General features: G+C 40.0%; 33 protein-coding genes and 1 pseudogene. 13 read left to right on the top strand and 21 right to left on the bottom strand.

Annotated features, from left to right (window positions below; genetic code table 11):
- The first annotated feature begins 585 nt into the window (after positions 1 to 585).
- Positions 586 to 2,259 (top strand): energy-dependent translational throttle protein EttA, encoded by a 1,674-nt coding sequence (gene ettA, locus CXF74_RS14120; protein ID WP_101083169.1) that lies wholly within the window; start codon positions 586 to 588, stop codon positions 2,257 to 2,259.
- Between the two features lie 69 nt (positions 2,260 to 2,328).
- Here the strand turns inward: ettA and CXF74_RS14115 are convergent, their stop codons facing one another.
- The 7 genes from CXF74_RS14115 to CXF74_RS14085 all read right to left on the bottom strand — a co-directional run bounded on the left by CXF74_RS14115 (position 2,329) and on the right by CXF74_RS14085 (position 9,934).
- On the bottom strand, positions 2,329 to 2,520 hold the full coding sequence (locus tag CXF74_RS14115) for a hypothetical protein (protein ID WP_101083168.1): 192 nt from the start codon (positions 2,518 to 2,520) through the stop codon (positions 2,329 to 2,331).
- A 35-nt stretch (positions 2,521 to 2,555) separates the two neighbouring features.
- Entirely contained in the window at positions 2,556 to 3,287 is a 732-nt protein-coding gene (locus tag CXF74_RS14110) for a DUF3726 domain-containing protein (RefSeq protein WP_101083167.1), read from the bottom strand.
- Positions 3,284 to 5,014, bottom strand: coding sequence for a hypothetical protein (locus CXF74_RS14105; protein WP_198552861.1), 1,731 nt, complete (start codon positions 5,012 to 5,014; stop codon positions 3,284 to 3,286). The genes CXF74_RS14110 and CXF74_RS14105 overlap by 4 nt, the downstream gene beginning before the upstream one ends.
- 115 nt (positions 5,015 to 5,129) lie before the next feature.
- Complete coding sequence (locus tag CXF74_RS14100; protein WP_101083165.1) at positions 5,130 to 6,746, bottom strand: BCCT family transporter; 1,617 nt, start codon at positions 6,744 to 6,746, stop codon at positions 5,130 to 5,132.
- Positions 6,747 to 6,829: 83 nt separating this feature from the next.
- Entirely contained in the window at positions 6,830 to 7,855 is a 1,026-nt protein-coding gene (locus tag CXF74_RS14095; RefSeq protein WP_101083164.1) for a membrane dipeptidase, read from the bottom strand.
- Positions 7,856 to 7,946: 91 nt separating this feature from the next.
- Positions 7,947 to 9,422, bottom strand: a complete 1,476-nt coding sequence (locus tag CXF74_RS14090; RefSeq protein ID WP_101083163.1) for an aldehyde dehydrogenase family protein — start codon at positions 9,420 to 9,422, stop codon at positions 7,947 to 7,949.
- Between the two features lie 113 nt (positions 9,423 to 9,535).
- Positions 9,536 to 9,934 (bottom strand): RidA family protein, encoded by a 399-nt coding sequence (locus CXF74_RS14085; protein ID WP_101083162.1) that lies wholly within the window; start codon positions 9,932 to 9,934, stop codon positions 9,536 to 9,538.
- Between the two features lie 407 nt (positions 9,935 to 10,341).
- Between CXF74_RS14085 and CXF74_RS14080 the strand changes: the two genes are divergently transcribed.
- From CXF74_RS14080 to CXF74_RS14070, 3 genes are all read left to right on the top strand, one after another.
- A complete protein-coding gene (locus CXF74_RS14080; RefSeq protein ID WP_101083161.1) occupies positions 10,342 to 11,232 on the top strand; it encodes a LysR family transcriptional regulator in 891 nt (296 codons plus the stop codon).
- 347 nt (positions 11,233 to 11,579) lie between these two features.
- A complete protein-coding gene (locus tag CXF74_RS14075; protein ID WP_101083160.1) occupies positions 11,580 to 15,746 on the top strand; it encodes a response regulator in 4,167 nt (1,388 codons plus the stop codon).
- 43 nt (positions 15,747 to 15,789) lie between these two features.
- Entirely contained in the window at positions 15,790 to 16,680 is an 891-nt protein-coding gene (locus CXF74_RS14070; protein WP_232772527.1) for a CheR family methyltransferase, read from the top strand.
- Positions 16,681 to 16,747: 67 nt separating this feature from the next.
- On the opposite strand, the gene CXF74_RS14065 is transcribed toward CXF74_RS14070, so the two are convergent.
- From CXF74_RS14065 to CXF74_RS14055, 3 genes and pseudogenes are all read right to left on the bottom strand, one after another.
- Positions 16,748 to 17,845 (bottom strand): polysaccharide deacetylase family protein, encoded by a 1,098-nt coding sequence (locus tag CXF74_RS14065; protein WP_101083159.1) that lies wholly within the window; start codon positions 17,843 to 17,845, stop codon positions 16,748 to 16,750.
- Positions 17,846 to 17,995: 150 nt separating this feature from the next.
- The gene (locus tag CXF74_RS14060) at positions 17,996 to 19,591 is read right to left on the bottom strand and encodes an isocitrate lyase (protein WP_198552862.1); all 1,596 of its coding nucleotides are present in this window, start codon (positions 19,589 to 19,591) and stop codon (positions 17,996 to 17,998) included.
- Between the two features lie 68 nt (positions 19,592 to 19,659).
- A pseudogene (locus CXF74_RS14055) lies at positions 19,660 to 21,857 on the bottom strand (malate synthase G).
- 166 nt (positions 21,858 to 22,023) lie between these two features.
- Here CXF74_RS14055 and CXF74_RS14050 point away from each other — a divergent pair.
- Complete coding sequence (locus tag CXF74_RS14050; RefSeq protein ID WP_101083157.1) at positions 22,024 to 23,529, top strand: DUF3612 domain-containing protein; 1,506 nt, start codon at positions 22,024 to 22,026, stop codon at positions 23,527 to 23,529.
- Between the two features lie 372 nt (positions 23,530 to 23,901).
- A complete protein-coding gene (fbp, locus tag CXF74_RS14045) occupies positions 23,902 to 24,900 on the top strand; it encodes a class 1 fructose-bisphosphatase (RefSeq protein WP_101083156.1) in 999 nt (332 codons plus the stop codon).
- 66 nt (positions 24,901 to 24,966) lie between these two features.
- On the opposite strand, the gene CXF74_RS14040 is transcribed toward fbp, so the two are convergent.
- Together CXF74_RS14040 and rnt are read right to left on the bottom strand one after the other, a co-directional pair.
- Positions 24,967 to 26,658, bottom strand: coding sequence for an AMP-binding protein (locus CXF74_RS14040; RefSeq protein ID WP_101083155.1), 1,692 nt, complete (start codon positions 26,656 to 26,658; stop codon positions 24,967 to 24,969).
- A 31-nt stretch (positions 26,659 to 26,689) separates the two neighbouring features.
- Entirely contained in the window at positions 26,690 to 27,304 is a 615-nt protein-coding gene (gene rnt, locus CXF74_RS14035) for a ribonuclease T (RefSeq protein ID WP_101083154.1), read from the bottom strand.
- 291 nt (positions 27,305 to 27,595) lie between these two features.
- Here rnt and CXF74_RS14030 point away from each other — a divergent pair, with 291 nt between their 5' ends.
- Positions 27,596 to 28,465: a flagellar protein MotY gene (locus CXF74_RS14030; protein WP_101083153.1), complete on the top strand. Its 870-nt coding sequence runs from the start codon at positions 27,596 to 27,598 to the stop codon at positions 28,463 to 28,465.
- Between the two features lie 136 nt (positions 28,466 to 28,601).
- On the opposite strand, the gene CXF74_RS14025 is transcribed toward CXF74_RS14030, so the two are convergent.
- Together CXF74_RS14025 and CXF74_RS14020 are read right to left on the bottom strand one after the other, a co-directional pair.
- Positions 28,602 to 28,934 (bottom strand): YajD family HNH nuclease, encoded by a 333-nt coding sequence (locus CXF74_RS14025; RefSeq protein WP_101083152.1) that lies wholly within the window; start codon positions 28,932 to 28,934, stop codon positions 28,602 to 28,604.
- Between the two features lie 66 nt (positions 28,935 to 29,000).
- Entirely contained in the window at positions 29,001 to 29,483 is a 483-nt protein-coding gene (locus tag CXF74_RS14020; RefSeq protein ID WP_101083151.1) for a hypothetical protein, read from the bottom strand.
- Between the two features lie 139 nt (positions 29,484 to 29,622).
- Here CXF74_RS14020 and CXF74_RS14015 point away from each other — a divergent pair, with 139 nt between their 5' ends.
- Complete coding sequence (locus tag CXF74_RS14015; protein ID WP_101083150.1) at positions 29,623 to 30,285, top strand: DUF2913 family protein; 663 nt, start codon at positions 29,623 to 29,625, stop codon at positions 30,283 to 30,285.
- A 7-nt stretch (positions 30,286 to 30,292) separates the two neighbouring features.
- Complete coding sequence (locus CXF74_RS14010) at positions 30,293 to 31,711, top strand: hypothetical protein (protein ID WP_101083149.1); 1,419 nt, start codon at positions 30,293 to 30,295, stop codon at positions 31,709 to 31,711.
- Here the strand turns inward: CXF74_RS14010 and CXF74_RS14005 are convergent.
- Genes CXF74_RS14005 through CXF74_RS13995 form a run of 3 tightly spaced genes read right to left on the bottom strand, consistent with a single transcriptional unit; the run spans position 31,686 to position 35,198 of the window.
- Positions 31,686 to 32,255 (bottom strand): NUDIX hydrolase, encoded by a 570-nt coding sequence (locus CXF74_RS14005; protein ID WP_101083148.1) that lies wholly within the window; start codon positions 32,253 to 32,255, stop codon positions 31,686 to 31,688. The genes CXF74_RS14010 and CXF74_RS14005 overlap by 26 nt on opposite strands.
- 56 nt (positions 32,256 to 32,311) lie before the next feature.
- Positions 32,312 to 33,025: a tRNA (adenine(22)-N(1))-methyltransferase gene (locus tag CXF74_RS14000; protein WP_198552860.1), complete on the bottom strand. Its 714-nt coding sequence runs from the start codon at positions 33,023 to 33,025 to the stop codon at positions 32,312 to 32,314.
- On the bottom strand, positions 33,018 to 35,198 hold the full coding sequence (locus CXF74_RS13995) for a Tex family protein (protein ID WP_101083147.1): 2,181 nt from the start codon (positions 35,196 to 35,198) through the stop codon (positions 33,018 to 33,020). The genes CXF74_RS14000 and CXF74_RS13995 overlap by 8 nt, the downstream gene beginning before the upstream one ends.
- A gap of 76 nt (positions 35,199 to 35,274) precedes the next feature.
- Between CXF74_RS13995 and CXF74_RS13990 the strand changes: the two genes are divergently transcribed.
- On the top strand, positions 35,275 to 36,249 hold the full coding sequence (locus CXF74_RS13990; RefSeq protein ID WP_101083146.1) for a Gfo/Idh/MocA family protein: 975 nt from the start codon (positions 35,275 to 35,277) through the stop codon (positions 36,247 to 36,249).
- A gap of 96 nt (positions 36,250 to 36,345) precedes the next feature.
- The gene (locus CXF74_RS13985; RefSeq protein ID WP_232772526.1) at positions 36,346 to 37,740 is read left to right on the top strand and encodes a DUF3943 domain-containing protein; all 1,395 of its coding nucleotides are present in this window, start codon (positions 36,346 to 36,348) and stop codon (positions 37,738 to 37,740) included.
- A 195-nt stretch (positions 37,741 to 37,935) separates the two neighbouring features.
- Here CXF74_RS13985 and CXF74_RS13980 read toward each other — a convergent pair whose 3' ends face one another.
- Both CXF74_RS13980 and CXF74_RS13975 read right to left on the bottom strand, forming a co-directional pair.
- Positions 37,936 to 38,538, bottom strand: a complete 603-nt coding sequence (locus CXF74_RS13980; protein WP_101083174.1) for a sugar O-acetyltransferase — start codon at positions 38,536 to 38,538, stop codon at positions 37,936 to 37,938.
- Positions 38,539 to 38,818: 280 nt separating this feature from the next.
- On the bottom strand, positions 38,819 to 39,778 hold the full coding sequence (locus CXF74_RS13975) for a S49 family peptidase (RefSeq protein ID WP_101083145.1): 960 nt from the start codon (positions 39,776 to 39,778) through the stop codon (positions 38,819 to 38,821).
- A gap of 68 nt (positions 39,779 to 39,846) precedes the next feature.
- On the opposite strand from CXF74_RS13975, the gene CXF74_RS13970 reads away from it, so the two are divergent.
- Positions 39,847 to 40,710, top strand: a complete 864-nt coding sequence (locus tag CXF74_RS13970; protein ID WP_101083144.1) for a tetratricopeptide repeat protein — start codon at positions 39,847 to 39,849, stop codon at positions 40,708 to 40,710.
- 351 nt (positions 40,711 to 41,061) lie between these two features.
- Here the strand turns inward: CXF74_RS13970 and arcB are convergent, their stop codons facing one another.
- Positions 41,062 to 43,317, bottom strand: a complete 2,256-nt coding sequence (gene arcB / locus CXF74_RS13965) for an aerobic respiration two-component sensor histidine kinase ArcB (protein WP_101083143.1) — start codon at positions 43,315 to 43,317, stop codon at positions 41,062 to 41,064.
- A 250-nt stretch (positions 43,318 to 43,567) separates the two neighbouring features.
- Here arcB and folE2 point away from each other — a divergent pair, with 250 nt between their 5' ends.
- Positions 43,568 to 44,488 (top strand): GTP cyclohydrolase FolE2, encoded by a 921-nt coding sequence (folE2, locus tag CXF74_RS13960; RefSeq protein ID WP_101083142.1) that lies wholly within the window; start codon positions 43,568 to 43,570, stop codon positions 44,486 to 44,488.
- 81 nt (positions 44,489 to 44,569) lie between these two features.
- Here folE2 and CXF74_RS13955 read toward each other — a convergent pair whose 3' ends face one another.
- Positions 44,570 to 47,101 carry a sensor domain-containing diguanylate cyclase gene (locus CXF74_RS13955; protein ID WP_101083141.1) on the bottom strand — a complete coding sequence of 844 codons (2,532 nt, stop codon included), beginning with the start codon at positions 47,099 to 47,101 and terminating at the stop codon, positions 44,570 to 44,572.
- Between the last annotated feature and the right edge of the window lie 27 nt (positions 47,102 to 47,128).

The raw sequence follows: 47,128 nt of genomic DNA, 5'->3' as shown, positions 1-47,128 counted from the left end.
CGGTCTTAATTCATGAATCAGCTCTAAACGTTTTACTTTTTTGTTAAACAGAACTTGGCGCATTTCATCTAGCACACAAATTTGGAATATATTATTTGCTAGGTCGATACTAATTACGCTACATTTCATATTGGTCACTCCATGGGTTAGATTTGCTGAACACTCATCTAATATGGCACATTGCGATGCCTTCGTGGAGTGACCATCTCAGCACCCATAAACTTAAATTTTTAGTCTCTTGATTTCATTGGCATTAAAAATAGCTATTCATTATTTTCACAGTGAATTATGCGAAAACATATTGTCATGAACGGGCTAAGCTCTGCGTGCCCTTGTTGGAATAAATGATGGATGAGCGCAGACGAACAACTTTCTACGTGACTACCAATTATGCAGCTTAGCCAAACAAAGACTCCCGATAAAGCAACTCAGGAATGACGGGTGACACGGCTATTTTTATAACATTTAGGCAAATACTTCATTTCGGTAATCCAAATCCAATATATGCAACCATTTCATTGACGCACTACTTTACAAGCACTTACAATAGCCCTCAATAAATTATCTCTCTTAAAAGGTTTTGATATGGCTCTTCCCGATAAATTTATATTCTCCATGAACAGAGTGAGCAAGGTGGTTCCACCTAAGCGCACTATTTTAAAAGATATCTCTCTTAGCTTTTTCCCTGGCGCTAAAATCGGCGTTTTAGGTTTGAATGGCTCAGGTAAATCTACGTTATTAAAAATAATGGCGGGTGTTGATAAAGAGTACGAAGGTGAAGCACACGCTTTATCGGGTACAAAAATTGGTTACCTTCCGCAAGAGCCGATTCTTGATTTAGAAAAAAATGTACGTGAAGTCATTGAAGAAGGCGTCAGCGAAGTTAAAAATGCGTTAGCAGCATTAGACCAAGTCTATGCGGATTATGCAGTAGAAGGCGCGGATTTTGATGCGCTGGCTAAACGCCAAGGGCAACTTGAAGATATCATTGAAACACATGATGGTCATAACCTAGAAAACCAACTTGAACGTGCGGCTGATGCACTGCGTTTACCTGCTTGGGATCAACCGATTAAAGTACTTTCTGGTGGTGAACGTCGCCGTGTGGCTTTATGTCGTTTATTGCTTGAAAAACCTGACATGTTATTACTTGATGAGCCAACCAATCACTTGGATGCTGAATCTGTTGCATGGCTTGAGCGTTTCTTACACGACTACGAAGGGACTGTTGTTGCCATCACGCATGATAGATACTTCCTTGATAATGTAGCGGGTTGGATTTTAGAGCTTGACCGTGGTTACGGTATTCCATGGGAAGGTAACTACTCTTCATGGCTTGAGCAAAAAAATGATCGTCTTAAACAAGAAGCGTCTAAAGAGAAAGCGCGTCAACGCCAAATTGAGCAAGAGCTGGAATGGGTTCGTTCAAATGCGAAAGGACGTCAGTCTAAAAGCAAAGCGCGTTTATCACGTTTTGAAGAGCTTAATAATCAAGACTTCCAGAAACGTAACGAAACCAATGAGCTATTTATTCCAACCGGTCAGCGTTTAGGCGATCAAGTGGTTGATGTAAATAACTTAACTAAGTCATTTGATGGCCGTGTATTAATCGACGATTTAACCTTTAGTATTCCTAAAGGCGCTATCGTGGGTATTATCGGTGCCAATGGTGCAGGTAAATCAACGCTGTTTAAAATGTTAAGTGGCGCTGAAAAACCAGACTCTGGTGAGATTATCATTGGTGAATCAGTACAAATGGCCAGTGTTGAACAGTTCCGTGATCACATGGATGACAACGCGACCGTTTTCCAAGAGGTTTCTGGTGGTAGTGATATTATCCAAGTAGGTACGATTGAAATACCAAGTCGTGCTTATTTAGGTCGCTTTAACTTTAAAGGCACCGATCAACAAAAAACCGTGGGTAACCTTTCAGGTGGTGAGCGTGGTCGTTTACACCTTGCTAAACTGCTTAAATCTGGTGGTAACTTGTTATTACTCGATGAGCCAACCAATGATTTAGATATCGAAACGTTACGTGCACTTGAAGATGCATTGCTTGCCTTTGCTGGCTGTGTGATGGTGATTTCACATGACCGTTGGTTCTTAGACCGTATTGCAACACATATCATCGATTACCGCGATGAAGGTAAAGTGAACTTCTACGAAGGTAACTACACTGAATATGAAGCATGGTTGAAGAAAACCTTTGGTGCAGCAGCTGCTGAACCACATCGTATTAAGTACAAACGTATTAGTTAGGTTAACCCCTAAAAACAAAAAAGCCTCTATCAATAGAGGCTTTTTTTTCATATACGATAAACATCTGCACTAATTATAACCCCGTACATACTCAGCAGTCACAATATCCCCTAATGGCGATTCATGTGATGAATCTACTTTTTTATGTGTCACACCGCGTTTAGAAAAATAATGTTTAAGTTGTAATACTGAATGCTGGCTAGCCTCGTTTAATAACCGCGCTTTACATTCTGTACTGTTTTTATCTTTGTTTTTAAGCATATTAATCACCTTATATTTCAGTTCCACTAGCAGTATCAGACAAGCCCACCAGCGCCTTGCACCGATTGCTGACTATTTTCAACAAGAATAGCGGTGGCGGTTTTCTTTAAACTTAACCACTCGGCATCATCGATAAAAATTCCCTCTTTCCATGCTGTATGTTGCGTTTGAAGCAGTTCATTCGCATCAACCTGTGTGCTGTAACCATCGGATAACTCAGTAATATCAAAGTCCTGTACTGACAGCTCAATGGTCATATCGTGTAATTGCGCTTTGCTGTCAAAAAACAGCTCAGAAAAAAACAATTCGGGTATAACACAACCTCGATTCAGCACGCATAATGTGCGTTTAGGGCTACTGCCATTGTCCCATGCAGCCGAGCACGCAATGCCCTTTGAGGCTAACTTTACTAATTCACTAAAAGCCAGCCAGCGGTTATGACAGTTCTTTAAGGTTATTTTCAGCGATTTAAACCCCACCATATTTTCAATGGCATAATCCATCACCACCGGTAAATGACAAGCCACACTGCCGTTATGTAAATCAACCTCAAGGGTGTTTTGACTGTTGATATAAATGTCCGCCGGTAAGTCAATTTCTAACCCGAGGTACGCACTGGCGTTATTAAAATGACGTACGCCATGCAAACCCACCATTTGCAAATCAACCACCATATTGGCAATAACATCCGCTTCACCACAGGAACGGCGCATACCTAGAAAGGCTTTATTAACAGCCGTCACTAATTCATTGTGAGAAACGATCATAATTTTTTACCCTCGGACATTAGCCCATGATTTAACAATTCATTCTGATTTGGCAATAATGGAAATAACCAATCATCTTTTAATGTCTGCTGATGAATTTCATCGAGCAATGGCGCGCCTTGAAAAAAGGTCACACGCACCCATCTATCTGATCGCGGGTCAAAAGCCGTTGCGCCAAAAATAGATAATTTACAGCGCAGTAGATGAATAGGCAGTGCCTCTTTATGCAAAACATTCATTTGAATATCACCCATGACTTTGTTACCCAATGTCCAAACGCGCCTTGCAATGGTGCGATACTCAGGTTGCTTCACTAGAAATTCAGCCAAGGATAATGTCGGTGCGAGTTTAACCAGCGCGAGGTATAAATGATTTGCTTGGCGGCCAATATCTAAACGTGATTCTCGGTCTTCACCGGGTTCTTCTCCGCGTATGCCTAACCTTGGCTCTTCTTTGTCTTCAGAGCGATACCAGAACCAATACTGATTCTCTTGCTCTGTGTAATCTGTATTAATCGCCCAAGCGTAATTTTGTTTCAGTACCCGTAACAAGTCCTCAACTTTTTGACCACTTGGCAGAGACAGCGTTTCATCACAATTCATCTGCTCTTGATAGCTATCCACTAATTGCGGATAAATTTCCATCAAACAGGCCAGTAGAATCTCTTGTGTTTCTAAACTGAAATGAGCCGACTGCGCTAATAACGCACCCCAAGTCTGATGTTGTGCAACCCATCCCGCTAACTGACTAACAAGTTCTGTTAACTCAACGACCGCTAGCGCATTACACTCTTTTTGAACGTCGTTAATGGTCATTACCTGTTCAAGATGCTTAATCGCTTTTTGTAAAAAAAACTGTAATGGCACTAATTTAGCGCTCTCAGTTGCACATTCGAGCACAGCAGCTAAGGCTTTTTCTCGTGTTGTCATCCATTGATCAACCACACAAGGGTGATTAATGAGGTAAGGCGCCATGCCTAAACCCGTTGCATTACCCACGCCTAAATAACGTTGTAATTCACGATCTAAGGTTGCAGCTTGTTCACCACCGCGTTGTTTAGCGAGGTAATTAACCCAATCTAAACTAAATGCACGCAGTAGGTATACGGCACACATTTGAGCACTGAAAGACTGGTTAAAGTCAGGGTTGTTTTCTAATAGTTTAAAGTCGGCAATACCAAATTTCCCATTACCATAAACAGCGGTAGTACGTAGAATATAACCGACTTCTGCCAGCTCTTTTGCCGTTGGCTGCGTTCCTTTAGCAAGGTGTCCGACAATGTGTTCAAACACACGTACACTTTTGTTTGCTCGCGCTAATACCATGACATTATTGGGATTACGCCCCGCTTCTTGCAATGGCACATTGGCTTTCAATTTAGCCAGTAGGCTCATATCCACTTCACCATAAATCAGTGCGAAGGTGACATCCCATTTTTCAGCAATGACACGATCATTACGATCATCGTCCGCTATCTCATCGCAAAATACGACTAAGTGATAAATATGATTCGGTGTGGCTAATTTGTATATCACATGGCCAAAGCCCTGCGTGGAAAGTTGCCATTCATGTTGGCTGACTTTCCATTGTTGTTGTGCCATTTTACGAATCAATGTTCTGACAAAGCTAAGGCGAGTCTGGTGCATAGCCCCTAGTCTTTCTGGCGCCATCACAATTTCTGCATTGCGCATCTGTGTTTCAGTGTAGGTCCAACGATGTGCACTCATATTCCTCACCACTCTTTGATAGTTATAATAGTTTTTCATGTCCGAGAGGCTATGCACCCTCTCGATTTCAGCGACTTTGGTTAGTCTTATTTTTTTAGTGTTATTTTTGTTAGTGTTATAGCCCTTGCTCTTTAGCCATCTTTGACGCAATTTGTGGTGCGTTCCACAGTGATGGCAGCAAGATAAAAGAAACAGGAACAGCGGTGATCACAATGAAGGACTGCAGCGCAGAGATACCTCCGGAGCCAAGTGAGATTAATATTAATGCAGTGACCCCCATCATAACGCCCCAAAAAACACGAATAATGGCATTTGGCTCAGTCTCACCACTAATAACAACACTGATGGTATAGGTCATCGAGTCCCCTGTTGTGACGATAAATATCGTGGTCAAAATCAGGAATAAAATTGATACTAAGGTCGGCAATGGCAGCTGTTGTGTCATCGCTAATAATGCACCCGGTAAGTTAAAACCTTCAAATGCGCTACTCACACTGCCCGGGTTTGCAATTTCAAAGGCCAGCCCTGAGCCACCAACAATGGTGAACCAGAAACACGTTACTAGAGGGGCAATGACACTGATAGTAACAACCAACTGACGAATAGTACGACCACGAGAAATACGTGCAATAAAGATGGCCATCATCGGGCCATAACCCAAGAACCATCCCCAAAAGAAGACCGTCCACCAGCTTAACCAGCCTTCATCACCACGGTAAGTGGCCATTGGGATAAAGTTATCCAACATGCTACCGACACCTTGGATATAACTATTAAAGATGAAATTCGTTGGACCAAAAATCAGGATGTAAGCCATTAGCACCATCGCTAAAATAACGTTATAACGACTCAACATTTGCATCCCACGGTTTAACCCACTTAATGCAGATAAAGTGTACAAAACAATGGCAAAGATAATAATGATCAGTTGCGTGGTAAAACCATCGGGAATTTCAAACAACACATTTAATGCGTAACTCACTTGCAGACCTAAAAATCCAATAGGGCCGATAGTGCCGGCTGCCACCGCAACGATACAACATGCATCAATTAATGCGCCGGTATGGCCTTTAAGTGCACGCTCACCGAGTACGGGGTAAAGCAAAATACGTGGTTTTAGCGGTAAGCCTTTATCGTAATGTAAATGCATCACAACAATAGAGGTCAAACTGCCCACAATCGCCCAGGCTAAAAATCCCCAATGCATAAATGATTGTGATAATGCATTCACAGCGGCTTGTTGAGGATTGTCTTGCGCACCATAAAGGGGTGGCGCGCTGACAAAATGTGCAATTGGCTCTGCGGCGGCCCAAAAAACGCCCCCACCAGCGAGTAAGGTACAAAATATAATCGCCATCCAACGAAAGCCATCCATTTCAGGCGTTTTGATGCTGCCAAGAATAACCCGACCCGTGCGTCCCACAGCCAGACCAATACCAATCAAAAACGTCAGTAACAACAGTAACTGCCAATAAGGCCCAAAGAATTTTACCGCCCATGAAAACCCTGTATTCACTATGCTTGATAACATTTCACCATCATAGAGTGCGAACAAAACGAACAAGGCGATAAAACCGCCACTGTACCAAAAAGCGGGATTACTCAACCCCAGCTTATCAAAGGTACTGGATGGGCTATTTTCATTGAGTGCTTGGTTACTTAAAGATGACGTGTTATCACCTTCCACGTAAACAGCATGTTCACGCTTTGTGCTGTGACTTAAATCAGACATATTCGGGCTCCATTGATGACGTAGGTAGTGACCATATAAATAATGATGATAAGCGGGTTCTTTCCCCGCCTATGATTTGTCTATTAGGCGGGTTGTTTCCATGCTGAGTGGACAACTTTGTTTGACGTCGGCGCTAAACCGGCCTCTAAAAAGTTAAACCAATTCTCTCCCAATATTTTTCCTGTTTCAGATTCACTAAACCCTGAACGTATTAAACCGTTATAAATATTTTCCATGCCTGCGCTGCCACAAAACCAAGGTAATGCATCAGGCCATGCAGCATTGGTAGCAGACCCTTCGCCATAATCCATGGTTTTTGACCAACGGCCATTACGCATCCATTGCAAGACTTGTTGCGGTTGGTTAAGGCATAAATCGCTGCCGATGCCTAAATGTTCTACCCCAACTAAATCAGCCGTTTTCCCGACCATTTGACAGAAGTCTTCTAAGCTACATTGACTGCCATTAGGCAAGTGGAATGGGTATAAACTAAAGCCAATTAAGCCACCTCGTGCGGTTAAGGCTTTAATTACATCATTAGATTTATTACGCAGTGCATGGTGCGCGAAGTTAGGGTTTGCATGACTAATACAAATAGGGCGAGACGATAAATCAATCGCTTCAAGCGTTGAACGCTCTGCGCTATGTGACATATCAATCACCATACCCACACGATTCATCTCTTCGATAGCTTGCTTACCAAAACGGGTAATGCCGCTATCGTGTTGTTCATAACACCCAGTCGCTAACAAGCTTTGGTTATTATAAGTGAGCTGCATAATCAACAAACCTTGCTGACGCATCACTTCAATCAAACCTATTTCATCTTCAATCGGTGAGCAGTTCTGCGCGCCAAAATAGATACCCACTTTGCCGACACGTTTTGCAGTTGCTACATCTGCCATCGAATGAATCGGCATGATCAAATCCGCATTTTGCTCGAATCTTAAATTCCATTCAGCAAAACGCGTTAATGTTTCACGCGCATTTTCGTGGTACACCATAGTGGCGTGAACAGCCGTAATACCGCTATCTTTGAGTACTTGAAAGTATTCTCTATCCCAACGACAATACTGCAAGCCATCAATTATGATCCGTTTTTTATACATAATTATCCCTTAATACAATTACTTACATTGTTTCAAAACAGCTAACTGCTCACGACTAAGCCATTTATGATGAATGACTCATCTCAGGCTATTAATAAGCGCGTTGGTAAGCTGTTTTTACAACGGTATAAAATTCTTTTGCGTATTGGCCTTGCTCACGCGGACCAAAGCTTGACTCTTTTCGTCCACCAAACGGTACATGGTAATCGGTACCCGCAGTTGGCAAGTTGACCATCACACAGCCGGTTTGTGCTTGCTGTTTGAACATCGCACTGGTACGTAAACTTTGGGTAATAATGCCCCCAGTTAAACCAAATCGAGTATCGTTGGTAGTGGCAATCGCTTCTTCTAAATTAGCCACGCGAATAATGCTCGCCATTGGCGCAAACACTTCCTCTTGATTCACTTCCCAGCTATTTTGGGTATTCAAAAAGAGTGTTGGAGACATGTAATAACCGTCATGTTCTAAGTCCAAACGCTCGCCACCAAAGGCTAATTCAGCGCCACTTTGTTTGGCTTTAGCAATCCAATCAAAATTGGATTGTAATTGATTAGCATCCACTACAGGCCCCATAAACATGCCCTCTTTTAAAGCATGACCCACTTTTAATTCCGACATACGTTTAATCAGCGCATCAACATAGGCATCATGAACACCGTCCATTACCACTAAACGTGATGACGCTGTACATTTTTGACCTGCGCCTGAAAATGAACCTGCAATTGTTGCTTCAACGGCGGTATGAATATCCGCATCATCGGCAATCACTAAGGCATTTTTACTGCCCATCTCAAGTTGGCAACGTACAAAGTTTGGTGCCGTTGCGATGGCCACTTTACGTCCCGTATCAACAGAGCCCGTAAAGCTAACGCCATTAATTTCTTTTGAGTGAATAAGTGCATTACCCACTTCAGCACCATTACCCAGAATCAAGTTGAACGTCCCAGCTGGAATGCCCTGACGGTGAATAATCTCAGCTAAGGCCACGGCGCTCGCCGGTGTTAGGTTGGCAGGTTTCCAAATAACACTGTTACCAAACGCAAGGGCTGGGGCAATTTTCCAAGCAGCGGTTGCAGTCGGAAAATTCCAAGGCGAAATAATCGCAATCACCCCTACCGCTTCACGTGTCACTTCCACTGAAACGCCTGGTCGAACTGAATCGGCGCTATCACCTATTTGACGTAAAACTTCTGCTGCGAAATACTGAAAGAATTGACCTGCACGATAAATCTCGCCACGGCCTTCTAAAAACGGTTTACCCTCTTCACGAGAAAGTAACTTGCCCAGTTCATCACAACGTGCGATTAACTCATCACCGATGGCTTGTAATACAGCTTGTTTACGCTCAAGCGGGGTTTTTTCCCACTCTGGCTGCGCATTTTTTGCAGCCGCAATCGCTTGGTGAACTTGCGCTTCACTGGCCTGTGCAAAATCACCTAGGCTCTCTGTGATATCTGATGGGTTAATGTTTTTAATCGTGCTTGTGCCTGACTGCCATTGCCCGCCAATATAAAGCGAATTTTCTGTTTTTAGCGTTTCTGTTTGAAGCTGGTGTACTTGAGTCATGTTTGTATCCTTGTGATGGTTAGCGACCTTTATGCAGTCACTGGCCATATAAATAAGTGATTAATACTGTGATTAGGTTGTTTTTATTAACTAAATTATTTTCTAAAAAATGATTATTCGCTTTGAGAAACAGCAGCGTAAACTACAAATTCCACTAACATCTCTTCACGAGCGAGCCCAGCAACCACAATGGCAGCACGATTAGGATAAGGCGCATTAAAATACTCTGCGTAAATACTATTCACGGTTTTCAAATATTCGCGATCAGTCACATAAATTAATACTTGAAGCACAGAGTCTAAGGATTCGCCTGCACAAGTTAAGGTATGAGCTAGGTTACTAAAGGTTTGGCGTGTTTGCGCTTCGATACCACCAGCAACAACAGCGCCACTTTCATCAATCGGAATTTGTGCAGTATAAAGGGTACCGTTATTAACAATGGCCCATTCGAGCGGCGCTTTTGAAGCAAAGAGTGCTGTTTTAACAGGAAATTTAATGTTTTTATCGTTCATTTCATACTCACCATTAACAATAATTTAACAACTGGATAACAAGATGTTAGTACACTACCTTTTGAGTTCTGATAAATATAACGAGAAAATTATTACATTTGATAAGAAAAACTTATCACCTTATTAAGAACAAGGTAATTAGCGGGCTGACAAGAAAATGGGAGGCTCAAACTCCCTGAACACGAATAACTATTTTGTGATCCTGCTCTAAGAAGTGCTGTTTCAGCTTGTTCCATCGATTTAAAATATTAAGTGAAAAAGTACAGTTACGTGATTCAGATACAGTGACGGCCTTTGACTAACGATAAATAAATCGATAAAGTTTTTCCCCTTTGATAATAGAAATCTATCCACTTTCGCTAGCAGATTTAAGTGTCTGGTTAATCATCCGTTTAAAAGGCCCTCCCATGAATATTAAGCTACAACAATTAAGTCATTTTATAATGGTTGTCGAAGAAGGGGGATTTCGGGCCGCATCACAGCGAGCCAATCGTTCTCAAGCAGCCCTTTCCACCTCAATAAAAGAGCTTGAAAAAGTGCTCGGCCACTCACTCTTTGAAGCGGGAAACAAATCAACATTAACGGCATTTGGTGAAATCTGTTTACCCAAAATAATACAATTTTTGAAAAACTACCGTGCCTTAGACAGTGATTTACGCGCAGCAGCTGCAGGACAAGAGGGAAGAGTCAGAATAGCGAGCGTGCCTTCAGTGGCAGCCAAACTGATCACTAATGTATTAGGTCTATTTTGTGAAAAATATCCTAATGTAGAAGTCAGCTTAATTGATGATAATGCAGCCGGAGTCAGCGCGAGATTATTAGCAGGAGAAGTGGATTTAGCGCTGGGTAATATTTCTCATGTTGAAGATACCGCGATAGATTTTAGTCCGCTGATCACCGACCCGATTGGCGTGGTCTGCTTACCCGATAATCCCATCGCGTTACATGCGCAAGGCATAGAATGGCAAACCTTGTTAAGTCAGCCTTTTATAAGAAATGGAACGTGCACATTATTAGATCCCACCCCTGCGCGCGTGCTCAGTCAACATGCACTTTACTCAATAGAAAACATTACCTCTTTATTATCCGTATTAGAGCTGGGCATTGGTGTCACGACCTTACCTAAGCTTGCTTTTCCAAATAACGAGAGCCCGTTAATTTGGATCCCTTTAACGGATCCACCTCTTGAGCGTCAAATTGGTATTTTCAAACTGGCTAATAGAACCATTTCACCTCAAGCACAGATATTTCATGATTTATGCGTGCAATACCTCAACGATACCAAGCAATGTGAGTAAGCTTGGTTCTCTGCCAGGATAAAACACAGCACTCAGGTTAAATAATAATAACAATTGAAATTTGTCCGATTGTGATAATACCAAATGCAGCCAATCTATAACCTTATATTGCATAGGAAAAATCACTGCTCCCAAGGTATGAGTCGTTTTCAGCTTGAAAAAATCATCACACAGAGAGCGCTCGTTTTAACCAACAAGACGCAGCGCATATCAAACTCACTTGCGATACAAGCGCTTATTGCCAATAATATCTTAGCCAGTCATCAATAAAGGCTAAATATTCATCTATCATTAATAATACTTCGTCATATTTCCTTTCTGAACAGTTAATAAGTACAGAGGCAAACATGCTTAATAATGTAAGGTTATCAACCCTATTGGCACTCGGATTTGGAATATTGCTTTCCATTTCAATCACCACCTCTGTGCTTTCCTTCAGCGCGCTTAGTGATAATACGCAAAGCTTTAAGGACTATAGATTACTTGCTCGTGACACCAATTTAGCAGGTAGATTACAGGCGAATATGTTACTGGTACGTTTATATGTAAAAGAATTTTTCAAAACAGGTAGCCAAACAAGTGTTGAAAATTATCAGTCTCGACTTCAAAAACTTAATCTATTTTTAGACGAGGCACAACAAGAAATTCAAAAGCCAGAGCGGTCAAAAAAGATATCAATCATCAGTGAGTCAATTCATGATTACGTCAGAAATTTTGATACCGTCGTTGAACTCAAAGACCAAAGAGATCTCCTGGTATACGATAATTTAGACCCCGCGGGCATAGAAATGCGCATCAAACTTTCTGCGATTATGAAAAGTGCATTTAATGACAGAGACCCAGAAGCTTCCTACTATGCGGCACGTATGCAAGAGCATGTTTTACTCGCACGCCTTTATGCCAATAAGTTTCTCAACACCAATGCCCCCAAAGCATCACAACGTGCTGAGCAAGAAATTGGCATTAAACTTGACCCGTTAATAGTAATACTCGATAAGGAGCTCGAAAACCCGCAACGTCGACTTTTATTCAGCGAATTTCTTACCGCCAGAACCTTGTATCAAAAGCACTTAACGGCAATACAAAAATTAATTTCTACTCGTAATTCCATTATCAACAAACAGCTCGACGTCATTGGACCTGTCATTTCAAATGCAGCAGAAGACGTTAAACTCTCGGTAAAAAGTGACCAAGATATTTTAGGTCCCCTTTTGGTGAGCCAAAATGAACGCTTTTTAGTTTTCATTGGTTTTTTCTCTTTGTTTAGCACGCTATTTTCACTGGTTGTTGCTTGGTATATCAGTAAAAAAATCAAACACCCGATAGGTGGTGAGCCACTGGAAATAATGGCCATTACACAGCAAGTTGCACGTGGCTATACAGATATCGATTTTAAATCTAAACACGAATTAACGGGTATTTTTGCGGCATTAAAAGAGATGGTCAGATCATTAAACTTACGTGTCCAGCTTGCTCAAGAGATAGCAAAAGGTAACTTAGATACCGAAGTGACATTACTTTCCAGCGAAGACTCTTTAGGCCTTGCCTTGCAAAAAATGTTAACTGAATTAAAAGAAAGAAATAATAAATTATTACAGGAGAGCAAAGAAAAATCAGAGGTCATGGATAATATTGAACAACAAAACTGGCTGAAAACACAACTTGAAAAAATCAACTCCGCGATACAAGGCGTCAATAATTTACAGCACTTAACTGAAGAGGTAATACAACGACTTGCGGTCTCTGTGTCTGCTGGTCATGGCGTATTTTATATCTTAACCAAACCAGATAATGAAAAAGATGACATCCTGCTTAACCTCCTCGGCTCCTACGCATTTCAGCAAAGAAAACATGTTAGTAATCAGGTTGAGCTTGGCCAGGGACTGGTTGGTCAATGCGCACTAGAGAAAAAAGTGATCGTATTAACAGACGTACCCAATGAATATATACAAATATCTTCAGGTCTTGGCCAATATAAACCTTTAACAGTGATTGCCTTACCCGTGCTCTATGAAAATGACTGCCTAGGGGTCATTGAACTAGCCTCTTTCACCCCCTTTTCAACAATACAGCAAGATCTGCTTGGACAAATTGGCACTAGCTTAGGCGTGGTCATTAATAACGTACAAGCGCGCCAACGTATCGAAACGTTATTAGTTGATTCCAATAAACAAGCGGTCACATTACAAGAGCAACAAGAAGAGTTAAAAGCATCGAATGAAAATTTAATCGAGCAAACTCAACAACTAAAAGTATCTGAAGAGGAGCTGAGACAACAAAGTGAGGAGTTAACCGTCTCTAATGAGGAGTTAGGTAAAAAACAAAAAGATCTTCAAGCGCAAAAAGATCATATTGAAGCCTCGGAAAAAGCGCTAAGTATTCAAGCAAAAGAACTCACTATCGCCAGTAAATATAAATCTGAATTTTTAGCGAATATGAGCCATGAATTGAGAACCCCACTAAATAGCTTATTGTTATTATCAAAAAGTTTGGCAGAAAACAGTAGCGGGCATTTAGATGAGACAGAAGTAGAAGATGCCAACATCATTTATGATGGAGGGCAAAGTTTATTGTCACTCATCAATGACATACTCGACTTATCTAAAGTAGAAGCGGGGAAATTAAACATACATTTAGAAAATGTGCCTTTGCAACAAATTAAAAGTAGATTACTGCAGTTATTTAACCCCTTAGCGAATGATAAAAATATTAAATTAACAGCCGATATTGCCCTCGATTTACCTGAAAAAATAACCACCGATAGCCAACGATTAGACCAAATTTTACGTAACTTAATCTCTAACGCCATTAAATTCACCCCCGTAGGTGAAGTGAATATTAATTTCACTAAACCTGGCGAAGACATCCTCTTTAGAAATAACCACTTAACAGCACAAAACTGTATTGCGATTAGTGTTACTGATAGTGGTATTGGTATCAACGAAGATAAGATTCAAGCTATTTTTGAAGCGTTTCAACAAGAAGACGGTTCAACAAGCAGGAAATATGGTGGTACAGGGTTAGGGCTTACTATTGCACGAGAACTCAGTCACCTGTTAGGCGGAGAAATTCAACTAGAAAGTAAAGTTAATAGTGGCAGTTGTTTCACCTTATTTATTCCTATTAATAATGAGGGTGCTCATGAGCTAGATGAAGAAACAAAGCTCATTGAAAATGATATATCAACGCCTAAAAAAGAAGCCCCTGAAGCGCCCTCGGTGAAGGCCAGACATATCACTAATTTTGCAACAATGCAGCAAGAAATAGATCAGCAACTTAATGTGTTTATTGATGATGATAGATTCTCTATCAGCACTGCAGACAAATCCCTGTTAGTGATTGATGACGATAAGGTATTTGCTAGAATTTTAAGAGATCACGCGCGTAAAAATGGTTATAAATGTTTAGTCGCTGGCGATGGACGTTCCGGTATCTATTTAGCGCAACAACATAAACCCAGTGGCATTATTTTAGATTTAATGTTGCCGGATATTGATGGTCATCAGGTTTTAGAGCAACTCAAAGCAAGTAGCAAAACACGGAATATCCCCGTAGAGATCATTTCAGCCCATAGTGAAAATAAAAGTGAAGCGTTAACTCAAGGGGCAATTGGTTTACAAACTAAACCTGTGAGCAGTGAACAATTACAACAAGTGCTCAATGAAATAGAAAACCAATCAAAGGTAAAAACACAAAAAATATTAATTATTGAAGATGATAAAAATCACAGCACCGCAACAACTCGATTATTAGAAAATAGAGGATTGCAGGCAAACAGCGTTTCCACGGGTGAGGCAGGCATTAGTGAGATAACCACGGGGCAATACGACTGCGTGATATTAGACCTGGGTTTACCCGATATGACCGGCATTGAACTATTGCAGAAAATTAATAGTACAGAATTAGAACATTTACCTGCTTTCATCGTTTATACCGGTAAAGAACTGACTGATGCAGAGCAATCTGAATTAGACAAATACTCATCCACCGTGGTCATTAAAGGTGTCGATTCACCAGCACGTTTACTCGATGACATTTCACTATTTTTGCACAATATAGAAGAAAACGTTCAGCAGAATATCAGCGAAAAAGACAAACTATCGATGCGTTTATTACACGATGAAGACGACATGTTACAGGGCAGGAAAATATTACTGGCCGATGATGATATGCGTAATGCTTATGCCCTGTCTAAAAAACTACTGGCGATAGGTTGTGATGTTGAAATTGCTGATAACGGTAAAGAAGCACTGGAATTATTAGAAAAAAACAGTGATTTTGAGTTAATTCTGATGGATATCATGATGCCCATTATGGATGGTAATGAAGCGATGAGTAAAATCCGTAGCATGAAAGAGTATCAAAAAGTGCCCATTATTGCCTTAACCGCTAAAACAATGCCCGAAGATCGCGAGCTTGCATTAAAGTCTGGAGCCTCTGAATATTTAACAAAACCGATTGATTTTGAAAAGCTTATCTCTATTTTACGAATTTGGTTATTTAACCCAACATAATCTGAGCCAGAGCCTAAGCCTGATCACATTAAAGGAGAGTCTATTGGTAAGTAACCAAGCATCATCAGCGGAGACAGTCCCTGTTAATAAAGCAAGAAAGACAGCAAAGCAAAAAGCAGAAGCCATCACGGCTTTTGAAATGACCTTGTTACTACAGGCTATCAAGTTTCGTTACAATTATGACTTTAGTAATTACAGCCTCGGCTCACTCACTCGGCAAATAAATAACTGCCTGAACAAATATAAACTTAAAAACATAAGTGAATTGATTCCAAAAATATTGCATGAAAAAGGCTTTTTTACGCTGTTTTTACGAGAAATGTCGGTGACAGTCACGGAAATGTTCAGAGATCCCGAGGTGTTTAATACGCTCAGAGATACCGTATTAAGCGACTTAAAGAAACATGCTCATATTAATATTTGGCATGCCGGTTGCGCGACGGGTGAAGAAGTTTATTCTTTAGCCATTATGTTAAAAGAGGAAGGATTATTATCTCGTTGCCAAATTTATGCCACCGACTTTAATAACCACTCTATCGATATCGCAGAGCAAGGCATTTATAAAGCAGAAAAAATAAAAGGGTTTACTGAAAACTATCAACTAGCAAATGGTAAGGCCTCTTTTGCTGATTATTATCAAGCCAAACACAGTTATGCAAAAATGAGCGATTCCCTCAAAGAGCACATTACCTTCGCTCACCACGACCTAATTAAAGATTCTTGCTTCGCTAAGATGCACCTTATTGTATGCCGTAATGTACTCATTTATTTTAATAAGAATTTACAAAACCATGTGTTATCTCTTTTTCAACAAAGTTTACATCAAGGGGGGTATCTCTTATTAGGGGATAAAGAATCATTGGAATTTACCGATCAAAAAGACAACTTTTTAGTCGTCGCAAAAGCACAACGTATCTATCAGCGTAACTCTTAACGCATCAAGTAGATTGATAGCCGATAGCTGATGCTTAAAGAAACAACCACCAAGCTAAAAAAATAAATTAAAAATATAGCGCAACATCCCCTTTATTCGTTTCATATTCAAACTGTAACTTTCCAGCAACTTGAGTAAATTTTATAGCTTGCCCACCCTGTTCTATTTTACGAATATTATCTTCAATATCAGCCATTGCAGTTAATTGACCATTACTTTTGTTGCATTTTTTTGTGCTGGTTAATGAACCTTGTCCTGAAAAATTAGCCATCTTCTGTGAACGACTTTGCAATACTAAGGTGCAATATTCACGTGCAAAACGGTAGTTTACTATTTCACTGGCATCAGCAACCCAAACGAGATTTTCATCAGAGGCTTTTTTGAGTTTATCTAAAAAGTGTAAATATTCAGATTTAGCGACCGAATAATAAGACTCATCAGCCACCCCATGAAAGTATTGAATACCAAAACCTTCTCGTTCAATCGTCTCCTGTAAAAAAGCAGGTAAACGTTTGTTTTTACCTAACTTCCAATAAGGGCTCCAGTTGTGGAATAACTCTACTTTTAACTTATAAGGATTACTAAAATCTTTATGATTAATACCCAAATTTCCCGACCATTTGCCATTATTCTCAACGGGTGCACGCATCGCAATTAACTCTGAATGTTCGCGTACATAGGCATAACTTTCGTCGCTACCAATATCATAGGGTAATGCCATAAAAGTGGGGGTAAATCCGGTTTTGTTTTTAATCCTTTGATTCGCATCTGCGATATCACGTTTGTTATCCCAAATGACCTTAAAGTTGCTCTTTTCCCAGGTCGGTTTATAAGCGGGGGTATGGCGCATTGAATGGTTAAATAGCGTAAAACCGGCATTCACATGCTCACGGGCTTTTTCCCATAATGGTGCCCAACAGGTTTTGGCGATCACACCAAATGAAGCCGTTAACCCTCGCGCTAATAATGCAGGTACGACAATGGTATCGATACTGCCTTGCGTACCACCACAATAGTCATCGTGTTGCAGTGCATAAGCTGATTGTTTATTAAATTTCCAAGTGGCATTTTGAAGTGATAATTCTGGAGGTGTATTGGCGTGGCTATATGTGCTGTAGCCAGTTAATAGCAGAGTGGTCACCATTGTTGTTTTTAAAAGAGACATAAATTCAATCCTTGAATAATATTGACTGAATTGTCTCTTAAAAAATCAATGAAAACAGCAAAATGATGTGATTAATAGACAACCATCACCTATCTAGTGATGGCGCCCATTCGTTCAATTTATACCAATGTCACTAAATAGTGTGAGCCTTTACGAGAACTGGCTCATGGTATTATTTTCTCCCGAGGCTTTAAGTGCTTGGTCTCCTGAGAAATACTCTTTGTGATCGTCACCAATATTTGATCCCGACATATCTTGGTGTTTTACCGAAGCCAACGATTGTCTTATCTCTTTTCGTTGTACGTTTTCAACATAAGCGAGCATGCCACGCTCACCGAAGTATTCTTTGGTCAAGTTATCCGTTGATAACGCAGCGGTATGGTAAGTCGGTAGTGTGATCAGGTGATGGAAAATACCCGCATGTTTTGATGCTTCTTTTTGGAAATTCTGTATTTTAAGATCGGCTTCGCTAGCAAGCTCAGTATTATCGTAAAGTGGGCTCATCAAATCACTACGCTGATATGAACTCAAATCAATGCCCTCTTCTAACCAAGCATCAAAGACTTGCTGGCGGAAATTTAACGTCCAATTAAAAGACGGACTATTGTTATAAACCAACTTAGCATTAGGCACCACTTCGCGAATACGGTTCACCATGCCAGCAATCTGCTCGACATTTGGCGCTTCTGTTTCAATCCACAGTAAATCAGCGCCATGTTGCAGTGAAGTAATGCAATCAAGTACCACACGATCTTCACCTGTATCAGGTTTAAAACGCACGAGTCCGTTAGCCAGGCGATTAGGTTTAATCAGTTCACCCGCACGGCTAAGTACCATGTCACCTGAGTTCAAATCCGCTAACGAGTTGAGTTTTTCACCATCAATAAAGGCATTGTATTGCTCAGCTAAATCACCTGCATATTGAGAAACTGGGATTTTTTGCGTTAGCCCCGCCCCTAATGAATCCGTACGTGCAACGATAATGCCCTGCTCAACACCGAGCTCCATAAAGGCGTAACGTACGGCATTAATTTTTGCTAAAAAGTCTTCATGAGGCACAGTTACTTTGCCATCTTGATGCCCACATTGTTTGGCATCGGACACCTGATTTTCAATTTGAATACAACATGCCCCCGCTTCAATCATTTTTTTAGCTAATAAGTACGTTGCTTCTTCATTACCAAAACCCGCATCAATATCCGCAATGATAGGTACCACATGGGTTTCAAATTCATTGATCTGTTTTTGCACCGCTTGCATTGCCACTTGGTCGCCACGGCTTTGTGCGTCATCTAAGTCATTAAATAGATGATTCAGTTCACGTGCATCTGCTTGTTTTAAAAAGGTATATAACTCTTCAATTAACATCGGCACAGAGGTTTTCTCGTGCATTGATTGGTCCGGTAATGGGCCAAACTCTGAGCGCATCGCGGCCACCATCCAACCAGATAAATAGAGATAAGTGCCTTTTGTTGTGGTGAAATGTTTTTTAATAGAGATCATTTTTTGCTGACCAATAAAACCGTGCCAACAGCCTAACGATTGTGTGTAATTTTCACTATTCTCATCATAGGCTTGCATATCATTACGCATAATTTCTGCCGTGTAATTAGCAATGTCTAACCCCGTTTTAAAACGATTTTGCAGACGCATACGAGCCACATATTCTGGATTAATGGCATTCCAAGTTGTGCCCTGTTGGTTTACAAATTGGTCTGCGTTATTCATTTCAGCTTTATAATTCATCATTATTATCTCTCTATGCATAGTTATATTAAGGTAAGTTATGGTTTATTTATAGTGGTTAAAAATGTCTAGCATTGTTGCTTGGCTAATATGCGGTACTCATGTAATAGCGGTTCGGTATAACCGTTTGGCTGTGACTCTCCTTTAAAAATAAGTGCTCTAGCGGCCTGAAATGCAAGACTGTTTGCACAGTTAGGGCTCATAGTGCGGTAACCCGCAATACCTTCATTTTGTTTATCAACAATCAAGGCCATTTTTTCCATCACGCGGTTAACTTGTTCTTCATGACAGATGTTATGCATTAACCAATTACTAATATGCTGGCTTGAAATACGTAATGTGGCGCGATCTTCCATCAATCCGATATTGTTAATATCAGGGACTTTTGAACAACCAATGCCCATCTCAACCCAGCGCACCACATAACCTAAAATACTTTGAATATTATTCTCTAGCTCGCTGTTTATCTGCTCCGCGGTTAAACGCATATTCGTAGGCATAACAGGAATGCTTAACATGTCTTCAATCGTTGCAGGGGTGCGAGTTACAATCGATTTTTGCGCCTGAAAAACATCCACTTGGTGATAATGCAAAGCGTGTAACGTGGCAGCGGTTGGTGAAGGTACCCAAGCGGTATTAGCGCCTGAGTGTGGATGTGCAATTTTTTCGATCATCATTTGGCTCATTTCATCGGGCATCGCCCACATGCCTTTACCAATTTGCGCTTTGCCTGAAAAACCACAACGTAGACCCATTTCAACATTATTGTTCTCGTAAGCGCCTATCCATTGTTCATTTTTAAGCATCGCTTTAGGGTAAAAAGCACCGGCTAACATACTGCTATGAATTTCATCTCCCGTTCTATCTAAAAATCCCGTATTGATAAACACCACGCGAGACTTCGCCTCATAAATACACTGCTTTAGATTTAACGTAGTGCGGTGCGGCGCTCCTCATCCATAATGCCAAGCTTGATAGTATTTTCGGCAAGGTTTAACATCTGCTCAACACGACTAAATATTTGGCAGGTAAAACGTACCTCTTCAGGCCCGTGCATTTTAGGTTTTACAATATAGATGCTGCCTGCACGACTATTTCTAAATGTATCTCCGGCATTTTTTTGGAGGTCAATACTGCCAATAAGCGCAGTAATAACGGCATCAATGATACCTTCGGGTGCATTATTACCGTCAATATCCTGTATTAGATCCGTGCCCATCAAATGACCGACATTACGCACCATCAATAACGATCGGCCAGGCACACAGTACATTTCTCCCGATTTAGCGGTAAAGTTACGATCGTAATTTAATGAGCGCAGCACAGACTGCGTATTTTTAGTAAATGAGGCACTCAGGTTGCCTCGCATTAAACCAAACCAATTACGGTAAGCAGCAATTTTATCGTTGCTATCAACGGCAGAAACTGAATCTTCAAAATCCATAATAGTGGTCAATGCAGATTCCATTTGAATATCATCAACATCAGCTTTATCAGTCGCGCCAATTTTTCCGTGGCGGTCGATCTGTAATCCCACATGTAAACCATTGTTTTTTAATAATAGATAACTTGGGTCGTTTTTAGAGCCATCAAACGCTACAAACTGACAGGCTTGTTTTAGACCACTTTCACTGCCATCGGGGAAGAAAGCGAGTAGGTGTTGGTAATAAACCAAGTAACTCGATACCTGGTGATGAGAGCCTTCATTTAACGGGAAATGTGCATCTAAAAAATCTTTTGCTTTGTTGATAACGGCTTGACCGCGGTGTGCGTTAAAGCCTTTCTCATTGTTTAGCTCGCCATGCTTGCTAATAACGTCTGTGCCATAAAAAGCATCGTATAAACTCCCCCAACGCGCATTGGCAGCATTGAGAGCAAAGCGAGCATTACTTACTGGTACCACTAACTGTGGGCCTGCCATGGTTGAAATTTCAGGATCCACATTTTCTGTTTCAATAACAAAATCATCAATAGCGGGAGTGAGATAATCAATACCTTGCAAGAATTCACGGTAATCGTTTTTTGACGTTTCGCTCATGCTGTTTTCAGTCATAGGGTTTTCACGATGCCACTGATCAATTTGCGATTGCATTTGCTGACGTGTTGCTAATAACGCAGTGTTCTTGGCTGAAAAATCACTGATTAAACAGTTTAAGTCATACCAAAAATTCACACTGTTTAAAGGTGTCTGCGGCAAAATATCATCATTAATAAACTGATAAAAGGCAGGATTAATAGCGCACTGTTTCCGTTGAGGTAAATTCATATTTTGCTCCTTGGTATTATCAATTTATTTTTAAATAGAATTCGAAAACCTTGCCAACGCTCACTTTTCAAACTCTTTCTGCTTGTTTGTTATTCAACGCTTGTAACTACAGAGAAAAAATTCATATAATTTCACAAAGAAAATTACACAGTGTAAATTTTACAAAATGAAAATAAAAAAAAGCTTAGGAAGACAGTCTCATTTTTTGGGCACAAAGATACGTAATTTACGTAAACGTAACGGCTTAACACTGGAAGATTTGTCATCACGTTGCATTAAATTAGAAGCAGAATATGCGCCCTCCGTTTCCTATCTTTCAATGATTGAACGTGGCAAACGCGTGCCTAGTGAAGAGATGCTAGAAGTCATTGCGACCGTGTTTCAAAAACAGCCTCAATGGTTTTTAGATGATGCGCCAGAAGCGCAAGATATTACCCCCGAAAAAGGCAATAGAGGCGGGATAAAAGGCATGGCGCTTGAGCCTAGCTTTCTGTTTTCAAATGAAATACTTCAAATCGCTATTCCTGAAATGTTATCGCAAACCGGGACAACAGGACGCCAATTTGCACACCTATTAATTCGCGCACACCAAGAACACCACCAGAACCATTTCCCTGATTTAGAACGTGCAGCAGAAGAAATTGGTTTGAAAAAGATGCCTATCCACGTAGACGATTTAATGCAAATAAGTGAAGAGCGAGGATTAAAAATTCGTTGGTTCACCCGTTTGCCAGAAGATGAATTTGTCAGTGATAAAAGCAATAAAATGGTGACCTCTTATTTCCAACCTCCGAGCACGGTTTATCTCAATAAAATATTAAAGAAAAATATAACACGGTTAAAGTATGAACTTGCCGTGCACATTGGACACAATGTTTTACACAATAGTGATGGTGAAAAAAGCATTATGGTCGCTGGCGATCAAACCGAATACGATATTCAGAAAGAACAGTCCCCCTCTTCAAGCCAACTCGATGCACAGGATATTTTGCATGCTTGGCGTGATTTTGAATGCAGTTTTTTTGCCGCCGCTTTGCTTTGCCCTAAGGTGCCTTTTCGTCAACTACTTGATAGACAAGGTTATGAGATAGCAGTATGCAAACAAATAGAGGTGTCAGAATCGGTGGTAATGCGCCGAATGACAGCCGTTTCAGCTTACACGCACTGGCACTATTTTGATGCTTACGCACAGGGTAAATTAAAAGCGGTGTATCGCGGAAATGGTATTCCTTTACCCTGGGGAAATATGCGTATTGTGTGCGACCCTTGTCAGCATTGGTCAGTGTTTCGTATGTTAGATCAACAAGGTACGGGGACAGCAGCGCAGTTTTCTATTTTGAATGAAAATGGTATCGCTAAAATTTATTGCTGTGAGTCGATTAAAGTACAAGATCTCAATAATAGTCACCACGTATTGTGCACGGGCATTGAGTTAAACCCAGCAATCGCAGCACAGGGCCATGATGCAGTTGAATTGGTTAATGAATTACAACGCTTATGCATCGCCAATGGTGGTACCAGTAAAATTCCAGCGAAGATAAAAAAAGTGCTCATCAGTGTGGCACGTATTCTTAATATAAATTGGATAACCCGCGGCATTGAACAAGAGGCACAGCTTATTTGTGCACGTGGCGCCGTTTGTCCTAGAAAACCCAGTTGTTATTGTCAATAACCTGACTTTTGCTTAAGCAATCTATTAAGTCATCTATTAATTCAGTACCTCATCATCATTGAGGTGCCTTTTTACTAAACGGAAGTCATACCAAGAGCATTAAATATGTGGGTTTGTATTGCGCAGGAAAAATCAGTGCTATCAAGGCATGAATTGCAGGAAGTAGTTATTCTCCTTTCAAGATTCATAACGTAGATAGCGCCCGTTTTAACCAGCAAGACGGTTCATAAATTAAATGCGCTTGGTATAGAGACTCAGGGATAAACCATTAATGCGAACTTTAGTGCTGCTTATTGGTTTAAATGAGATTTTTTCAACAGCGTTATCGCAAGATAACTGAAACTATAACTACCCCGTCAAAGAGGAATAAAAATGATCACGTTAGGCGAATTTATTATTGAAAAACAGCAAGACTTTCCCGAGGCAAGCGGTGAATTAACCCTGCTATTAGGCGCTATCCGTTTAGCGGCTAAGGTGGTTAATCGAGAGATAAATAAAGCAGGGATTGCTGATATTACAGGTAGTACGGGGGTGGAGAATGTTCAAGGCGAAGTGCAACAGAAGCTTGACCTGTACGCTAATGATAAATTTAAAGCCGCATTAGAAGCGCGTGGTGAGGTTTGTGGTATTGCATCAGAAGAGGAAGATGAATTTATCTCCTTTGATAGTGAACGCGGTTGTAACAGTAAATACGTGGTATTGATGGACCCGCTTGATGGCTCATCAAATATCGATGTGAATGTGTCTGTGGGTACCATTTTTTCTATCTACAAACGTATTAGCCCACTCGGGACACCCGTTACCCTTGAAGATTTTTTACAACCCGGTGAAAAACAAGTGGCTGCAGGTTATGTCATTTATGGCTCTTCAACCATGCTGGTTTATAGCACCGGTAATGGCGTACATGGTTTTACCTGTGACCCTTCGCTAGGCGTATTTTACCTCTCACATGAAAACATGAAGATTCCTGAAGATGGACGAATCTATTCTATTAATGAAGGTAATTACCTCAAGTTTCCGCTCGGCGTTAAAAAATATCTGAAGTATTGCCAAGAGATAGATGAAGCCACGCAGCGCCCTTATACCTCTCGTTATATTGGTTCATTAGTGTCTGATTTTCATCGTAACTTATTAAAAGGAGGCATCTATATTTACCCTTCTACGGCGTCTGCGCCTGATGGGAAATTGCGTTTACTTTATGAATGTAATCCGATGGCTTTCTTGATGGAACAAGCAGGAGGCAAGGCGATAGATGGACAGCAACGTATTTTAGAAATCGTACCGACAGAGTTACATCAACGTATTCCTTTCTTCTGTGGTAGTAATAACATGGTTGATGTTGCGCAGGCCATGATGAAAGAACACGGGTAACTAAAGAGCATGGGTAACTAAAAAACAAGTGCCACTATCTAATGAGTGGCACTTATTAACAATAAATTAAACGTGTAAGTAGCGTTTAATTTTCTTGGTAGGGGTTTTGATAAAAGGTTCTGATTGCTCAAACACAGTGCAAATTTTTGAGTAATTGGCTAACAGTGTGTTCGCTTCTATTTTTATTTCTTCTAGAATAGCTAAAATTTCAGCGTGTAAAGCGGAGTCACTGGTATTATTGATGTTATGTGTTTCATCAAACAAATCATAATCGATATAAATTTTTGCCACGACTTTACTGTCTAATTCATACACCAAAGAATCAACCACTAGTGCGTGTTCGTTTATAACAGACTCAATGGCTTCAGGGTAAATGTTCTCACCGCTAGCGCCAATAATCACATTTTTACTACGACCATTAATGCTCAAAACACCATTTTTATCTATACAACCAAGATCACCGGTATTTAACCAACCGTCTTTATCTAATACTTCATCGGTACGCGCTTGGTCTTTGTAATAACCCATCATAATGTTAGGGCCACGAACATGTAATTCAGCATCGTTGCCTTCTTGTCCATGTTTTACAAATCTGTGCTCGATGCCTTCAGCTAACAATCCCGTTGTACCTACCGCTGTTTTACCCGGTATCGCACCCGCAATAATCGGTGCTGTTTCGGTTAAGCCATAACCAATCGCATAAGGGAATTCGGCTTCTTGTAAAAATTGTTCAACAAAAGGAGATAGCTTCGCACCGCCAATACCAAAAAGTCGTATTTTACCGCCAAAGCTTTCTTGTAATTTTTTCCCGGCAATTTTATTCAATTTTTTACGTACAAAAGGAACATGATTATAAAGATATTTAATCACTACATTTTTATTGAAGCTGGCTTGTACTTTTGATTTGTAAATTTTTTCAATCACTAAAGGCACACTCAGCATACAAGTTGGTTTTGTTTGCTGCATTGCCTTTAAGATGATTTTAGGCGCGGGTGTTTTATTAATATAATAAATTGAAGCCCCATTAGAAAAAGGCACTAAAAACCCAGCAGAACACTCAAAAGTGTGTGCCAGTGGCAAAATTGATAAAAAGCGATCACTTTCATTAATATCAATTAACTTTTGTGCTTGATATACCTGTGAAACTAAGTTTTTATGCGACAACATCACGCCTTTTGACTGGCCTGTTGTCCCTGAGGTATAAATGATCACAGCAAGGTCTTGTTCGTCAATAATGAGCTTATTAACAGGGTCCACTTTGCCCAACTTCGCTTTAAACTGAGCAAACTTTTCACTGCCCATGGCGAATAATTCTGATCGTTTTGAGAAGTTTTCAATTAGTGACAGCGTTTCTAACGAGAACACAAACTCTAATGAAGAGGTGAAATCATCTTCAGCAAGTTTGTTATTCATTTTATCGGAAAAAAAAATCAGTTTTGCTTCCGAATGCTTCACAATATGATGAACTTCATTGCTATGAAAATCCGGTAAAATAGGCACAGCAACCGCACCCATACTCGTAATAGCAATATAAACAATGCCCCAATTAGGCATATTTTCACTGCATATCGCGACTTTATCGCCTTGCTCTATTCCCGCTGAAATTAATAATTGTTGTAATGCTTGAACTTTTTGTTCTGCTTGCGCATAAGTAATCGTTTCACCATCAACGTTACCCACAAAAGTTCTCTCAGCGAACTGAGAAAAAGCCAGTGTCGAAACATCTAATAATGTCTTACTTTTACTAATTGATGACATAGTGCCCTACTGCTAAAAATAAAATTGAGAATTAAACTGGCCAACCGCCGAGTGCTTTTAACTTATTCACCATATAAAAAAACAGCTCTGCTGTTACCTCTGTATCATATAGCGCTGAATGTGCTTCTTTATTATCATAGGCGATATTTGCCTGCGCGCATGCTTTTGCTAAGACGGTTTGGCCTAAAACGAGTCCTGCCATACTGGCGGTATCGAATGTTGCAAAGGGATGGAATGGCACACGTTTCAAGTTACATCTATGTGTTGCTTGATTAATAAAGCCTTGGTCAAAAGCGGCATTATGCGCAACGATAATTGAACGATTACAGCCATTCAATTTTTGATGTTTACGTACCAGCTTAAAAATGTCTGTCAGCGCATCACGCTCATCAACCGCAGCACGCAGTGGGTTAAAAGGGTCAATCCCAGTAAATTCTAACGCCTTAGGATCAAAATTCGCGCCCTCGAACGGGTGCACATTAAAATGTATTTTGTCCGCGCAATATAAGTAACCTTGCTCATCCATCGCAGGAAAAATAGCCGCAATCTCAAGCATTGCATCTGTTTGTGATACTAATCCAGATGTTTCAATATCAATGATAACGGGGTAATAACCACGAAAGCGTTTGGCTAATAAGTTTTCCATAGAATGCTCATAATAAAAATGAGGGAGGAGTATACCCGTTATCATTAAAGGTGCAAAACTCCGAAGGGCAATAGATTGGTCGTCATCGTTGTCGATTTTAGCGTTTAAGTAAAACTCAATTGAAAATGCTCAAATAGTGCACGTTATATGTATAAATAAACGTTAAAAAACTAAAATACAAAGTATTTTTATGGATAACGGGTATTTATTCATAAAGCGACTAAATTAAACTAAAGAAAATATTCTCACTGCCGATAATTTGGTAATCGAGCAGAATTAATGGAATTAATTATGAAAATACAGATAATGGCAACGCTACTGTTATGCATTAATAGCAGTTATGCTGCTAATAAAAATTACAACGCTAGCATTGATAACTCATTATGGTATATCTCTAGTTCTACCCCTATTCAATGCACGCTTGAACACCCTATTCCGCGATACGGCCAAGCTCATTTTGAAGCTAAGGCAAGTAAATACGTTAATTTAGACTTTATTTTGCACAGTAAAAGAGCCTTACCGAAAACACGTTCTGTGCTGTTAAAGTCTGTCCCGCCACAATGGCGACCGGGCAGTGAAGCGTTCACTATCGGTAAAGTCACGTTCCACCAGCAATTTGATGGTTATGTCACCCGTCAAAATGCATGGCAAATGCTCAGTGAGCTTGAAAATGGGAAATACCCCACTTTTTATTATCAAGATTGGTATAACAAAGATCAAACAACCAGTATTGGCCTGTCATCCATTAATTTTATGGATAGTTATGATGAGTTTAATAATTGCATCGATCAGCTTTTACCGTATAACTTTGATGACATCGCTTACAGTATTCTTAAGTACAATAAAAATGGTGTAAAACTCACTTCATTCTCTAAAAAACGATTGAAAATGATTGGCGATTATATAAAACACGATGAAAATATAAGTGTGGTGCTGGTATCGGGTTACTCCGATAGTTACGGGGCAAAATATCGTAACTTACAGCTCTCAGAGCAACGTGCAACATCAGTAAAAGAGTATTTGGCACAGATAGGTTTAGATGATGAAAAAATTCAGGTTAAAGGTTATGGCGAGAAGCACCATGTCGCCGATAACAGGAATGTTTTAGGCCGTATGCAAAATAGACGTGTTGTTATCTCTATCGAAAGAGAAGAGATTTAAATAGCGAACAAAGCTGAACTGCAAGGTATTAGCACGCTATTGAGTTACATTTTTCACTCGTTTGGGATTAAGTGAAACATTCAAAATTAATTCTTCTCATTTCTGCCCAGAAGTAAGCTCCTGAGCAGAGCATTCATTATTTCTTCATTTTACTCATTAAATCTGCAAACGGGTTGTAAGTCGAACTTGCTTGCAAGTCATCCCCCGCTTCTACGCTACTGCCGTACATATCAGCCTGTGTGTATTTATCATGCTCATGATCATGACAATAAATACATAATAACTCCCAGTTACTACCGTCTTGTGGATTGTTACTATGATCATGGTCCATATGGTGCACTGTTAGCTCTTTTAAATTGGAATACACAAACTCACGCGCACATTTCCCACACACCCAAGGTATTAGCTTCAGCGCCTTATCGCGGTAGTCACTCTCTAAACTTTTATAATTACTTGGGATATAAGCCATACATTTCTCTTTTCAATATCGAATAGTGCTTAGTTTAGCTTTATCCAAGCACCGCGTAAAACACAATTAAAAACGAAAGCCATGTGCGCCTAACATTGCGCCCAAAATTGTTATTAAACTCACAGTGAGTAAAATGATGTGCATCATGTGCACACGCTTAAATGTTTTTTTGCTGTCTATTAACGCCTGCTTTCTAAACCAAGCATGCAAAAATAACGGCTCAAAAACAAATAAGACTAACGTAAACAGTAACCAGACAATCACCATTAAATGCATCCACCAAAACTCGGCCTGTAAAAATCGCCCCCAAATCTGCATAAAATCAATCATGTATAGTCCGGTCAGTAAAGTGATGACAGTCGTAATACGCGCTTGAATAGCAAACTTGCCTTCTAACTTTTCAAAAAGCGCCAGCCTGTCATGAATATCAGGGATCTGCTTTAAAGAAGGGATTAACACTGTGGTGACAAAGGCCACACCGCCAATCCACAATACGATGGCAAAAATATGTAACGCACGTGCAAGGGTAAAACTGGTAAAGGCTTCCATACATTTGCGACCTCAATAAGAATGAAATAATATCCTAGCAAATAATTCAACTATTATTCCTTGATCTTAATTACTTAAAGTACAATTAATCTTGTATACTGGTGTTTATTTTTATTGTTAACTTTCAAGTAGGTCTTTTATGGTTCTTTTTTCGCAAGAAATACACATACTCGTTACAACAGCATTAACTGAACTACAGGCATCTCAAGCCTCTGGTCGCACGTCAAAAAGCCCACTTAATGAAGCGCATTATTTAGGTGCTTGGGTAACGAATGCGATGAAGCAAAAACGTTTTGATAGCATTACAGTGCCAGTACTTAAAGCTTGGCAGAGTAGAGCACGTAGCCAGGGCAAAAACTCAGGATTAAAAGCGTCATTTCTTTACCTGCAAAAATGTTACAACCAAGTATTAGATGAGCAAAAACAGGTACAAGCAGTCACCCTTTCACAATTACAAGCGGTTGTTGCAAAACTTGAAGCTGCGCAGTGGATGGTTAATATCGATTTAGTGGTAGGTGCTAAGCTGAATCGCCACAGTGGCGGTGCGGCTTCATTAATTATCTGTGAAGATCAAATGTTACAGTGCTTTGATGAAGAAGGTATTTTAGTAAAGCCGATTTCGCTTTATTTACGCGGTGATTTACCAGAACTTGTTAAACTCGCTTTTGCGAACAACTTATTACTGCACAAAATTACTGATTATAAATCAAAAGTAAAATATCACGGCGAATTCATTATTCACCCAAATAATGACGGTGATAAATTACCTGAGTTTCCCGTTGAAGCAATAACAGAAGAGTAATTTATTGATGCCAGTAATTAATCAACAAAGTTCAATTTTATCTGAGCAAGAGTTACAATTACTGACATCCTATTCAAATCAACCCCAGCAAACCATGTTTACCGTTTACAGTTACCAGTACAACCAACCTCTCCCCGAGTGCCGGATAAATTCATCAAACTCTCTTGAGCAACTCATTCTAATGCTCACCGCTAGCCCGCATGGCGTCGCCGTGCTACTAACCGATGGCATAGAGCTTGAGCCTGCATTAGCTAAGCTAATCAGCCTACTGACACATCGTGCTGATATTCGTGTATTTTGGTTAGGCTCCTTACCGAGTATGGATACCAATTTACCGGTCTTTATACATTGTATTGATGAAGCGCACTTAGCCACCAACGTACTGCAGTGGAAAAATTATATTACGCGTACCTTTAGTGAATGGTTAGCGCATTATTCAGTTGCTTTTATTACTGAGGATGAAAATAAAAAGATAAGTCATCAACAGCATTTATCTTCAATCGGATTAAGGCACGTTGAATACTTCACGGCACAGGCCGCGTTAAGCAAACTTAACAATCAAAAGTTATTAATCATCGATATTGATATTTTGGGTTTAAGACTGATCGAAGTATTAAAGGCGTTAGCGCATAACGAACAATCTCCTATCATTATCATTTATGGGCAACGCCCTAATAATCTATGCCGCGCCACCTATACACTGATTAAAAACAAAGGTTTTCCTATTTTAGCGAGCCTCACTGAACCCCCCAATAAAGCGCAATGGCATAAATTACTTTCTTCCCTTTTTTCAAAGGTTTATTTAAAGCTTTGGGTGAGCGAAGAGCAAGTAGAAAGTGGATCGTATCCGATCTATGATTTACTAACAGAGTCGGTTAGTAGCTACTTTTGCTCCTATGGCATGCGTAAAAAGCAGATTGCTAGGTTACAAAAAACAGATGGAATTCGCTACATTATTAATGTGCAAAGCCTACAAGATTGGCTTAGCACTGGCATTAAAAGAGGGATGCGCGGCGAATTAGCACGGGAGATGCGCGGCGAATTAGCACGGGAGCTGAATTGCGATCAGTACACTATCGATATCTGCATTGAGTATCCGGAAAATATCCAACAAACCTCCACTCTATTTTCAATATTAGTGATGGCACGTTTATCAAATGCAAAGATTTATTGGCTTGTTGAAAACGAACACAATTTATTAACTGGACTGCTGACAAATTTCCCTATCTCAGATGTCATCTTGTCGGAGTCGTTAAGTCATATGCTCATCACAGACCCTTCCGATGTGTTGCTCGACTTTATTGAACAAGCACAAAAGCAACAGGTACAACTTATTGCAACGTTACAACCAAGTAAAAGCACTAATGAAGCATTAGCACTCTACGGTATTGAGTCTGTTCTTAACAAACAGCGCTATATTGAGTAGTTGAAATAGAAGGCTCAGAGAGGTTAGTTGTTATTAACTCTTTTTGAATCAATTTTAATAAAAACAGTTCACGCTCAACAGACATGCCTTTTTTACCGCTTTCTGCAATCGTCTTTTCATTATGTTTTATCGCGTCAGTAATCGGCAACCAAACAACTTGCATGCCATTTTTTATTTCATAATCTTCAAAATTTGTCGCGCCTAACTGTTCATCAATTTCACAGCTAAAACAATATGACTTCATTTTCATAAGATCAAAGTCGTCTTTATACCAAGGGCGCACTTCTTCATACAAACCAAATTCTTTAATATTACGAATATTTTTGGCCCCCGTTTCTTCAAGCAATTCACGTTTAAAACCACAAAGTAGATCTTCGCCTTTATCCACGCCACCACCTGGTAAGGTGTAATCGTCGTAGCGCTGGGTATATAAAAGCAGAATGCTATCGCCTTTTAAAACGATGGCACGTGTTGCAATACGCTCAAAGCTGCTTTGTTGCTTTTGAGTGATATCGGGATGAACAGTTGATCTTAATAAGCGCATAATAATAGGTCCAGCAGCAACAGGCGATGAAAAGCGAGTGATTAAAAAAAAGGCGATTATACACAGGGGATGAGATCTTGATAACCTTTAATTATCTCACTCACATCGAGAGTCGGATTTTTGGCCATGCGCTGGTAATGTTTTATTGTTTGTTGCAGATAAAGCTGATGTTCTACATAGTCAAAATTCCACATTTTATCGCCAACTAATGACACAAAACAATCTGTACTTTTGTTCAGCGCGCGTTGGTCGATATGCAGCACTTCATAGAAACGTTTATTCTCTTCAACGATCACTTCATCAATCAAACGACAGTTTTGATCCTTTAAATACGCTCGTAACTGATGATTATGATGAACGGGAGACAAAATAAACTCAACATTAAAAGCACGGCAATGTGGAAAAAGTACTTTTAATAAAGTAATCAATAACTGACCGCCAATACCCGCAATAATGATAAGGTGCTTTTTCTGTTCAGCACCAGAGTCAATGTCATATTCGGCAATTGGCAATGTCGCAACATCTAAACAATGCACAGACCACTCACTCTTTCCTTGATAATAACGGCTTAGTTTATTGTCTATCTCGTTCAATAATGGCGCGACAACATCGACAAAATGAATGTGCCCGGCTTTATCATTTTTAAGCAATTGAAAACCTAATAAACCGTGGTCGCAACAACAATCCCAGATATGATCGTAATCGCGCCCCGCCATGGCTTCAATGCGTGTCAAACGTTTACCTAACTTCACTTTATTAGCATCACTCACTGCGCATACTCAATGCAATACGCTTTCGTTGTAAATCAACTTCAAGTACTTTTACCGAGACTATCTGCCCCGCTTTCACAATTTGAGTCGGGTCAGAGACAAATTTATCGGCCATGTGGGAGATGTGTACTAATCCATCTTGATGTACACCAATATCCACAAAGGCACCAAAATTGGTGACATTAGAAATCACCCCTTGCAGTCTCAATCCGACTTCTAAATCCGCTATTTTATTAATGCCTTTGGTGTAACTCACGGTTTGAAATTCAGGACGAGGATCACGATGAGGTTTTATCAACTCTTGTTTAATCGCCTGTATCGACAACAAACCAAACTGTTCATCAACTAATGGTGCATCCTGCACTTGTTCAAGCAGTTGTGTCTCGCTCAGTAAACGAGAAAGTGGCACGCTTAACTGCTTGGCCATGTTATTCACCATGTAATAACTCTCTGGGTGCACGGCACTGTTATCAAGTTGGTTTTTAGCTTCACTAATACGTAAAAAACCCGCGCTCTGTTCAAAGGCTTTATTACCTAAACGAGGTACTTTTTTAAGGGTATTACGTGAGGTAAATAAACCCACTTGCTCACGGTAATCAACGATGTTTTGTGCAATCGTGCTATTGAGTCCAGCAATAAAGGTCAATAACGAGACAGAAGCACTGTTAAGATCCACACCCACTACGTTGACACAATCCTCGACGACAGCTTGCAAACGCTTACTCAACTGCGTTTGATTCACATCATGCTGATACAAACCAACACCAATGGCTTTTGCGTCTATTTTTACCAATTCAGCCAGTGGATCTTGTAAGCGTCTGGCAATAGAGATCGCCCCTCTGATCGACACATCCAAATTAGGAAATTCATGGCTTGCTAATTCAGAAGCGGAATAAACCGATGCGCCTGCTTCACTGACAATCAACTGTTTAATCTTTTGTTCAGGCGCACTTGAATCAATGCTTTCAATACACTCAGTAATAAACTGCTCACTCTCGCGTGATGCCGTACCATTACCAATTGCAACAAGGTCAACGTTGTGCGCTTTTAAGAGCATAACCACTTTGTGTTTAGCATTGTCGTATTGTTTCTGAGGAGCGTGTGGATAGATAGTTTCACTGACCAGGTATTTTCCCGTTTGGTCAATAATCGCGACTTTACAGCCACTTTTAAAACCAGGATCTAGCCCCATGACGACTTTACGTCCCGCGGGCGCACTCATTAAGAGATCTTTTAAATTAGTGGCAAAAAGATTAATCGCATTGTCGTAAGCTTTCTCTTTTAATGCAGACGTGATCTGTGTTTCTAGCATACCCAGTAATTTAGACTTCCAGGCTTTTTTAATCACTTCAACGCGCCAATTATTAGCGGCTAGCCCTTTTAAGGAAAAACCCAAGTGTGAAGCAATCAATATCTCGCAATAAGCCGTTTTGATGCTTTTATCTTGTCTTGGGTCGGTATCCAATTTAAGGCGTAAAAACCCTTCACTTTTACCGCGTAGAATGGCTAATAACCGATGTGGCTGAATGCGTTTGACCGGTTCACTGTAATCGTAATAATCTTTAAACTTGATCGCTTCCTGCTCTTTGCCTTTAATCACCGTCGCTTTAAAACAAGCGTTATTAACCAATTGATTTTTAAGTTTATCCAAGAGGTTAATATCAACGGATAAACGTTCAATGATAATTTGCATCGCCCCAGTTAATACTTCATCGGAGCTTGCAAACGCAGCACAGATATACTGCTTACTCACACGTTGTTGATCACTGTCAGGCTGGAACCACAATTTATCAGCCAGACTTTCAAGGCCGGCATCAATCGCTAATTGCGCTTTATTAACTCGTTTGCTTTTAAAGGGCAGATACAGCTGCTCTAATAGCGTTTTACTGGTGCTTTGCTGTATTTTTTCGCTTAACGATGCTGTTAATTTACCCGACTCCGTTAACGCTTTTAAAATGGCACTACGGCGGGTTGCTAACTCACGACCATAGATTAAACGGCTTTCTAATGAGCGCAGTTGTTTATCATCAAGGCCTTTGGTTATCTCTTTACGATAACGCGCAATAAAAGGCACGGTATTACCATCATCATAAAGCGTGATAAAGGTATTCACCTGTTGTTCAGAAATCGTTAGCTCAAGCGCAAGTTGTTTATTTAGTGCTAGTATATTCATGTTTTTATTCTTATTCTTACTTAAATTTTTATTATTACGTGGCTAACCGCTACATACAACAATAAAGGGTTTAGAGATGATCAACTTTGCAGTCATTGGTAGTAATTGGATAACCGAAAAATTTGTTAATGCAACCCGTATTGATAATGAACTTTCTCTTTGTGCAGTTTACTCGCGCACATTACAAAGCGCACAGGTATTTGCTGATAAACTTTCTGTAACGACTTGTTATGATGACCTTAACACGCTTAAACAAGATAAAAACATTGAAGCCGTTTATATCGCCAGTCCAAATTCTCTGCATTTCGAGCAATCAATGCAAATGCTTAAAGCGGGCAAACATGTTATCTGTGAAAAACCGTTAGCCTCTAATGCCAAACAAGTCGAACTGCTTTTTAAAACGGCAATCGAAAATAATGTCATTCTGTTTGAAGCGTATATGACTGCACACTTACCTAACTTTCAGAAAATTAAAGACAACTTACCGAAATTAGGTCAATTGCGTAAAGCCAATATCCATTACTGCCAATACTCCTCACGCTACCCCGCATATTTAGCAGGTGACAACCCTAATACGTTTAATCCTCAATTCTCTAATGGCTCAATCATGGACATTGGTTATTATTGTATTGCCTTTACCGTTGCACTCTTTGGTAAACCTAAAAAAATACAAGCCAGTGCACATTTACTGGCATCAGGTGTTGATGGGTGCGGTACGGCGATTCTCGATTATGGACAGTTTTCCGTGACCATTGACCACTCTAAAATCAGCAATTCACAGCTTAATAATGAGATTCAAGGGGAAAATGGATCATTACTTATCGAACGTGTCGCACTCTGTGAAAAAGTACTATTAATACAAGAAAATGAACACAATATCAGTGCACCTCAGGTCGATAACAGCATGGTTTATGAAGCCCGATTTTTTGCCAAGCAAATAAACGAAAACAAAATGCATGAAGAAACAGTGCAACGTGCTAAGACCACATCGGCCGTTATTACTGAAATAAGACGCTTAACTGGGGTTAAATTCCCTGCAGATGCTGAATAAAGAGACAAAATGGCATTATCTCTTTGATCAAGATCTCCTTTTACTGTAAATTTGCGCGTCATAAACTCATTTCATAAAACTAATATTGGTGCAAACGTGTTTTCAAATTTTTATCAAAAATCAATTATCTCAATTTCGCTCGCATTGGCTATGCCCGCCTTTGCAGAGCAACCACTTGAAGAGCAAGCATTAAGCGAAACTCAAGTCGAAATATATCAAACAAAAGCCACCAACTCTTCTTGGGAAGAGAAAGAAATCGATCCGAGCTTTTATGATAGTCCCTACCAGGTTTCTCTTTTTAGTTCATCTAATGGTGAAGACTCTGAGCGTTTGTTGTCACAAACCTCTTCTATTTTTGGTTTAGGTTTGGGTGTTGTTGGCGTATTAGCCGTCATGCCGTCATCGATTACCAACTGGGAAAGCAGTGACGAAGGGCTTATACAAAAATGGTCTGACAACGTTAAAGAAGGGCCAGTTTGGGATCGAGATGATGTGGTTTTAAACTATGTGATGCACCCTTATTTTGGTGGTGTTTATTACCAATCGGCACGTAAATCAGGCTACCGTCAATGGGATGCATTCTTGTATTCTACTGTTATGTCAACTTTCTTTTGGGAATACGGCATAGAAGCGTTTGCTGAAGTTCCTTCACTGCAAGACTTAGTGGTAACACCGGTACTGGGTTGGGCATACGGCGAATGGGCTTATACCACTGAACGTGATATTTGGGTTGATGGCGGTACAGTTTTAGGATCAGAATATTTAGGTAATACCGCCCTATTCTTCTTAGACCCTGTTGATTCTCTAGGGCGAAACTTTAACTACCTATTTGGTAAAGATATTATTAAAGCCGGTACAGGTTACTTCACATTTAATGAAGTCGCACTACCTTACGGTAACGAAACTGAAAACCAAGTTGGCCTAAAAATCAGTTATATTTTTGGCGAAGACGATAGCCCTGCCTTACCAGGAATCAGTGGTAAACGTGTTGTACAATCACGTTACGAAAACCGTACTCAAGACCCTGTAAACACCGGTATTATCGGTATTTCTGCGGGCGCTATTATGGTTGATTTAGACAGCGAATGGGCCAAAGAAAGCGCTTGGGGTTATCAGTGGTCGTTAGGTCTCTACTTTACACGTAGTTTTTCTACACGCTTAAACTACAGCCGTGCCACTGTTGAAGATAAAAATGCTGGCGATAGTGTTATCTATGAAAACTATGGTATCGATGGCCAGTATTACTTCAATAGTGAAGAAGACTTACGTCCCTTTATCACTGCAGGTCTGGGTGAGATGATGAGCGATGAAGATAATGACCAAAAGCGTTTTCAAATGAATGCGGGTGCAGGTTTACATTATAAAATCAATAGTAACTGGGCGATTCAAACAGATTGGCGCCATTATTACAGTACACGTACTGAAACACAGGAAGACCAATTCGGTACTGCAATTATCTACCGCTTTGGTGAAGGTGAACAAGGCCTATAAGCTCTAGGACTTTGATTTCGTAACTACTCAACACCCTGCTAACACGTGTTTTTTCATACGAAAATAGACAGTAACTGCTCAGAACTAAGCTATTTATGCTTAGTTCAAGGCGAAAAAGCGCAGTTTAGTCGTTTAAATGAGCATTTTTTAACGATGAAATAGGCTTAAATAGCGACGTGCTGAGTAGTTACTAAGTTAGCTATGTATCTCACTCCAATATTCGGCGATTTGCTCCTCTGATGGCATTTCGCCGTGTTCTATCTTTTTGATCACTCTGCATGGATTCCCCACTGCGATAACATCACAGGGTATATCTTTAGTCACAATACTACCCGCACCAATCACGCTGCGCGAACCAATCGTTACGCCACCTAAAACAACACTTCCCGCACCTAGCCAGACATTATCCCCTAATACAATCGGCTCTGCACAAGCATAAGGCTTGATACGTTCAGCCAAATCAACAGGATGATCTACCGTACAAATAACCACATTGGGGGCAATCAATACATAATCGCCAATGGTCACAGGTGCGATATCTAAAATCTTCACATCATAATTGATAAAACCTCCCTCACCAAAAAAGATATCGGAGCCCATATCACATTGAAAAGGCGGTTCAATATGCGTGCCTTTATATTGTCCAAATAATGAGCTTAAAATATCATGGCGTTTTTCATTTTCACTTGGACGTGAAAAATTAAAATCGTAGAGTTTTTCTTTACAGGCTAACTGATGTTTAACTAAGTCTTTATTAATCAATAGTTGCACTGAAAAATCGGCTATTTTTTTACTCATGCCACCCTCACTGTTTTTAATTTTTTGTAAAAAACTGCGGTATACATCTGTTACCGCCCACTTTGCGAGCAATAGCAGATAATGATAATTAATTAAACATTAGTAACTACTCAGCACCCGGCTAAAACGGGTGCTTTTTATACGAAAATAGACAGTAACTGCTCAGGACTAAGTTATTTATGCTTAGTTCAAGGCGAAAAAGCGCAGTTTAGTCGTTTAAATGAGCATTTTTAACGATGAAATAGGCTTAAATAGCGACGTCCTGAGTAGTTATAAACCATTAATTAAACCTTAAACCATTACCCTGTGTTGTCAGTTGGCCCGCTAAACCACTGCCAATTGAGAGGCCTAATTTTTCGATGATCTCTGTAAAGGCTGACGCTTTCACTGAGTAATCAACAATCTCTTCCGCTTTTATGATGTCTCTTGCTACAAAACCCGGGCTACCTAAACCATCAATCAAACCTAATGTAAGCGCTTGCTCACCGTTCCAGATAAGTCCTGAGTATAACTTTTCATTTTTTTCAGCTTGTTTAATACGATCGCCACGGCCCTCTTGCACCACTTTGATAAACTGCTGATGTGTGACATCTAATACTTCTTGCCAAAATGCAGCTTCACTTGGTTTCTCAGTTGAAAAAGGGTCTAAAAAGGCTTTATGCTCTCCCGAGGTAAAGTGGCGACGTTTCACACCCACTTTTTCCATCAAATCAACAAAACCAAAACTAGAAGCGGTCACACCAATTGAGCCCACTAAACTGGCTTTATCGGCATATATTTCGTCTGCACCGGCTGCCATGTAATAACCACCCGACGCGCCTAACTCAGCAATCACTGCATAGAGTTTTTTCTCAGGATATAAACCACGTAGACGTTTAATTTCATCATAAACGTAACCGGCTTGCACTGGGCTTCCGCCGGGGCTATTAATCACTAACATCACCGCTTTACTGTGTTCATTTTTAAAGGCTGCGCGTAAACCTGTGACAATACTGTTGGCGTTCGCTTCTTGATCTGCAGCTATGACACCATTAACACGCACCATGGCGGTATGTGTTTGCTCACTTTTCTCGTCGCTGCTCGGTGTGGAATTAACAATTAATAACAATGCAACAAACAGATAAGTGAACGTAAGGCCTTTGAATAAGATGCCCCAACGACGTGCTTTTTTTTGCTCTGCGAAGGTTTCTTTGATAATACCTTTAACCCACTGATCTTCTGCTTTATTACTTTCGCTCATTGCTTTATCCTGATCTATAGTTGGACTCTTAACCTATCAATATAATTGTGACAAGACAAGGACAAACTATGTTTCATAAATTACTATTTTTCATCAGCTTATGCATGGCAACCAGCACACTTTTGGCGGCCGATAGCAGTGATTTCACAACCACTGATAGCAGCCAAAATGCAGGCGTTCATGGCAAACCCTTAGTGGAACGTTACGTGCTTGATGAGCTAAAGTCCCTGCGCCATGACTTCCAAGATTTAGAACGTAATTTAACCATTGCCATGACCGATAGAGAGCTTGCCGTTGCAGACAAGTCGCTGGGTTATGCCTCTAATACCGTGACCTACTTTTTCTATATTATTGCCGGTGTTGCCTCACTGATTGCGATGATAGGTTGGCAATCACTACGTGAAATTCGTGACAACACAAAGAAAATGGCCAATCAACAGATTCAAGTCATCTCTGAACAATATGAAAAACAGTTCCAAGTATTAGAGAAAGATTTAAGACGAAAAACACGCCGTATTGCTGATAACCATATAGAAATTGAAAAGATTAATGAGATACATAATTTGTGGTTACGCGCGCAAAAAGCGCAAACACCTGAGCAGAAAACAGAAGCTTATGATGAAATATTAAAAATTCGTCCGGGTGATTTAGAAGCATTAACCTCAAAAGCGGATGCGGTAATGGAAATGCGTGAATTCCATTGGGCACTGAGCATTTGTAACCGAGTATTAGAAGTAGACGATACGAATCAAAATGCCCTCTATCAGCGCGCTTGTGCTTACGCGTGTTTGGGGGTTGAAGAACAAGCGATCTATGACCTTACACGCGCCATTGATGGACGTATTGCCCTTAAAGAGTTAGCAGCCGATGAAGCCGACTTTGAGAATTTAAAAGGCAATGAGAAATATGAAACCTTAATATCCAGTGACTAGTATCGAGTGATTAGTATTAAATTTCACTCCTTTTATGTTTTACATATATTCAACGGTGTTTATAGCAAATGTATTAAATATGTGAACATGTATTACGCAGGAAAAATGAGTGCTAACAAGGCATGAGTTGCAGAAAGTAGTTATTCTCCTTTCAAGACTCATAACGCAGATAGCGCTCGTTTTAACAAGTAAGACTGAACACAAATTAAATACGCTTGGTATTAATAGTAGCCTCAAGTACCGTTGAATATATGCGCTAGCCTAATCAGATAAAGACAGGGAAAACAGGTTCATTAGATTATTAACGTCAGTGTTAAATAGCACTCACAATACCTACTGAACCCCTTCTTTTTATCGTCCCTGCTTAACCACCCACTTTTTAAGCTCAGTGATATCACTTTCATAATTTAATTTCATTAACTCAACCCAATCATCAATGTTATCCCACCAAGCAGGTAGTTCTGGAGATTGCACTTTCTGCGCTAACATTTGAATGCGCTTTAATCCCACAGAGCCGGCGGCACCTTTAATTTTATGTGCCTCACTGACAATACCCAGCTTATCTTTTGCCACCATATTTGAGTCTAATATACGCATGTAATCAGGCATCAATTTAGTAAATAAAGCAATATTATCTAACATAACAGTGGTGGGTAAAAATTCCATTAACTCTAATAACATCGCACTATCAAAAAGCGGTTCGACAGGATCTGCTTTGAGCTTATCAGGGGTAATAATCAGCGACTCTTGTGGCTTGAGTTGGGTGAAAAAACGTCTAACAACGTCATTAAAAGAGCGCACTGTGAGTGGTTTTCCGAGTGCGTCATCCATCCCCTTTTTGGTAAAGTCTTGTTTATCTGAAAAGATATTCGCCGTTAATGCCACAATCGGTGGTAAGTCTTGGTATTTTTCGCGTAATAATGCAGTCACCTGATAACCGTCCATATCAGGTAACTGAATATCCATCAAAATGAGTTGATAGCGGTGTTCAGATACCTTTTGCAAGGCTTGTTCACCATTAATCGCCACATCAACCTGATGGCCTAATTTTTCTAATAATGCTTTGGCAACCACCACATTAAGCTCAATGTCTTCAACAAGCAAAATAGACAATGCCGGTAACTTGCTTGGTTCAATGGGTTTATTAATACGTTGTTCAAGAAACTTAACCGGTAAACACAGTTTAAAGGTACTGCCTTGGTCGACTTCACTGGTGACCGTTATTTTACCCTGCATGGCATCAACAATCTGTTTCGACACCGCAAGACCAATTCCCGTGCCTGTTGCATGACGATTGCCTTTAACTTGATAATACATCGCAAATATTTTTTCTAATTGATCCGCCGGAATACCAATACCTGAATCTTGCACTGCAAAACAAAGATGTTCGTCAGCGGTACCTTCATGCTCACAAAAACAGCGAATGGTCACTTGCCCTTGTTCTGTAAATTTCACTGCATTACTCACCAGATTCCAAAGTACTTGGCGCAAACGTGTATCGTCTGCTTGTATAAAGTTAGGTAATACATCTGTTTGTTCAAAATGCAGCGTGAGCCCTTTTTGTTCCGTTTGAATAAACGCTAAACTTTCCAAGTCACTGATAAAATCAAGCATATCAATATCGTTACTGACCAAATTTAAACGTCGGCGATCAAGCTTATCAAGATCAACAATGTCATTAAAAATATTACCCAGCGTAATAGCACTCATATGAATGGTTTTAAGGTGCTTCGTTTGCTCTGTCGTTAGTTGTTCATCGAGCAACATACGACTCAGGCCAACAATGCCATTAAGTGGCGTGCGCAGCTCATGGCTAATGGTTGAAATAAAAGTAGTTTTATCGTGACTGGCTTTTTCTAAAGATTCTTGATGTTTTTTACGTTCTGTAATATCACGGCCAAAACCAATAATACCGACACAAACATGCTTAACGTTATACAGCGGTAATGCACGTACTTCGAAGAACGCTTGACGACCATCAGGATAATGCAACCAATGTTCATGTATTTGCTCCTGTTCGGTTTCCTGTGCTTTTTGATCGCGTTTCACCACCTGTTGCGCATACTCATCGGGATAGATATCAAAAGGGGTAAGGCCAATTAATTGTGCAGCCGTGCGACCAGTAACCAACTCCATGGCTTTATTACAACTTACAAACGCGCCTTTTAAATCTCTATGAAAAAACAGGTCCGGAGAGGTGTCTAAAAACGAATGTAATAATATGGTGTGTTCTTGCAATAACTTTTGGCTTTTTTGACGCTCAATCATTTCGCTTTCAAGTTCTCTTGTTTTTTGTTGATCCGTTGCAAGCATGACTTGCAAACGTGCGACGGTATTATCTAAGCGTTGACGCGCTTCTTCCAGATCACCCACGACAACGGTTAAAAAATACACCGCCCAAGGGGTTATTAATAAACCCAAAATAATCGAACGAGAGATATCCACAATATCGAGAGGGTCATTAAAATAATAAGCCAGTACCATTTGTAATATTGCGTCGGCAGTGAAAATAGCCAAAGCCAGTAATAGGCTAAAACGAAATGCACCTAAGCGTTTTAAAAGGGAAACATAATAATGTACCCATGTTTTTAAATTAAATATGCTCATGCCACTCTCTGTGAAAAATAAAGCACAATTGTAAGCAATATTCCCCTTAAATTATTCAGGTTATTACACATTTTAACGATTATTTTTCACATCAGCGCTTAATAAGTCTCTTTTGTGTTCATTAAACAAGCACTTTTATCAATCACTGATAATCCTTTTCATTTGGTGGTTTTTAATTGTCTCGAAGACGTTTATAATCCACCGCCTAAATTTACTAATTTTACTATCGTGTTGAAGGGAGTTTTTTCTCATGGCAATGCCAGATATCGCAAATAGCGCACAAGCTCAAACTGAAGGTACATTAGACAGAGTTGGAATGAGCAACATTGAACTACCGCTTATGGTCCAAACTGATGATTGTGCACCACAGCAAGTTAGTGCCAGTGCTGAACTGTTCGTTAACCTAGGTGATGCGCAAGCGAAAGGCATTCACATGTCACGTTTGTATTTACAGTTAGACCAGTTATCAACTGAGTCAGAATTAACATTACAAACACTATCAACACTATTAGAAGGTTTTATTGAAAGCCACAGTGATCTTAGTCAGCAAGCCTTTGTAAAGTTTGAATTTGATTATCATCTACGCCGTAAATCTTTAATCAGTGAAAAACGCGGTTGGAAAGCTTACCCGGTTGTTCTTATTGGTCAATTAATTGATGGTGAATTCAACGTAGAACTACAAGTGAGTGTGCCTTATTCATCTACTTGTCCTTGTTCTGCCGCACTTGCTCGCCAGCTTATTCAAAATACCTTTGCAGAAAAATATGCAGCGCAAGAGAACATTGAAAAAGAAGAAGTATTGCAGTGGTTAGGTTCAACACAAGGTATTGTTGCAACACCGCATAGCCAACGTAGTGTGGTTGAAGTGAAAGTTAAACTTAACACGGCGAATAATACCTTCCCGGTGATTGAGCTCATTGACCTAATTGAAAATACACTTAAAACGCCCGTTCAAGCAGCTGTAAAGCGTGAAGATGAACAAGAGTTTGCACGTTTAAATGGCCAAAACTTAATGTTTTGTGAAGATGCTGCAAGACAACTTCAGTACGCGCTTAATCCTGAAGTTAAATTTGATGATTTCTGGTTACGTGTAAACCATTATGAAAGCTTGCATGCACATGATGCAGTATCAATTACGACTAAAGGTATTAAAGACGGCTACCAAGCCTAATTTTTCTTATTTTAGTCATAAAAAAAGGAGCTCATTGAGCTCCCTTTTTTGTTGCTACTTTTTCTACCAATACATTAGATTCTAATTGTGCACACTGATTTGATCACGTCCGGACATTTTAGCGTCATATAACGCGCCATCAGCCTCAGCGACTAGCATCTTCATGGTATTCAAATCACTTGGGAAGATACTCGATAAACCCAGACTCATAGTGACATAACGACTCACATCAGAATGTAGATGTTCCACCTTGGTTTTATTAATCGCTTCACGTAATTTTTCAACCGCACGAAATACTTTAGTCGCATTGCCCCCTTTAATGATAACAACAAACTCCTCACCACCGTATCGAGCAGCAAAACAGCCCATCTCACTAGCGGCATTGTTAAGTGCTAATGCAATGATTTTTAATGTCTCATCACCCATTTGGTGGCCATAGTTATCATTATAAGGTTTGAAGTAGTCGATATCACACATCACAATAGAGAGCATCTCTTGCTCATCACACGCTTCCTGCCAAAGCATTGTGAAACGTTCATCAAATGAACGTCGATTAGCAATGTTAGTTAATTGGTCGTTTAACATTTTCTGTTCAAAGTCCGATGCGTCAGAGCTGAGTTTTTCCTCGGTTAATTTACGTGCTGTAATATCTCGGGCCATAATAACAATGCCCTGGTAATGACTTTCTTCATCGTTAAATGGCGCTTTATGTACTTCGTACCAGGTTTTCTTATTGCCAGAGAACAGTAACTCTTCAAAAATAATGGGCTCACCAGAGGCTAATACTTCTTTATTTTGGCGTTCCGCCCAGTCAGCTCTATCCGATGGCATAAGCTCAGTTTGCAATTTACCAATAATATCATCCGGGCAAGCATTCATTAATTTCGCAAAAGAGTTATTCGCGCCAATGATTCGCCCTTCATGATCTAACAAACCAATGGGGTCATAGCTAGCAGCAAAAACAGTACTTAATAAAACACTCTGTTTCGACAACGCTTTTTCTGTTTCTTTACGCTGTATATTTTCAACTTTGAGTTGTTTGGTTAAATTATGTAATGCCGTAATGTCACTGTCGATGGATAAAATGGCAAAAATAGTGCCTTTATCGTTATATAAAGGCACTTTGGTGACATTCACTAGGCTTAAATCTGCAGATTTTTTCTGTTGAATCCACTCTTGGCTATTATAAGTTTCACCCGTCCAAACAGCAGCTTCTTGCTGTTTTTGTTTTTTAATCGCAGGCACTGCCATCATATCTGCAACACTGCGCCCAGTTGCGTGCGCCACGGTGGTATTATTGACTTCAGCCCACGCAGTATTACAGCCAACAATAGTGCCCTTAGGTGATTTAAATGAAATTTGCTCTGGAATTGAATCCAATACTTTACGTAATAATTCACGTTCTTCTGTGAGTTTTCGTTCCGCGCTAAGCAGTGCCGTCACATCTTTTAAATGGCATAACCAAGCGGTTTTTCGTTTGTAATGAATGCGTTTGGCAAATATTTCAATATCATGAAAGGTATCATCCACTAATAAACGTACTAGGCCATTATCGATAACAGTTTGGTGACTCGCTTTATTGATAAAGCGCGATAATAGCAGCTGATTTTCAGCCTCTTCAAAGATGAATTTATTTTTTTTCTTCTTAAAAGGAAATAATGATTTCACTTCATCATTAAGATAAAAAATAGTGTTGCCGTCTAATGCAAAAATCGCTAGCGGATATGGAGAGGAATCAAGCACATCTTTAAATTGACGATCTTTTTTACGTTTTGAACGACCGATAAGTATAAAAATAAGAAACAATCCACTAATCAGCAAAAGGTTACGTGCCATAGCAGCTGAAGCCCCCCACCACGGGTTATTAATATTAGCGAAGGCCGTGCGCATTTGCGTATTCAATTGTTCAAATTGGTTCCCCCATTGTAACCATTTGACTAATGTCTGTTGCTCAACAGGCAAATAAGCAAATAATTGGTTATCACCGTCATTGGCAGATTTTTTTTGTAAGAAACTACTGAGTATGCTGTCTAACAAACCCTTGTTTTCTAATCCAAAGTTAAAAATAACCACGGCATCAATTTCATCTTGATATAGATCGATTAATAGCTCTAGCACCCCTGGGTATTCTTTATAAATAAGATGCGTTTTATCAACAAACAAAGGTAATTTCTGTGCCTGAGGGAACAGCCCACCCACAAGAATAACATCAGCGTGATCCGTTAATGCGTGAGAAAGTTTTTGGCTAATCGGAGAAAAATGATAGAAATCTGTTTTAAGGTTTAACAATGGCGTTTTGTTTAACCTTTTAAGCGCACGATTAGACGCCTGCAAGCCACTATATAAAGCAGGTCGATTGTCTACTAACGAGGTATACAGGTCTTCTTGTAAGTAAGGCTCCATTTTTACCGCAATGCCAGTTGTTAAAGACCACGAAAGCCAAAAGTCAGCGTACAAACCCTGTGCCTTTTTATGAGAATTAAAGCCTGAATAAGGGAGGTTTTGGTCTAAATAAACAACGACTTGGCTAGGCTTAGTAGATTCATTTAAAGCCGCAAAAGAAGGGGCTGATATACACAAGAAAATCATGAGGCATGTAAACGATTTAAGCATTATAGAATAGTTCCAAAATAGAGCAGA

Origin of the sequence: Psychromonas sp. Urea-02u-13 (assembly GCF_002835995.1) — a bacterium.
Taxonomy (GTDB): Bacteria; Pseudomonadota; Gammaproteobacteria; order Enterobacterales; family Psychromonadaceae; genus Psychromonas.
Note: the sequence above shows the minus strand (reverse complement) of the source record. Positions and strands in the feature narration are given on the sequence as shown.

What these genes read in the sequence shown, in the direction of transcription:
- ettA (WP_101083169.1), top strand. Translation starts at nt 586, where the DNA reads ATGGCTCTTCCCGATAAATTTATATTCTCCATGAACAGAGTGAGCAAG.
- CXF74_RS14115 (WP_101083168.1), bottom strand. Translation starts at nt 2,520, where the DNA reads ATGCTTAAAAACAAAGATAAAAACAGTACAGAATGTAAAGCGCGGTTA.
- CXF74_RS14110 (WP_101083167.1), bottom strand. Translation starts at nt 3,287, where the DNA reads ATGATCGTTTCTCACAATGAATTAGTGACGGCTGTTAATAAAGCCTTT.
- CXF74_RS14105 (WP_198552861.1), bottom strand. Translation starts at nt 5,014, where the DNA reads ATGAGTGCACATCGTTGGACCTACACTGAAACACAGATGCGCAATGCA.
- CXF74_RS14100 (WP_101083165.1), bottom strand. Translation starts at nt 6,746, where the DNA reads ATGTCTGATTTAAGTCACAGCACAAAGCGTGAACATGCTGTTTACGTG.
- CXF74_RS14095 (WP_101083164.1), bottom strand. Translation starts at nt 7,855, where the DNA reads ATGTATAAAAAACGGATCATAATTGATGGCTTGCAGTATTGTCGTTGG.
- CXF74_RS14090 (WP_101083163.1), bottom strand. Translation starts at nt 9,422, where the DNA reads ATGACTCAAGTACACCAGCTTCAAACAGAAACGCTAAAAACAGAAAAT.
- CXF74_RS14085 (WP_101083162.1), bottom strand. Translation starts at nt 9,934, where the DNA reads ATGAACGATAAAAACATTAAATTTCCTGTTAAAACAGCACTCTTTGCT.
- CXF74_RS14080 (WP_101083161.1), top strand. Translation starts at nt 10,342, where the DNA reads ATGAATATTAAGCTACAACAATTAAGTCATTTTATAATGGTTGTCGAA.
- CXF74_RS14075 (WP_101083160.1), top strand. Translation starts at nt 11,580, where the DNA reads ATGCTTAATAATGTAAGGTTATCAACCCTATTGGCACTCGGATTTGGA.
- CXF74_RS14065 (WP_101083159.1), bottom strand. Translation starts at nt 17,845, where the DNA reads ATGTCTCTTTTAAAAACAACAATGGTGACCACTCTGCTATTAACTGGC.
- CXF74_RS14060 (WP_198552862.1), bottom strand. Translation starts at nt 19,591, where the DNA reads ATGAATTATAAAGCTGAAATGAATAACGCAGACCAATTTGTAAACCAA.
- CXF74_RS14050 (WP_101083157.1), top strand. Translation starts at nt 22,024, where the DNA reads ATGAAAATAAAAAAAAGCTTAGGAAGACAGTCTCATTTTTTGGGCACA.
- fbp (WP_101083156.1), top strand. Translation starts at nt 23,902, where the DNA reads ATGATCACGTTAGGCGAATTTATTATTGAAAAACAGCAAGACTTTCCC.
- CXF74_RS14040 (WP_101083155.1), bottom strand. Translation starts at nt 26,658, where the DNA reads ATGTCATCAATTAGTAAAAGTAAGACATTATTAGATGTTTCGACACTG.
- rnt (WP_101083154.1), bottom strand. Translation starts at nt 27,304, where the DNA reads ATGGAAAACTTATTAGCCAAACGCTTTCGTGGTTATTACCCCGTTATC.
- CXF74_RS14030 (WP_101083153.1), top strand. Translation starts at nt 27,596, where the DNA reads ATGAAAATACAGATAATGGCAACGCTACTGTTATGCATTAATAGCAGT.
- CXF74_RS14025 (WP_101083152.1), bottom strand. Translation starts at nt 28,934, where the DNA reads ATGGCTTATATCCCAAGTAATTATAAAAGTTTAGAGAGTGACTACCGC.
- CXF74_RS14020 (WP_101083151.1), bottom strand. Translation starts at nt 29,483, where the DNA reads ATGGAAGCCTTTACCAGTTTTACCCTTGCACGTGCGTTACATATTTTT.
- CXF74_RS14015 (WP_101083150.1), top strand. Translation starts at nt 29,623, where the DNA reads ATGGTTCTTTTTTCGCAAGAAATACACATACTCGTTACAACAGCATTA.
- CXF74_RS14010 (WP_101083149.1), top strand. Translation starts at nt 30,293, where the DNA reads ATGCCAGTAATTAATCAACAAAGTTCAATTTTATCTGAGCAAGAGTTA.
- CXF74_RS14005 (WP_101083148.1), bottom strand. Translation starts at nt 32,255, where the DNA reads ATGCGCTTATTAAGATCAACTGTTCATCCCGATATCACTCAAAAGCAA.
- CXF74_RS13995 (WP_101083147.1), bottom strand. Translation starts at nt 35,198, where the DNA reads ATGAATATACTAGCACTAAATAAACAACTTGCGCTTGAGCTAACGATT.
- CXF74_RS13990 (WP_101083146.1), top strand. Translation starts at nt 35,275, where the DNA reads ATGATCAACTTTGCAGTCATTGGTAGTAATTGGATAACCGAAAAATTT.
- CXF74_RS13980 (WP_101083174.1), bottom strand. Translation starts at nt 38,538, where the DNA reads ATGAGTAAAAAAATAGCCGATTTTTCAGTGCAACTATTGATTAATAAA.
- CXF74_RS13975 (WP_101083145.1), bottom strand. Translation starts at nt 39,778, where the DNA reads ATGAGCGAAAGTAATAAAGCAGAAGATCAGTGGGTTAAAGGTATTATC.
- CXF74_RS13970 (WP_101083144.1), top strand. Translation starts at nt 39,847, where the DNA reads ATGTTTCATAAATTACTATTTTTCATCAGCTTATGCATGGCAACCAGC.
- arcB (WP_101083143.1), bottom strand. Translation starts at nt 43,317, where the DNA reads ATGAGCATATTTAATTTAAAAACATGGGTACATTATTATGTTTCCCTT.
- folE2 (WP_101083142.1), top strand. Translation starts at nt 43,568, where the DNA reads ATGGCAATGCCAGATATCGCAAATAGCGCACAAGCTCAAACTGAAGGT.
- CXF74_RS13955 (WP_101083141.1), bottom strand. Translation starts at nt 47,101, where the DNA reads ATGCTTAAATCGTTTACATGCCTCATGATTTTCTTGTGTATATCAGCC.